The sequence below is a fragment of the Rhodococcus sp. UNC363MFTsu5.1 genome, assembly GCF_000686785.1.
Classification (GTDB): Bacteria; Actinomycetota; Actinomycetes; order Mycobacteriales; family Mycobacteriaceae; genus Rhodococcus_G; species Rhodococcus_G maanshanensis.
The window spans coordinates 115,343-161,249 of the sequence record NZ_JMLO01000013.1; the positions used below are offsets into that span (position 1 = coordinate 115,343).

49 protein-coding genes (1 of these 49 only partly in view) are annotated in these 45,907 nt (G+C 69.4%); 19 read left to right on the forward strand and 30 right to left on the reverse strand.

The window, feature by feature from the left end; genetic code table 11:
• From BR31_RS0113075 to BR31_RS0113085, 3 genes are all read left to right on the forward strand, one after another.
• On the forward strand, positions 1–526 hold the 3' portion of the coding sequence (locus BR31_RS0113075; RefSeq protein WP_027501361.1) for a precorrin-8X methylmutase. It extends 98 nt beyond the left edge of the window; the window shows 526 of its 624 coding nt (coding positions 99–624); its start codon lies off the left edge, out of view; its stop codon occupies positions 524–526.
• On the forward strand, positions 526–2,043 hold the full coding sequence (cobJ, locus tag BR31_RS0113080) for a precorrin-3B C(17)-methyltransferase (RefSeq protein ID WP_037176525.1): 1,518 nt from the start codon (positions 526–528) through the stop codon (positions 2,041–2,043). The genes BR31_RS0113075 and cobJ overlap by 1 nt, the downstream gene beginning before the upstream one ends.
• 112 nt (positions 2,044–2,155) lie before the next feature.
• Positions 2,156–2,830, forward strand: a complete 675-nt coding sequence (locus BR31_RS0113085; RefSeq protein ID WP_027501363.1) for a TetR/AcrR family transcriptional regulator — start codon at positions 2,156–2,158, stop codon at positions 2,828–2,830.
• Here the strand turns inward: BR31_RS0113085 and BR31_RS28515 are convergent.
• Genes BR31_RS28515 through BR31_RS0113105 form a run of 4 tightly spaced genes read right to left on the reverse strand, consistent with a single transcriptional unit; the run spans position 2,810 to position 6,259 of the window.
• Positions 2,810–3,559, reverse strand: coding sequence for a cobalt-precorrin-6A reductase (locus BR31_RS28515; RefSeq protein ID WP_231496473.1), 750 nt, complete (start codon positions 3,557–3,559; stop codon positions 2,810–2,812). The two genes, BR31_RS0113085 and BR31_RS28515, sit on opposite strands and share 21 nt — an antisense overlap.
• Entirely contained in the window at positions 3,559–4,308 is a 750-nt protein-coding gene (cobM, locus tag BR31_RS0113095; RefSeq protein ID WP_027501364.1) for a precorrin-4 C(11)-methyltransferase, read from the reverse strand. Before cobM ends, BR31_RS28515 begins: the two co-directional genes overlap by 1 nt.
• Positions 4,305–5,525: a bifunctional cobalt-precorrin-7 (C(5))-methyltransferase/cobalt-precorrin-6B (C(15))-methyltransferase gene (locus tag BR31_RS0113100; RefSeq protein WP_027501365.1), complete on the reverse strand. Its 1,221-nt coding sequence runs from the start codon at positions 5,523–5,525 to the stop codon at positions 4,305–4,307. Before BR31_RS0113100 ends, cobM begins: the two co-directional genes overlap by 4 nt.
• Positions 5,522–6,259, reverse strand: coding sequence for a decaprenylphospho-beta-D-erythro-pentofuranosid-2-ulose 2-reductase (locus BR31_RS0113105; RefSeq protein ID WP_027501366.1), 738 nt, complete (start codon positions 6,257–6,259; stop codon positions 5,522–5,524). Before BR31_RS0113105 ends, BR31_RS0113100 begins: the two co-directional genes overlap by 4 nt.
• Before the next feature lie 31 nt (positions 6,260–6,290).
• Between BR31_RS0113105 and BR31_RS0113110 the strand changes: the two genes are divergently transcribed.
• On the forward strand, positions 6,291–6,704 hold the full coding sequence (locus BR31_RS0113110; protein ID WP_027501367.1) for a PPOX class F420-dependent oxidoreductase: 414 nt from the start codon (positions 6,291–6,293) through the stop codon (positions 6,702–6,704).
• Positions 6,705–6,833: 129 nt separating this feature from the next.
• Positions 6,834–7,286: a hypothetical protein gene (locus BR31_RS0113115; RefSeq protein ID WP_037176527.1), complete on the forward strand. Its 453-nt coding sequence runs from the start codon at positions 6,834–6,836 to the stop codon at positions 7,284–7,286.
• Between the two features lie 9 nt (positions 7,287–7,295).
• Here BR31_RS0113115 and BR31_RS0113120 read toward each other — a convergent pair whose 3' ends face one another.
• Both BR31_RS0113120 and BR31_RS0113125 read right to left on the reverse strand, forming a co-directional pair.
• Positions 7,296–8,252, reverse strand: coding sequence for a R2-like ligand-binding oxidase (locus BR31_RS0113120; protein WP_027501369.1), 957 nt, complete (start codon positions 8,250–8,252; stop codon positions 7,296–7,298).
• A gap of 166 nt (positions 8,253–8,418) precedes the next feature.
• Positions 8,419–9,474 (reverse strand): coiled-coil domain-containing protein, encoded by a 1,056-nt coding sequence (locus tag BR31_RS0113125; RefSeq protein ID WP_027501370.1) that lies wholly within the window; start codon positions 9,472–9,474, stop codon positions 8,419–8,421.
• A gap of 424 nt (positions 9,475–9,898) precedes the next feature.
• Here BR31_RS0113125 and BR31_RS0113130 point away from each other — a divergent pair, with 424 nt between their 5' ends.
• From BR31_RS0113130 to BR31_RS28520, 7 genes are all read left to right on the forward strand, one after another.
• Positions 9,899–10,432 carry a hypothetical protein gene (locus BR31_RS0113130; protein WP_051637371.1) on the forward strand — a complete coding sequence of 178 codons (534 nt, stop codon included), beginning with the start codon at positions 9,899–9,901 and terminating at the stop codon, positions 10,430–10,432.
• 13 nt (positions 10,433–10,445) lie between these two features.
• Positions 10,446–10,907 (forward strand): nitroreductase/quinone reductase family protein, encoded by a 462-nt coding sequence (locus tag BR31_RS0113135; RefSeq protein WP_027501372.1) that lies wholly within the window; start codon positions 10,446–10,448, stop codon positions 10,905–10,907.
• Positions 10,908–11,128: 221 nt separating this feature from the next.
• Positions 11,129–11,848 carry a hypothetical protein gene (locus tag BR31_RS0113140; protein ID WP_027501373.1) on the forward strand — a complete coding sequence of 240 codons (720 nt, stop codon included), beginning with the start codon at positions 11,129–11,131 and terminating at the stop codon, positions 11,846–11,848.
• Positions 11,849–11,935: 87 nt separating this feature from the next.
• Complete coding sequence (locus BR31_RS0113145) at positions 11,936–13,081, forward strand: site-specific integrase (RefSeq protein WP_231496474.1); 1,146 nt, start codon at positions 11,936–11,938, stop codon at positions 13,079–13,081.
• Positions 13,082–13,356: 275 nt separating this feature from the next.
• The gene (locus BR31_RS31080) at positions 13,357–13,584 is read left to right on the forward strand and encodes a hypothetical protein (RefSeq protein ID WP_027501375.1); all 228 of its coding nucleotides are present in this window, start codon (positions 13,357–13,359) and stop codon (positions 13,582–13,584) included.
• A 47-nt stretch (positions 13,585–13,631) separates the two neighbouring features.
• A complete protein-coding gene (locus tag BR31_RS0113155) occupies positions 13,632–14,327 on the forward strand; it encodes a response regulator transcription factor (RefSeq protein ID WP_027501376.1) in 696 nt (231 codons plus the stop codon).
• Positions 14,324–15,691 carry a sensor histidine kinase gene (locus BR31_RS28520; protein ID WP_081830451.1) on the forward strand — a complete coding sequence of 456 codons (1,368 nt, stop codon included), beginning with the start codon at positions 14,324–14,326 and terminating at the stop codon, positions 15,689–15,691. Before BR31_RS0113155 ends, BR31_RS28520 begins: the two co-directional genes overlap by 4 nt.
• Positions 15,692–15,792: 101 nt before the next feature.
• Here BR31_RS28520 and BR31_RS0113165 read toward each other — a convergent pair whose 3' ends face one another.
• Entirely contained in the window at positions 15,793–16,968 is a 1,176-nt protein-coding gene (locus BR31_RS0113165) for a M24 family metallopeptidase (RefSeq protein ID WP_037176529.1), read from the reverse strand.
• A 37-nt stretch (positions 16,969–17,005) separates the two neighbouring features.
• On the opposite strand from BR31_RS0113165, the gene BR31_RS0113170 reads away from it, so the two are divergent.
• A complete protein-coding gene (locus BR31_RS0113170) occupies positions 17,006–17,968 on the forward strand; it encodes a 5'-3' exonuclease (RefSeq protein ID WP_027501378.1) in 963 nt (320 codons plus the stop codon).
• 2 nt (positions 17,969–17,970) lie between these two features.
• Here BR31_RS0113170 and BR31_RS0113175 read toward each other — a convergent pair whose 3' ends face one another.
• The 13 genes from BR31_RS0113175 to pafA form a co-directional block, all read right to left on the reverse strand.
• Entirely contained in the window at positions 17,971–18,612 is a 642-nt protein-coding gene (locus tag BR31_RS0113175; RefSeq protein ID WP_027501379.1) for a DUF4097 family beta strand repeat-containing protein, read from the reverse strand.
• Between the two features lie 106 nt (positions 18,613–18,718).
• Positions 18,719–19,504, reverse strand: a complete 786-nt coding sequence (locus BR31_RS0113180) for a MerR family transcriptional regulator (protein WP_027501380.1) — start codon at positions 19,502–19,504, stop codon at positions 18,719–18,721.
• Positions 19,505–19,508: 4 nt separating this feature from the next.
• A complete protein-coding gene (locus tag BR31_RS0113185; protein WP_027501381.1) occupies positions 19,509–20,324 on the reverse strand; it encodes an alpha/beta fold hydrolase in 816 nt (271 codons plus the stop codon).
• Between the two features lie 117 nt (positions 20,325–20,441).
• On the reverse strand, positions 20,442–21,041 hold the full coding sequence (locus BR31_RS0113190) for a hypothetical protein (RefSeq protein WP_027501382.1): 600 nt from the start codon (positions 21,039–21,041) through the stop codon (positions 20,442–20,444).
• Positions 21,038–22,153, reverse strand: a complete 1,116-nt coding sequence (locus BR31_RS0113195; protein ID WP_027501383.1) for a PEP/pyruvate-binding domain-containing protein — start codon at positions 22,151–22,153, stop codon at positions 21,038–21,040. The genes BR31_RS0113190 and BR31_RS0113195 overlap by 4 nt, the downstream gene beginning before the upstream one ends.
• Positions 22,154–22,155: 2 nt before the next feature.
• The gene (locus tag BR31_RS0113200) at positions 22,156–22,542 is read right to left on the reverse strand and encodes a hypothetical protein (RefSeq protein ID WP_027501384.1); all 387 of its coding nucleotides are present in this window, start codon (positions 22,540–22,542) and stop codon (positions 22,156–22,158) included.
• Between the two features lie 83 nt (positions 22,543–22,625).
• A complete protein-coding gene (locus tag BR31_RS28525; RefSeq protein WP_037176532.1) occupies positions 22,626–23,639 on the reverse strand; it encodes a DUF4333 domain-containing protein in 1,014 nt (337 codons plus the stop codon).
• A 117-nt stretch (positions 23,640–23,756) separates the two neighbouring features.
• Positions 23,757–26,456, reverse strand: coding sequence for a DEAD/DEAH box helicase (locus BR31_RS0113210; RefSeq protein WP_027501385.1), 2,700 nt, complete (start codon positions 26,454–26,456; stop codon positions 23,757–23,759).
• Between the two features lie 112 nt (positions 26,457–26,568).
• Positions 26,569–27,510, reverse strand: a complete 942-nt coding sequence (tatC, locus tag BR31_RS0113215; protein WP_027501386.1) for a twin-arginine translocase subunit TatC — start codon at positions 27,508–27,510, stop codon at positions 26,569–26,571.
• Between the two features lie 71 nt (positions 27,511–27,581).
• The gene (tatA, locus tag BR31_RS0113220; protein ID WP_027501387.1) at positions 27,582–27,845 is read right to left on the reverse strand and encodes a Sec-independent protein translocase subunit TatA; all 264 of its coding nucleotides are present in this window, start codon (positions 27,843–27,845) and stop codon (positions 27,582–27,584) included.
• A 72-nt stretch (positions 27,846–27,917) separates the two neighbouring features.
• The gene (locus tag BR31_RS0113225) at positions 27,918–28,892 is read right to left on the reverse strand and encodes a helix-turn-helix transcriptional regulator (RefSeq protein WP_027501388.1); all 975 of its coding nucleotides are present in this window, start codon (positions 28,890–28,892) and stop codon (positions 27,918–27,920) included.
• Complete coding sequence (locus tag BR31_RS0113230) at positions 28,889–29,890, reverse strand: helix-turn-helix transcriptional regulator (protein WP_027501389.1); 1,002 nt, start codon at positions 29,888–29,890, stop codon at positions 28,889–28,891. Before BR31_RS0113230 ends, BR31_RS0113225 begins: the two co-directional genes overlap by 4 nt.
• A 40-nt stretch (positions 29,891–29,930) precedes the next feature.
• Complete coding sequence (gene pafA / locus BR31_RS0113235; protein ID WP_027501390.1) at positions 29,931–31,289, reverse strand: Pup--protein ligase; 1,359 nt, start codon at positions 31,287–31,289, stop codon at positions 29,931–29,933.
• Positions 31,290–31,376: 87 nt separating this feature from the next.
• Between pafA and BR31_RS0113240 the strand changes: the two genes are divergently transcribed.
• On the forward strand, positions 31,377–32,798 hold the full coding sequence (locus BR31_RS0113240) for a bifunctional phosphatase PAP2/diacylglycerol kinase family protein (protein ID WP_051637382.1): 1,422 nt from the start codon (positions 31,377–31,379) through the stop codon (positions 32,796–32,798).
• 17 nt (positions 32,799–32,815) lie between these two features.
• Here the strand turns inward: BR31_RS0113240 and prcA are convergent, their stop codons facing one another.
• The 5 genes from prcA to BR31_RS0113265 form a co-directional block, all read right to left on the reverse strand.
• Complete coding sequence (gene prcA / locus BR31_RS0113245) at positions 32,816–33,628, reverse strand: proteasome subunit alpha (RefSeq protein WP_027501392.1); 813 nt, start codon at positions 33,626–33,628, stop codon at positions 32,816–32,818.
• Complete coding sequence (gene prcB, locus BR31_RS0113250; protein WP_051637373.1) at positions 33,625–34,503, reverse strand: proteasome subunit beta; 879 nt, start codon at positions 34,501–34,503, stop codon at positions 33,625–33,627. Before prcB ends, prcA begins: the two co-directional genes overlap by 4 nt.
• A complete protein-coding gene (locus tag BR31_RS0113255; protein WP_027501394.1) occupies positions 34,500–34,694 on the reverse strand; it encodes a ubiquitin-like protein Pup in 195 nt (64 codons plus the stop codon). The genes prcB and BR31_RS0113255 overlap by 4 nt, the downstream gene beginning before the upstream one ends.
• A 128-nt stretch (positions 34,695–34,822) precedes the next feature.
• Positions 34,823–36,322, reverse strand: a complete 1,500-nt coding sequence (gene dop / locus BR31_RS0113260) for a depupylase/deamidase Dop (RefSeq protein ID WP_027501395.1) — start codon at positions 36,320–36,322, stop codon at positions 34,823–34,825.
• Positions 36,323–36,403: 81 nt separating this feature from the next.
• Entirely contained in the window at positions 36,404–37,129 is a 726-nt protein-coding gene (locus tag BR31_RS0113265) for a carbon-nitrogen hydrolase family protein (RefSeq protein WP_051637374.1), read from the reverse strand.
• 222 nt (positions 37,130–37,351) lie between these two features.
• Here BR31_RS0113265 and BR31_RS28530 point away from each other — a divergent pair, with 222 nt between their 5' ends.
• A complete protein-coding gene (locus BR31_RS28530; protein WP_081830452.1) occupies positions 37,352–38,614 on the forward strand; it encodes a DUF418 domain-containing protein in 1,263 nt (420 codons plus the stop codon).
• Here BR31_RS28530 and BR31_RS0113275 read toward each other — a convergent pair.
• On the reverse strand, positions 38,528–38,908 hold the full coding sequence (locus BR31_RS0113275) for a nitroreductase family deazaflavin-dependent oxidoreductase (RefSeq protein WP_027501397.1): 381 nt from the start codon (positions 38,906–38,908) through the stop codon (positions 38,528–38,530). The genes BR31_RS28530 and BR31_RS0113275 overlap by 87 nt on opposite strands.
• Positions 38,909–38,943: 35 nt before the next feature.
• Between BR31_RS0113275 and BR31_RS0113280 the strand changes: the two genes are divergently transcribed.
• Complete coding sequence (locus BR31_RS0113280; RefSeq protein WP_027501398.1) at positions 38,944–39,492, forward strand: NUDIX hydrolase; 549 nt, start codon at positions 38,944–38,946, stop codon at positions 39,490–39,492.
• A gap of 78 nt (positions 39,493–39,570) precedes the next feature.
• Here the strand turns inward: BR31_RS0113280 and arc are convergent, their stop codons facing one another.
• Positions 39,571–41,346 (reverse strand): proteasome ATPase, encoded by a 1,776-nt coding sequence (gene arc / locus BR31_RS0113285; protein ID WP_027501399.1) that lies wholly within the window; start codon positions 41,344–41,346, stop codon positions 39,571–39,573.
• Positions 41,347–41,531: 185 nt separating this feature from the next.
• Here arc and BR31_RS0113290 point away from each other — a divergent pair, with 185 nt between their 5' ends.
• On the forward strand, positions 41,532–42,017 hold the full coding sequence (locus BR31_RS0113290; RefSeq protein WP_037176537.1) for a WKL family lipoprotein: 486 nt from the start codon (positions 41,532–41,534) through the stop codon (positions 42,015–42,017).
• Between the two features lie 74 nt (positions 42,018–42,091).
• Here BR31_RS0113290 and BR31_RS0113295 read toward each other — a convergent pair whose 3' ends face one another.
• The gene (locus BR31_RS0113295; protein WP_027501401.1) at positions 42,092–42,955 is read right to left on the reverse strand and encodes a tRNA (adenine-N1)-methyltransferase; all 864 of its coding nucleotides are present in this window, start codon (positions 42,953–42,955) and stop codon (positions 42,092–42,094) included.
• Positions 42,956–43,118: 163 nt separating this feature from the next.
• Here BR31_RS0113295 and BR31_RS28535 point away from each other — a divergent pair, with 163 nt between their 5' ends.
• Both BR31_RS28535 and BR31_RS0113305 read left to right on the forward strand, forming a co-directional pair.
• The gene (locus tag BR31_RS28535) at positions 43,119–43,961 is read left to right on the forward strand and encodes a RecB family exonuclease (protein WP_231496476.1); all 843 of its coding nucleotides are present in this window, start codon (positions 43,119–43,121) and stop codon (positions 43,959–43,961) included.
• The gene (locus BR31_RS0113305) at positions 43,958–44,767 is read left to right on the forward strand and encodes a thioesterase family protein (RefSeq protein ID WP_027501402.1); all 810 of its coding nucleotides are present in this window, start codon (positions 43,958–43,960) and stop codon (positions 44,765–44,767) included. The genes BR31_RS28535 and BR31_RS0113305 overlap by 4 nt, the downstream gene beginning before the upstream one ends.
• A gap of 54 nt (positions 44,768–44,821) precedes the next feature.
• Here the strand turns inward: BR31_RS0113305 and BR31_RS0113310 are convergent, their stop codons facing one another.
• Both BR31_RS0113310 and BR31_RS31885 read right to left on the reverse strand, forming a co-directional pair.
• A complete protein-coding gene (locus tag BR31_RS0113310) occupies positions 44,822–45,049 on the reverse strand; it encodes a hypothetical protein (RefSeq protein WP_027501403.1) in 228 nt (75 codons plus the stop codon).
• Positions 45,049–45,907: 3-ketosteroid-9-alpha-monooxygenase, oxygenase component (locus BR31_RS31885; RefSeq protein WP_027501404.1), on the reverse strand; the 859-nt coding region annotated here is incomplete at its 5' end. The genes BR31_RS0113310 and BR31_RS31885, both read right to left, overlap by 1 nt.

The window sequence follows — 45,907 nt, forward strand, 5'->3', positions numbered from 1 at the left end:
GCAGGTGGTGGTGCGGATGATCCACGCGTCGGGACAGGTCGACCTGGTCGACGACATCGCGTTCACGCCCGGCGTCGTCGAGTCCGCCCGTGCCGCGCTGCGGGCTGGGGCTCCGATCCTGTGCGACGCGACCATGGTCGCGGCGGGAGTCACCCGCAAGCGGCTGCCCGCGAACAACGAGGTGCTGTGCGCCCTTGCCGATCCCCGTGTCCCCGTGATCGCCGAGCAGCTGGGCAACACCCGATCCGCCGCCGCACTCGAGCTGTGGGGCGACAAGCTGGACGGCGCGGTTGTCGCGATCGGAAACGCCCCGACCGCGCTGTTCCACCTGCTCGACATGATCGATCAGGGCGCACCGCGCCCGGCGGCGATCGTGGGTGGACCGGTGGGCTTCATCGGCGCCGCCGAGTCCAAGGACGACCTGATCGCCCGCGGTAGCTCGGAGTACCTGGTCGTCCGCGGTCGCCGCGGCGGCAGCGCGATCACCGCGGCCGCGCTCAACGCCATCGCCAGCGAGGTGGAGTGATGGTGGATCAGGTGACCCCCGGCAAGCTCTGGGGCATCGGGCTCGGCCCGGGCGATCCGGAGCTGGTGACGGTGAAGGCGGCCCGGATCATCGCCGAGGCCGACGTCATCGCGTTCCACAGCGCCAGGCACGGTCGCAGCATCTCGCGTGCCGTCGCACAGCCCTACATGCGAGAGGGCCAGATCGAGGAGCACCTGGTGTACCCGGTGACCACCGAGACGGTGGATCACCCCGGCGGCTATCAGGGCGCGATCGACGAGTTCTATGCGGCGGCAGCGCAGCGGCTGGCCGAGCATCTCGAGGCGGGCCGGACGGTGGCGCTGCTCGCGGCGGGCGACCCGCTCTTCTACAGCTCCTACATGCACATGCACAAGCGGTTGCAGGACCGGTTCGAGGCGGAGGTGATCCCGGGCGTCACGTCCATCAGTGCGGCCTCGGCGGCGCTCGGCACTCCCCTCGTCGAGCGCGACGAGATCCTCACCGTGCTGCCGGGCACCCTCCCCGTCGAGGAACTGACCAGGCGGCTGCGGGAGACGGATTCGGCGGCGATCCTCAAGCTCGGCCGCACCTTTCCCGCCGTGCGGCAGGCGCTCACCGATTCCGGCCGCCTCGCCGAGGCCAGCTATGTCGAGCGGGCCAGTACCCCCAAGCAGCGGGTGATCGCGGCCGCCGATGTGGACGAGTCGCAGGTGCCGTACTTCTCGATCGCGCTGGTGCCGAGTCCGTCGAACAACGGTGCCGTGGCGGACCGGGCAGCGTCTACGGGGCAGGCGACGGGATACGTCACCGTGGTCGGGCTCGGGCCCGGCGACGAGGCATGGACCACCCCCGAGGTGCGCGCGGAGCTGGCTCGCGCGACCGACATCGTCGGGTACACCACCTATGTCAACCGGGTGCCCGTGATCGAGGGCCAGAACCGGCACGCGAGCGACAACAAGGTCGAATCCGAGCGTGCGGCAATGGCATTGGACCTGGCCAAGCGCGGCGCGCGGGTGGTCGTGGTGTCCTCAGGTGACCCCGGCGTATTCGCGATGGCGGCCGCGGTGATCGAGATGGCCGCCGACGATCAGTGGTCCGGCGTCCCGGTCCGGGTGCTGCCCGGCATGACCGCGGCCAACGCCGTCGCGAGCCGGGCGGGCGCCCCGCTCGGCCACGACTACGCGGTGATCTCGCTCTCCGATCGACTCAAGCCGTGGGACATCGTCGCCAAGCGGATCTCCGCGGTGGCCGCGGCGGACATGGCGATCGCCGTCTACAACCCCGCGTCGCGTTCGCGCACCTGGCAGGTGGGCGCGATGCGCGACCTGCTGCTCGAGCATCGCGATCCCGCGACCCCGGTCATCATCGGCCGTGACGTCGCGGGTCCGCAGGAGAGCGTTCGGATCGTCACCCTCGGCGAGCTCGACCCCGCCGAGATCGACATGCGTTGCCTCCTGATCATCGGCTCCTCGCTGACCACCGTGGTCGACGGCGCCGAGGGCGCCCTGGTGTTCACGCCCCGCCGCTACCCGGCGTGAAGTTCCTACGCTGAACCACTTGACGCGGTTGAGATCCCAGACGAACGGACGACACGGACCCTCTGTTGGACGATTGTCCAAAAGAGGGTCCGTCAAGCGCTAGGATCACTGAATGGGAAGTAGGCTCACTGGGGATGAGCGGCGCGCCACCTTGGTGATGAGCGCGCTGGAACTGGCCAAACGTGGCGGCATGGAAGCCGTCACCATCAGAGCGGTCGCCGCACATACGGGCGTGTCGATCGGCATGGTCCAGTACTGCTTCGAGAACAAGGAAGAGCTCGTGGTCGCCATGGCCGAGCAACTCGTCCTCGAACTCAGTGGCTCGGCCCGCATCACCTTCGACACCCTCACCGAATGGCCGGATCTGCGTGGCAGGCAAGGCCTGTACACGCTGATCCGGACGGGGCTCGAGTGGGGCTGGCCGGTGATCGAGGCCAACCCGGAGCGTCGGCTGCTGACCTACGAGATCATGGCCCAATCGCTCCGCCACCGCGAGGCCGGTTTCCCGCGCGCGGGTGCGATCGCCGTCGCCCAGCGGGAGCACATGACCGCCGAGGTCGCGGCATTCATGGACGAATGTGCGCGGGCAACCGGAACCGCGTGGACCGAGCCTGTTTCCGCGATCGCTCGATTCGGACTCGCCACCCTGGACGGGTTGGTGCTGCGGTGGCTGGTCGATCGCGACACCGAGGTGACGAATCGGCACCTGGACGTATTGGCGCAGGCGGTGGCGGCCAAGGCGGTCGAGGTGCCCGCCGATGACGATTCAGTCGAGGACGGCGAGTAGCCAGCGCTCCGCTTCGTCGACGCCGTCGAACACCGTGGCGCCGAGCGGATTCGGCGGACGACGGATCATCACGACCGGGACGCCGAGTTCTCGCGCAGCGGTGAGTTTCGCGACCGTCAGGTCTCCCCCGCTGTTCTTGGAGACCAGCACGTCGATGTCGTGCTCACGCAGCAGCGCGGACTCACGGCCGACCTCGAAGGGTCCGCGGTCGAGCAGAAGCGTCATCCGGGCCGGTGTCGGGCCCTCTGGCGGATCGATCGCCCGGACCAGGAAATCGGCGTCCACGGTGGCGAATCGGTCCACACCCTGCCTGCCGATGGTGAGAAACACCCGGCGCCCCAGGTCCGGCAGCGCGGCCGCGGCGGCCTCGAGCGAGTCCACCTCCAACCAGTTGTCACCCGGGCGGGGCGACCACGGCGGCCGTTGCACCACGGCGAACGGGAGCCCGGACCGGGTGGTCGCCGCCGCCGCGTTGCCCGAGATGCGGGCCGCGAACGGATGGGTGGCGTCGAGCACGGCGCGGATGGCGTTGTCGCGAAGCCAGTCCTGCAGTCCGGTCGCTCCCCCGAACCCGCCGATCCGCACCTCGCCCTCGGGCAGCCTGGGGTCGCGGACCCGGCCGGCCAGCGACGAGACGACCTCGACGTCCGGTGCGCCCGACAGCCGGGCCGCCAGGGATCGGGCCTCGGCGGTCCCGCCGAGGATCAGCACGCGCATCGTCGGCGCCATCAGTGGTCGGTTCGCCGCCGCGAGGCCGAGTACAGGTAGCTGTCCGGGAATCCCTCGGCGCTCAGTACCCGGCCGACGATGATCACCGCGGTCTTGGTCACCCCGGCCGCGTGCACCTGGGCGGCGACCGAATCGACGGTCCCCCGCAGGATGATCTCGTCCGGTCGGCTGGCGAACGCGACCACCGCGACCGGGCAGTCCCCGCCGTAGGGGCCGCGCAGCTCCTCGGCGACCTGGTCGATGCGGTGTGCGGCCAGGTGGATCACCAGCGTGGCCCCGCTCGCACCCAGGGTCGCCAGGTCCTCACCGGGGGGCATCGCGGTGGACAGCGTGGAGACCCGGGTGAGGACGATCGACTGGGACACGCCGGGGACCGTCAGTTCGCGCCCCAGCGCGGCCGCGGCCGCGGTGAATGCCGGTACCCCCGGCACGATCTGGTAGTCGACGCCTGCCGCGTCGAGGCGGCGGGCCTGTTCGGCGACCGCACTGTAGATGGACGGGTCCCCCGAGTGCAGCCGCGCCACGTCGAGCCCGGCCCGGTCGGCAGCGATCAGGCGGTCGGTGATCTCGTCGAGGCTCAGTCGCGCGGTGTCGACGATCTCCGCCCCCTCGGGGCACATCGCGAGGAGCTCGGCGGGGACCAGGCTGCCCGCGTACAGGCACACCGGGCTCTGGCCGATGATCCGCTGGCCGCGCACCGTGATGAGATCGGCTGCGCCGGGGCCTGCCCCGATGAAATGGACGGTCACTGGGCTTGTTCCTTCTTTGTCGCGATCCACTGGGCTACGGGCAGTTGCGGGCGCCACGCGGTGAACCCGCCGAGCGGCCCGCCCCGGTAGACCTGGAACTTGCGCAGCGTCCCGCCGTGCAGTCCGTGCCACCGCAGCACCAGGGCCTCGGATTCCGCGGTCACCGCGTTCACCACCATCCGGCCGCCGGACGGCAGTCGGTCCCAACAGGTCTCGAAGACCCCTGCCGCGGTCACGCCGCCGCCGAGGAAGATCGCGTCCGGGACCGGTGCGTCCACGAGAGCGGCGGGTGCGGCGCCCCGGATCTCGAGCCCGGGCACGCCGAGCCGGCGGGCGTTGGCCTCCATCCGGGCCGCGCGATCGGGATCCCGCTCGAAACCGATTGCACGGCAGCTGGCATCGGCGCGCATCCACTCGATCCCGATGCTGCCTGCTCCCCCGCCGACATCCCATAGCAACTCGCCGGGGGCAGGCGCGAGCGCGGACAGGGTCAGGGCCCGGATCTCCTGCTTGGTGAGCTGGCCGTCGGACTCGTACGCCTCGTCGGGAAGGCCGGGCACGCGGGTCAGTCGCGGTACCGCGACGCCCCCCGCGCAGCGGACCGCGACGATGTTGAGGGGGTCGCCCGCCGGATGATCCCAGCCGTCCGCCCGGCCCCGCAGGATCCGCTCTCGATCGCCGCCGAGTTGCTCGAGCACGGCGAGTTCACTACCGCCGTACCCGTTCTCGCGGAGCAGCGCGGCCAGTGCCGCCGGGGTGCCCGCGTCGCGACTGAGCACCAGGAACCGCCGATGGTCGGCCAACTCCGGGGCGATCACCTCGACGGGCCTGTTCACGACGCTCACGACAGGGGTCTCGTGCAGCGCCCAGCCGAGCCGGGCGCACGCAAGCGAGGCGGAGGAGGGGTGCGCGATCACCCGCACCCGCTCGGGGCCAACGAGGTTCGTCAGGGTCACCCCGATGCCGTGGAACATCGGGTCGCCGCTGGCGAGCACGCACACCCGCCTGCCGTCGTGCTCGGCGAGCAGGCCGGGCAGCGCGGGCACGAGGGGCGACGGCCAGGGCACCCGCACGGCGTCCGAGCCGTCAGGGACCAGGTCCAAGTGACGCGGCGAACCCATCAACACCTCGGCGCCTGCGATCGCGCGTTGCGCGTTCGGGGACAGCCCGGGCCACCCGTCCGCGCCGATGCCGACGACCGTCAGCGATTCGGTCATCGCGGCATCCGTCGCCAGATGCGTTGTGGCAGGAGCCGCATCACGACGATGGCCAGCCGCAGCATGCCGGGGACCCAGACGCGCTCGCGACCCCGGCGCAGCGCCTTGACCACGGCATCCGCGACCTGCCCTGGGGTGCTCGACATCGGCGCCGGGGTCATCCCTTCGGTCATCTGGCCGATGACGAAGCCGGGGCGGACCAGCAGCAGACTCACGCCGCTGCCCACGAGGGCATCACCGAGGCCGCTGGCGAAGCCGTCGAGCCCGGCCTTGGCCGAGCCGTACACGTAGTTCGCGCGCCGCACCCGGGCGCCCGCGATCGAGGAGAACACCACGATCCGGCCCGATCCCTGCGCGCGCAACAGCTGCGCGAGGTGGGTGAGCACGCCGACCTGCGCGACGAAGTCGGTGTGGATGACGTTGACCGCGTGCTGGGCGTCCGTCTCGGCGCGGGCCTGGTCGCCGAGGATGCCGAAGGCGAGCACCACCACGTCGATCGGGCCGAGCTCGACGATCTCCGACAGCACCCGCCCGTGGTCGGCGAGGTGGTCGGCGTCGAACTCCACGGTCGCGACCGAGGCGGCCCCGGCTGCCAGCACCGCCCGGCGCTGGTCTTCGAGGTCCCCGCTGCGCCGCGCGGCCAGGACGACGGTCCGGCCGGGGGCGAGTCGGGTGGCAACTTCGAGACCGATCTCGCTGCGGCCGCCGAGGATGACGATTGATCCGACACTCATGCCGTCAAGTGTGCTGGACTACGGTCGGCGCATGGCCCGCACCCCCTTCAACCCAGCAGATCTGTCCGCCGAGGCGCTCGCCTTCCTCGCCGATCGGCACCTGGCCACCCTCTCGACGCTGCGCAGTGACGGCACCCCGCACGTGGTGGCGGTCGGGTTCACCTGGGACCAGGAGAACCAGCTCGCCCGGGTGATCACGAACGGCGGTTCGCAGAAGGCGATCAACGCCGAGCGACGCGGGTACGCCGCCGTCACCCAGATCGAGGGCGCGCGGTGGCTGACCCTCGAGGGTCCGGCGACAGTGCGCTCCGACCCCGATTCGGTCGCGGACGCGGTCGCCCGCTACGCCGCCCGGTACCGCCAGCCGCGGGAGAACCCGACCAGGGTCGTCGTCGAGATCGCGGTGCAGCGGGTCATGGGCCTGGGCACCCTGCTCGGCCGCTGACGGTGGGCGCTCGACGCACCCCACCGGGGCGGCTAATGTGATCTAGGTCATACATTGCTCGTCGGGGGGCTCGGCCGTGTGCCTCGACGCGACCGGTCCGGCAATGACGTTCGGACCCAGGGAGCAGCGATGCGCGCTCTACACACCACCCAGATGATCCTCACTCTCGCCGCCCCCGCGGCCGCCGCGGTCCTGATCGCGGGGCCGGCCGCCGCGCTGCCGCCGCACCCGTTCGGGCTGCCCGCGCTGACCATCGGGTGTCCCAACCAAGCCAGCCCGATGTCGCTGACGGCCGCGACCGGCCAGTCAGGACCCGAACCGGGAATCGCTCCCGGGGAGATCAGGTTCCAGTCCTTCCCGGCCGCACCGCCGATCCCAGCGGCCGGACAGGTCACGGTGGCGTGGTTGAACAACACCACCGGTCAGTCCGGCGTGGTGAATCTCGAGGGGGCGTACCCGTACCAGTCCAAGACCGTGTACACCGGGCACGGCGAGGTGACCGCCGCCGCGTTCGCCTCGATCACCCTTGGCCCCGCGGTGATCTGTCAGAACAGTCCGACCGTCGGGACCTTCATCGTGTAGCGACTGCGATCACTCGCTGGCCTCGACGAACACGGCGGCGTCCTCCCGGCCGAACTGGTCCTCGAGTGTCTCCGGCGAGTAGTCGATGTCAATCTCCTCGAGCGGGCGGCCACGGGCCGACTCGATGGCGACGAGCCTGCGTTGCGCCCGGTCGGCCGCGTAGTCGACGAACTCCTGTTCGTCGAGCCCGAACGGCTGCACCTCGAACTGCTTGTTGACCCAGTCGATCATGCCGAGCGCGAGCGGCATCAGCTCGCCCATCCGCTGCTGGACCACACCCCAGTTCGAGTCGTCGGCGGCGACGTGACGCCTGCAGGTGAAGGTGCCCCACGCCATGTGCCTGCGCTCGTCGACGCCGATCCGGCGGATCAGCTCCTGCATCCCTGGCAGGATCCCCTCTTTCGTGCACACCTTCTGCCACGCGAAATAACCCGTCAGGGCGAGGCTGCCCTCGATCACGTGGTTGTAGGTGACGCTGGCCCGCACCTGGTTCGCCGGACTCGGGTCGGTCTCGAGCACGCCGAGCGCGCCGGGCAGCTCCTCGTAGAAGAGAGTGCGGTAGTAGGGGTTCTCCGCGACGAAGGGATGCAGATCGCCGGTGAGGCCGACGGCGTCCATCCACAGCCGGAACACCTGCGTGTGCTTGGCCTCCTCGAAGCAGAACTGCGTCAGGTACATCTCGTCGCCGAGTCGCCCCTCCGCGGACATCGCCTTCATGAACGGCTGGATGTCCTCGGTGACGGCCTCTTCGCCCGCGATGAACTGGGTGCACAGATAGGTCGCGCTGCGCTGCTGTTCGCTGTTCAGTTCGCGCCAGTCCTGGGCGTCGCGCCGGAAGTCGATGTTCGCCGGATCCCAGAACAGTGAGTTCCCCTTGGCGAAGAGTCGCAGCGGGAAGGAATCCCAGTTCAGTCCGCCCGCACGGATCGATCCGAATCCCTGCCTGGTCGGTGAGGAAACAGTCATGACGGCGCTCCTGTGGTCGCGGTGCGTGTCGCGAATATCCATTCACCATGGTTCCACGCGGCGAGGACCTGTCAAGGAATCGCCACGCAGCGTGCGGCGCGACACCCTCCGGTGTGGGACATGCCCCGAAGCCGGCTGATACCCGGGCTCCGCCCGTGACTTCGCGTCACGTGGTCGCGTTCTCCGCCGGCTCGCCTCCGCGAGTACGGGGGCGTAGCTCGTCCAACTTCTCGCGCAGTGCGGCCTCGGCGGTCCGGGCCTCGCGGGTGTCGAGGCGGGCCCGCTCGAGATCGTCCCTGAGGGTGTCGGCGCGTTCGCGGGCGGCGGTGGCCGCCGCCCGCTCGTGGTCGACGGACTTCTCGAGCCGCGCGATGGTCGCCGCCGCAGTGGTCGCTGCGAATTCGGCCGCGGCGCGCATGTCGGCGATGCGTTGCTCGGCCGACGCGACGACCTGCGCGAGGCGTTGTTCGGCCGCCACGCCCGCCTGCTCGGCACGGTGCTCGGAGGCGGCCGAGGACTGTTCGGCGGCCGCCGCCCTTCGTTCGGCCGCCTCCGCCAGGGACTGAGCCTCGCGCAACCGACTGCGCAGATCGTCGAGGTCGGATTCTGCGGCAGACAGGCGGGTGTCGCGATCCGCCTCGACGGCCGCCACCCGCTCGGTCTCGGCTCGCAGCGCACCCACATGCGTCTGCTCCAGGCTCTGGACCTCGGCCTGGTGCTCCGCGGACAGTCGTTCGAGTTCGAGCCGGTGTTCCGAGACCGCGGCGGCGAGTTCGGCGTCGACCGCGTCGACGGCGGCCTCTGCGTTCGCCCGATCCTCCACCGCGGCCTCGTGCCGTGTCCGCAACTCGGCCAGGTCCGTCTCGTACTTCGCCTTCGTCTGCGCGACTTCGACGGTGGCGCGGTGCAGTGCCACGTCGAGCGCGTCCGGGTCGCTGAGCTTGTCCACGGCGGCGGTGATCTGCCGGGCGAACACGTTGAACTGCTCGATCGAGGTGGCCGTGACGGTCCTGAGGTCCTCGAGCGTCCGTTCGAGGACTCCGACCGCCTCGCTCGGTGTCGCGGCTGCGAGCGCGTCGAGTTCGCCCTGCTGCTCACGGGCCTTCCGGCGCGAGCGGAAGGCCCGGACACGGTCCGCGTCGGTGGCGTACTGACGGGGCCGGCCCGGTCGAGCCTTCGGCTCCTCGGCGGTGCCGTCGTCCTTCGCGGCCTCGGTGTTCACGGGTACTCCCCTGTTCGTCGCTGTGGATCTTTTAGTTACGTTACGTGTCAGGTTACGTTACGGCGAACGTAATGAAATGATGATTCCTGATCGTCATAATCCCCACTTATCGTGAGTTACCGACCGGGGAGATTTCGTGTCCGAATCGCACGCGAAGCCGTCCCCGGATGGGGTGTGAAAAAACGAGGCCCAGGGGCGGACGACACGGCGCCCGTTGCGTCGGTCCCTTGCGGGGCGGTGTAGGGCCACCGATGCTTGTCGAGTGGCATTCGGGCGCAAGATCGCATGTGTGGTCGGGGCGGTAGCCGTCGTCTACCGAGCCTGGGTGTGCCCTCGGCTCATGCGTTGGGGTGCGACCGATGAGGAAGTGGCTGGTCCGTATCCCGGAGCAGACCTGGTCCCCGCAGGCGAAAGGGGCGCGACGATGGCCGTCACGATCGACGCGCTGCCGGATCAGGTCTGGCCGTGGCTCGTGCAGTTGGGCGGGGATCGTGGGGGGTGGTACTCCTGGGACCACCTCGACAACGCCGGTCGACCCAGTGCTCGACACGTCCACCCCGAGTGGCAGGACCTCGCCCTCGGCGACTACGTGAAGTACCGGACACGTCGCCACGGTTATGTGGACGCGTGGGAGGTGGCGGCGCTCGAGCCGAATCGATTCCTCGGACTGCATGGGTTGAGCGATCTACGAGGTCGCAGCCTCGATCCTCGACGGCCACGGCCGTCGGCCTACACCGAAGGCCTCTGGGGCTTCCAGCTGAATGAGCTTCCAGGCGGGCGCACGCGTCTGGTGATCGGCGGCTATCAAGTCTTCCGCCCGCGATGGCTCGGACGTTTCGTCTCCTACTGGCTCTTTCCCACGGTCGTCTGGATCATGCAGGCACGAATGTTGGCCGTACTCAGGCGAACCGTCGAACGAGCGGCCGGTGGACGGGCCGGCACGAACCCACACCCATGATCGAGAGGCCGCGATGACTTTCGACACCCCCAACGGCACCACCGGCGCCCGCCAGCCCAAGGCCGGACCTGTGATGCGATGGCTGAATCGCTTCGCCGAGAAACGAATCCGTAAGGGAGGAACCGCCTTCGGCGGCATGAATGCTCTCGTGCTGATCACCGTCGGCCGTAAGTCCGGCATCGAACGCCGCACCCCCGTCGGCTGGTTCCCCGGCGAGGACGGCAGCTGGCTGATCGTCGCTTCCGCCGCAGGCGCACCGAAGAATCCCGCCTGGTACCACAACGTCGCCGCCAACCCCGACAAGATCCGCATCGAACTGGCCGGGGAAACCCACGACGTCACCGCCGAACAACTCCACGGAGAACAACGCGACCGAGCCTGGAAGCAGATCGAGACCGCCGCACCACGATTCGCCGACTACCAGCGCAAGACCGACCGGCAACTCCCGATCATCCGCCTCACCCTCCGGCGATGACGTGAGCTGACGATTCTCGTGCCATCGCGGGCCTCGTTGCGGTTCGGCGATCGGTGCCGAAACTCTGTCCCGCGAACGTCCGACAGTGGAATGTCGTGAAACCGAGAGGAACTGGCCGCCTGTCCGTATAAAGGGTCGCGTGCGCGACTGCGCGCATCGAAACCTGTGCGCCGCGCTCCGCATGCCGACCGCGGGCCTGTACTCGATCGAAGGAGATCTGTATGTCCCGATCCTCGATGGCCCGCGTTGCCGCGGCCGCCGCCTCCGGTGCCCTCGTCGTGGCCGGCGTGACCGTGGGTGTCGGCTTCGGCGCTGGCACGGCCGGCGCGGCCGGCACCTGCAACCAGAGCAGCCAGGCGAGCAAGAACGACATCAGCACCTGGGGCATCACGCACAACTATTCGAAGACGGTCTCATCCGCCGAGGCGGCCGGCGGCACCGAGGTGACCTACACGACGGTGGTCTCCACCACCGGTATCGGTAACCCGTACGTCAACACCATCAACGACATCCCGCCCGCCGGCTTCGGCGCGCCGGTCAAGGCCACCGTCACCGCCTACCATTTCGCCCAGGGGCAGGTGACCAATGATGTCACGCCCACCAAGAACGGCAGCGGCTGGAAGGTCACCAGCACGGGCTGGTTCGTCAACTCCGGAAACCCGGTCACGCTGAAGATGACCTACAAGGTTCCGGGCAACGCCTCGATCGGCTCGCAGATCACCAGCGGCGGCACCGGCGTGGCCGGCACCGTCGGTGTCTCCAACGAGATGCCGAACCTGACCGCGTGCTTCACCGTCCGCCTCCCCAACCCGGGTGAGGCCACCACCGGCAGCCTCGACATGGCGGGCCTTGGCTCCGCCGAAGGCCAGCTCAGCTCCACCGGCTCGGTGTCCGATGTTCTCGGCGACACCATCACCAGGGTCCTGCAGAACGGCAGCTAGCAACATCCGAAGCTCTTGTCCCGGCGCCGCTCTCCACGGCGCCGGGGCGCGGGGTCGAACCCGCATCGCTGACGTATCTTCTGTTGTGTGGCGGCCGAACTCGAACCCCTCATCGCCGGCGACGCCGCGCAGGGTGCCCTCGTGGTCCCCGCCGACGCGGCCGCGGCGATGCACCGACTGCGCGTCGAGTCCGTCTCCCCCAACACCCGCGCCGCGCAACTGAGCGACTGGACGTGCTTCACCCGGTGGTGTGACCGCGTCGGGCGGGCACCGCTACCCGCCTCCCCCGACCTGGTCGGCTGGTTCCTGACCGAGAAGTCCTCGGAGGTCCGCCAGGACGGCCGGCCCGCCTACGCGTCGTCGACGATGACGCGCTGGGTCGCCTCGATCAACAAGATCCATTCGCTCGCAGGCCATCCGAAGCCGGGGCAGTCCTCCGCCGTGCGCGAGATCCTGCGTGGTATCGCCCGTACCAGGGCCACACCGCCGCTTCGTCGCGAGCCGCTGCTCACCGCCGACATCCGCAGCATCGTCGAGTCCATGCGTGCCCGGTCGGCACACGGCTCGTGGGCCGACCGGGCGGCCGAGCGGCGTGACACCGCGTTGCTGCTGCTCGGACTGACCGGCGCGATGCGGCGATCGGAACTGTCGGGGCTCGCGGTGGGCGACGTCGTCCCGCACCGGGCGGACGGACTGTACGTGACGATCCGCCGGTCGAAGACCGACCAGGCCGCGGCCGGTCGCACGGTCACGCTCCCCTACGGCCAAGCCGAGGTCACCTGCCCGGTGTGCGCATACTGGCGGTGGCGAGCGGTGCTGGACGCGTGGGACCGGGACGGCAAAACCGCGGTCAGCGCGTTGCTCGCCGAGCCCGACACCGAACCCCTCGACCACTGCTGCCGCGGTGTCCGTGGTCGCCCCGAGGCGGCGGTCCGGCCACTGTTTCGTCCCGTGCACCGCACCGGAGCCCTTGGCGCGAACGCGCTGTCCGGACAGGCGATCGCGTCGATGATCCAACGCCGCGCGGTCGAGGCCGGGTACGCGGAGGAATTCGTGGCCCTGCTCGGCGGGCACAGCCTCCGGGCCGGATTCGTCACCCAGGCGGTCCGCAACGATGCCAGCGCCGAGCAGATCATGACCCAGAGCGGACACACCGATCAGCGGATGATCGCGATCTACTCCCGCCAGCACGCGGGCCTGCACGGGAACGCCGTCACCGCGCTCGGCCTCTGACTTGCGTCGGTGCCGGTGACCACCAGCGCCGACGACGGAACGGCTGATGCGTGGCACGGTACCCGGCTCGACGTGGTCGCGGACTCTCACAGAGTCCTTAATCTCTCGCAACGGAACCACAAATTCGCCTCCCTAGGCTATCGATACGAGCTCTTCGGAGAATCGAATTCACCTGGAGAGCAAGAAGTTCTGAGCGACCAGGAGGCGTCATGTCGGGTATTCGGAGGTTGGGCCGGGAACGGCGTTGTGTCACCGCAACGACCGCGGAGCTGCGAATGCGCGGGCTGGACGCGATTCTCGCGTCCGACGAGAACTGCCGGGAGGTAATCGTCACCGAGCCGGGCCGGGGGTGGCTGGCGTCCGTGTTCCCCGGTGCCACACCGAACGACGAGGTCGACGTCCTCCTCTTCGCCACCGAACCGGCGCTGCAGTGGACCGAGGACTACCTCCGGTGGGCCGACTCGGTCGAGAATCTGTTGAGCGCTCGACGTGTCGCGGCCTGAGCGCGCATTGGACGGCGACAGCCGTCCGGACGCTGCAAGATGAAGGAGTGGTGGCGGTTCAGAAGGTACTGATCGTCGAGGACGATGCCGATGTCCAGACCGCGCTCCGGCGCGGCCTGGAACTTTCGGACTTCATGGTGGTCACGGCCGCGGACGGGGCGGCCGCCCTGCGCGCCGTGGACGAACACGACCCGGACCTGGTCGTGTTGGACCTCAACCTGCCGATTCTCGACGGGGTGGGGGTGGTGAAGGCGCTGCGCGCCGTGCACAACGACGTTCCTGTGTGTGTCCTCAGTGCCCGCAGTGCGGTCGACGACCGGATCGCGGGCCTCGAGGCCGGGGCCGACGACTACATGATCAAACCCTTCGAGTTCGGCGAGCTGGTCGCGCGGATTCGTGCCCTGCTGAGACGTCGACCGGTATCGGAGCAGGCGTCCGGCGACGGGACTGTGACGATCGGCCCGGTCGCGATCGATCTGCTCGGCCGTCGGGCCTACGTCGAAGGCAGGGAGGTACACCTGACCAAGCGCGAGTTCGATCTGCTCGCGACGCTGGCCGAGAACCGCGGGATCGTGCACAGCCGCGAGACGCTGCTGCGGTCGGTGTGGGGATACGACTTCGACACCGAGACGAACGTGGTGGACGTGTTCGTCAGCTATCTGCGCCGCAAGCTCGAATCGGACGGCGCTCCCCGGGTGCTGCACACCGTACGCGGCATCGGATTCGTTCTGCGGGACCGATGACCGCGCGACATGGGCCGGTGTCGCTGCGGCTGCGGGTCACCGCTGCGGCGGCCCTCGGCACGGCGCTGGTCGTGCTGCTGCTCGGCGGGGTCGCGTGGTTCGGTATCGACCGACAGGTCGCGTCCCAGCTCGACAGCAAACTGGAATCGGTCACCGAGGTGGCCGCGGCCAACCTGACCAGCCTGAGGGTCCTACAGGGGCCGTTGCCGTCGCTGCCCCCGGGGTACGCGGGCACGCTGCGTGCCGGCGACCTGGTGCTCTCCTCGACCGACACGCAGCTGCCCGAATCCCAGGTCGGCTGGCACGATGCGACGGCCGACGGGGTGCGGTACCGGGTGCGGACGGCCGAGGTGCTCAGCGGGCTCGGAGCCACGATCTCGATCGGCGCACCGACTGCCCCGGTCCGGGCCACGATCGACGGCTTGCACGGGTGGATGCTGATCATCGGCTGCGGCGCGGTGGTGGTGGCGGCCGCGCTGGGTTGGTTGTTCGCGGGGGTCGCGATACGGCCACTACGCCGTCTGGCCGAACAGACACGTCGGTTGGGCGTCGATCCGGAAGCACCGTCGCCGAGGGTGTCGGGGGCGAGGGAAGCCGAGGAGCTCGCGTCGGCGCTGCGGTCGCTGCTCGACGCGAACGCGGCCGAGCGCGCTCGCACCGCGTCGGCGCTGGCGACCGCACGCGACTTTGCTGCCGCCGCCGCCCACGAGCTGCGCACACCGCTGACGGCGATGCGTACAAACCTCGAGGTGGCCACGACGCTGGATCTGTCCGCCGCCACGCGGCAGGAGATCCTCGATGACGCGCTACGCACCGAGCGGCGGGTGGAGGCCACCCTGCGTGCGCTCGAGCGGCTTGCGGCGGGTGAGCTGTCATCTGAAGCGGATTTCGAGCAGGTCGACCTGGCCGAACTGCTGGACCGGGCGGCCCAGGATGCGATCCGAACCCATCCTGGTGTGGACATTCGACTCGATGTTCCGCCGGTCCTCACTGTCATGGGGCTCCCCGCAGGCCTCCGGCTGGCGGTGGACAACGCCGTCTCCAATGCGATTCGGCACGGCGGCGCCCGAATGATCGAGATCGCGGCACTCGCCGATGCGGACGAGGTGGTCGTCACCGTGACGGACGACGGCACCGGCATACCTCTGGGTGAGCGTGACGCCGTGTTCGAACGATTCCGTCGCGGCACGGGTGCGGCGCTGGACGGATCGGGCCTGGGTTTGGCGCTGATCCGTCAGCAGGCCGAGCTGCACGGTGGCGCGGCCCGGTTCGAGGACAGCCCGCTCGGCGGGGTTCGGCTGGTGTTCGGGCTGCCGCTCCAGTCCACCCGCACGGATCGATCCGGGTCCTTTCCTCGTCGGTGAGGAAGCAGGCATGACGACGCCTCCCGCGGTCGGGGTGCGTGTCGCGCAACCCATTCAGCATGGTCCCCCTCGGCCGGGACCTACCGCGGGGAACCGCAGGGTCAGTCCCCGAGCACCGTCAGTCCGTGCGGACGGGAGTTCATCGGCTCGCAGCCGTCGGCGGTGACGACCACGATGTCCTCGATCCGGGCGCCCCAGGCGCCGCGGAAGTAGATACCCGGTTCGATGCTGAAGGCCATGCCCTCGGCGAGCTCGATGCGATTGCCCGCCACGATGTAGGGCTCCTCGTGGACCGAGAGGCCGATCCCATGACCGGTGCGGTGCACGAACACGTCCGCGAGGCCCTCCGCGGCCAGCACGTCGCGGGCGGCGGCGTCCACGGACTCGGCCGTGACGCCGGGGCGAACGGCGTCGACGGCGGCGCGCTGCGCCCGCTCCAGCACGGCGAACCGGGCGGCCACCTCGGCGGTGGGTTCACCGAGGCAGTAGGTGCGGGTCGAGTCGGAGTTGTAGCCGGGCTCGACCGGACCGCCGATGTCGACGACGACGACGTCGCCCGATTCGATCGTCCGATCCGAGACCTCGTGATGCGGGTCCGCCCCGTGCGGACCGGAGCCGACGATGATGAACTCCGCCGCCGTGTGGCCCTCCTCGATGATCGCGGCCCCGATGTCCGCCGCGACCTCCGCCTCGGTGCGGCCGGGCCGGAGCCACTCCGCCATCCGGGCGTGCACCCGGTCGATGGCCGCACCCGCGCGCCGCAGCGCATCGATCTCGGCGGGGTCCTTGATCATCCGGAGTTCGCGGAGCACGTCCGTGGCCAGGACGGGCGGTGCGCCGAAGGCCGCGGTGAGCGGGATGACGTGCAGCGCGGGCATCGCGTCCGCGACGGCCGTCCGTGCGGGCGAGGGCAATCCCGACGCGACCAGGGCGTACGGGTCGACACCGTCCACCCAGTCCCGCACCGTCAGGCCCAGTTCCGCCGTCGCGGAATCGCCCAGCGCCGCCAACTCCAGCCGTGGAACCACCACCGAGGCCGTGGATCCGTCGGCGGGAATGACGAGGCAGGTGAGCCGCTCGAAGGAATCCGCCCGCGAACCGAGCAGGTACCGAAGGTCCGGGCCCGGGGTGATGAGCAGGGCGTTGAGCCCCGCTGCCGCGGTGAGTTCGGCCGCCCGGCGCAGGCGTTCCGCGTAGATCGCGGTCGGGAAACGCGCTGGCGCCTGCGCTTCTGGACTATCGGATGGGGTGCTCGCGGAACCGCCGTGGGAACTCATGCCACTCAGGTTAGTTCGGTTTGGCAGGATGAGGGCCATGACTGGCCCCCTGCTCCTGCTCGATGGCGCGAGCCTGTGGTTCCGCGCGTACTACGCGCTGCCCGAATCGTTCACCTCCCGCGACGGGCGACCGGTCAATGCCGTCCGCGGATTCACCGACATGGTCGCCTCGCTGATCACCAGGCATCAGCCCGAGCGGCTGGCGGTGTGCCTCGATCTGGACTGGCGCCCGCAGTTCCGAGTCGACGCCGTGCCCTCGTACAAGACCCATCGCGTCGCGATCGAGACCGAGGTGGGTCCCGACGTCGAGGAGGTGCCGGACACGCTGACACCGCAGGTCGACATGATCCTCGACGTGCTGGCCGCGGCCGGTATCGCGACCGCCGGTGCCGAGGGCTTCGAGGCGGACGACGTGCTCGGCACCCTCGCCGCCCGCGAACGCGCCGACACCGTCGTGGTGGTGAGCGGCGACCGGGATCTGTTGCAGGTCGTCGCCGACGATCCGGTGCCGGTGCGGGTGCTGTACGTCGGGCGTGGACTGTCGAAGGCCGAACTCTTCGGTCCCGTCGAGGTGGCCGAGAAGTACGGCGTGCCCGCGCATCGCCCTGGCATCGGGTATGCGGAATTGGCCCTGCTTCGCGGCGACCCCTCCGACGGATTGCCCGGCGTCAAGGGGGTCGGCGAGAAGACGGCCTCGTCCCTGTTGCTCGAGTACGGGTCGGTCGAGGCGCTGCGCGCGGCCGTCGGTGATCCGGAGTCCGGTCTGGCCAAGGGGATCCGGGCCAAGCTCACCGCCGCCTCCGACTATCTCGACGCCGCGCTCCCGGTGGTTCGGGTGGCCACCGACGCGGCGGTCGAGATGTCGCGCCCCGACCCGTTGCCCGTCGCCCCTGTGGACCCGGACCGGCTCGAGGCGCTCGCGGACGAACTGGCCATCGGGGCGTCGATCGGCCGGCTGACCAAGGCGATGGCCGCGCCGCGGAACGGGTACGGCGGGTAGCCCTAGGCGGCGCCGTGCCGGATGATGATGTTGCCGAACGCGTTACGCGCGTACACGTGCACGGTGTCCCCGTTCGTCCGCAGCCGGTCGACCGGTTCCATCAGGTTCTGCACGGTGCCGTACTGAGCGGTGGTCTCCAGCCGCGCCGCGCTGCCGGGGCGGATAGCCACCTCCAGCTCTCCGGCGGACGTCTCCAGTCGAAGCTCGCCGCGGGTTGCTTCGCCGATGCGGATGTCGCCCTTGGCGGTTCGCGCGGTCACCGAACCGCGCGGGCGTTCGACGGTGATGTCGCCGGCGGACGTCTCCAGTCGAAGCTCGCCGAGTTCGCCGATACCCAGCAATCTGCCCACACCGGCAGTTGCATCGAGACGCGAGCCGGTGGGCACCTCGATGGTCACCTCGATCGAGGGGTTGCCGCCGAACGGGGTGTGGGTCCGCCACCCTCGCGGCGTCTTCACGGTCAGGCTGCCCGCGGCGAAATCGACCTGGGTCTGCTCGGCGGCGCGCACGTCCTCGGTGCTGGACTCATCGGTTGGCCGGACCTCGACGACGGTGTCGGTACGGTCCGAGGCGACCACCGTGACGTCACCGCAGAGCACGTCGACGGTGACGGCGATTGGTTCCTGGGTCTGGAATGCGGGCATGGCTGTACTCCTCTGATGGGTGAAATGAGCGGCGGGGTCGGCGGACCCGGCCGGTGAAGTGCCTGCGGCCGAAATGAGCCGGGCTGAAAGACCGAGTAGTGCTCGGTCAGTGGGAGTTCGGTCCGGGGATGTCGATGCCTGCGGAGCGGAGCTTGGCCTCGAAGAGCGTGGTCAGCCGGGCCGAGGCCGATGCCTGCTCCTCGCCGTAGTCGCGGATCAGCTTGTACCGGGCCGCGGCCTCGGTGCGGGCCTGCAGGCCGGTCACGATCTTCAGCAGTGCGGGGTTGGCGAGGTAGTGGTCGGCCATGGCTGTGGCGAGCTCCTCGATGCGGGGATCGTTCGGTTCCCAGGCCGCGGCTTCCAAGGCCCGCTTGTTGAGGGCGACGAACTGGGTGTCTTCGAGGGCGTGCTCGACATGGGTGAGGTAGTCGTCGAAACCCTCGGGGACCAATGCCTTGGCCAGCACCAGGCCCTCTCGGGAGGCCGCCACGTCGTCCGCGGTCAGACCCAGGCCGGGCATCCGGTCCAGGAGCGCCACGGCGCGGTCGGGCAGCATGGCCCGGTCACCGTCGGCGAGCCGGTGCAGCGTGTCGCGCCGGGCGATCAGCTCCTCGATGCGTTCGGTGAGGTTCCGCTCGACGTCGGCGAGTGCGGCGGCGAACAGCGTGGCGTCGGCGTCGAGCAGGGGCCCGATCTCGGCCAGTGGCACACCGGCTCCGGCCAGGGTCCGCACCTGGACCAGCCGCAACAGGTCGCCCGATCCGTACCGCCGGTAGCCGGAGCTATCGCGTTCCGGTTCCTCGACCAGCCCCTGCTTGTGGTAGTGCCGCACTGTCTTGATCGTCACGCCTGCGAATACCGCCGCCTGCCCGATGGTGACTCCGTTGATCATCTGCTCAGCTTGCCTGGTGATCGTCGAGGGCGGCGACCTCACGTACCGCGTCCGCGACGGCCAGGAAGTCCTTGCGCAGAATGTGGGAGTGATTGCTGGCGACGCGCGCACTCACCTCGATGTTCGAGTTCCGAGCGAGCACCGGATCGAGCGAGGCGCGCACCGCTGCCATCTCTTCCTCGCCGCCACCCAGGTTGGCGCCCGTGGCCAGGACGTACCGTACCGGGCAGCTCACCCGGTCCAGCACCGGCGCGAGGGCGGCGTGCAGCTCGTTGGCCTCGATATTGACGTCCGCGTGCTGCTCCGCGGTCATTCGCGCGGACAAGCCGAGCGGGCGCGCCACCGGCATCAGGAATCGCATGCGGCGGAACAGCTTCCGGATGCGCTCCCGGGCCTCTTCGCCGGTGATGCCGTACGGCATCGCGCCGTCCACCGACACCACGCCCATGGCGCGGCCGGGATTGCGCTCGGCCCAGTGCACCGCGAGCAGTGCGCCATACGACCAGCCCACCACGATCGGCTGCTGGGCCCCGGTCGCCTCGAGGACGGCGTCGATGTCGCGCAGGCACGCCTCGAAGGAGTAGTCAGCGGACCGCTCCGACTTGCCGCGGGCCCGCTCGTCGAAGGTGATGTGCCGGAACTCGTCACCGAGTTCGGCGATCACCGACCGCCAGTGCTTGGTGTCGGCGTAGGACCCGTTCAGGTAGATGACGGGACGGCTGGTGCCGCCGGTGTCGGTCACGGCCAGTGCCGTGTCGTCGACCGGCACCATGCCGGTCCAGGTGGAAGTGCCCGAGTTGCTCGCGTTCGAAGTCGTCATGCGATGAAGGGTGCACCTTGACCTCGGGTCAAGGTCAAGCCACGAGTTCCCGAGGGCTGTTTTGCGGGTAGCGGGATCCACAGGGCCGGATGGCAACCCGTTGTGGCTCGCGTGTGGTCAGCGTGTCAGGCCGAGGGTGGCGACGAGGTCCTCGTGCAGCTCGAACCACACCGCGTGGCAGGAGTCGCGATCGGTACCGGTGATCCAGGAGGCCTCGGTGCGCGCGTTGAGCAGGGCGTCGGTGAAACGCCGGTGATAGCCGGAGAACCGTTCGAGGTGGGCCGTCAGGCGATCCTCGAGTCCGGCCAGCGCGGCCGCGGGACCTTCGAGTGCCGCGATCGTCTGGGTGATGGTCACGGTGTGCGTACTGATGCCCATCTCGGCCAACTGCCAGGCGGTACAGGCCGCGGTCATGACGTCGTTGTGCGGCAGGAAGTCCCGGTAGATCCCCTCGAGAGCCGCACGGGCGCCTGCGGCATCGAGTTCAGCCGCCAGAAGGCGTTCCCCGTGAGCTTTGCCGACTTCGGTCAGCGACCAGCCCTCGTCACCGGCAAAGGCGGAGAGGGTGATCCAGCCCCTGGCCTGAGCGTCGAGCAGGTGCTCACGCACCTCGTCCTCGGGCAGTCCCAGGCGGTCGGCGATACGGGCGGCGTCGGCGTAACCGAGAGTCCGGACCGCGTGCAGCACCAGAACGTCGATGGGTGTGGCGCCACTCATGTGTTCTCCGCGGTGTGCTCGGGATGGTCACTGTGCCCGGACCGTTCGGTGGTGACCGTGCCGTTGGTGCCGTCGACGATGACGCGCATTCCGTCGGCGAGCACGGCCGTCGCGCCGGCGGCCGCCGTGACGGCCGGGATGCCGAACTCGCGCGCCACGATCGCGGCGTGGGCGAGAACGCCGCCGATCTCGGTGACGACCGCCGCAGCGCGGGCCAGCAGCGGAGTCCACGCCGGCGAGGTGGTACGACAGACCAGCACGTCGCCGCCGCGGAATCGGGTGAAGTCGTCGAGCCGGCCGATCACTCGAACGGGCCCGGCCGCGATGCCGGGGCCGGCAGGCGTGCCTGCGAGCAACGCCGTTCCGGCGATGTGGGGTGACGGTGCGCCGGGTGCTGCCCCCGATGTGGTGATGGGACGTGCTTGCAGCACCCACACCGTGCCGTTGGCGATGGCCCACTCGATGTCCTGTGGACACCCGAACGACGCCTCGATCCGGCGCCCCGTCTCGGCGAGCGCGAGCACCTGCGTCACCGTCAGGACGGGTTGGGCGACGGCGTTCGCGGCGGGGGCGACCCGGTGGCCGTCGACGATCCACCTCTGCGGGGTGACACTGCCGCCGACGACCGACTCGCCCAGCCCGGGATGCGCTTCGATCACCACCTGGCCGGTGCCGGCGACGGGGTCTCGTGTAAACAACACTCCGGCTACTTGGGGGCGGACCAGCGCCTGCACGATCACCGGCTCCACCGGCCGCGGTGACCGACCTGTCCGAGCGGCGTACGCGACGGTGCGAGATCTGGTGCCCGAGGCGGCGATGCGCCGCACCTCCTCGGCCACCTGCACCGCGGTGGTGGCGCCGAGGCTGGTGTCCAACTGGCCGGCGAACGACGCATGGACACCGTCCTCCACGAGCGCGGAGGAGCGCACCGCGAACGCTCCGCTCCCCAACTCGGGCAGGGCGGTCTCGAGTTCCCCGGCCCAGCTGTCGTCACCGAGCGCGTCCTCGATCACGAACCCGGCAGGCACCCGAAATCCCTCGCGCGCCAGCCTGGCAAGGGTGGCGGCCTTGGCGCCGGACCGCTCATCGGCTCGGCTCAGCGGAACCAGCACGGTCAGGACTCCGTGTCCGGGCCGGTCACTCGCGTGAGCACTCGGTTGAGCCGCTGCTGGGCGGCCTGCGCCGAACTCAGCCCGAGTGCGTCTGCGATCTGCGTCCACGTCATCCCGGCTCCCCGTGCGGCGAACAGCAATCCGGCCTCGGATTGGTCGAGCTCCGCTCGCGCGGACGCCAACAGGCGCAACCCCGCGCCCACGACCGCGGGATCAGTGGTCCGCGCATCGCGAGCGGTCCAGGCGGTGAACCGCACCAGGTCACCGTCGGACGCCGGCTGGCCGGGATGCTGCCACGGGCGCCTGGCGAGGCCGGCGGCACCGGCCTCGTCGACGACAACGCGGGCGCGGCCGAGGTCGGCAGCATCATCATGATCATCGAACGACACCACCCCACCTCAGCGCATCAACATTCTGTTGTCAACAGAATGTTGATGCGCAATGGGGTTGTAGGGCTCAGCAGGGAGCTGTCCTACTTGCTGGTCGGCCGACTCACCTCGTAGGTGCCGGAGTCGTCGGTGAAGGTCACGGTCACCTGCTGCGGCTCGCCGTCGACGGTCAGCTCGCAGGTGAAGCTCTCGCCCTTCTCGACCTTCTGGTCGGCGGGGCAGGTCACGTCGTCGACGTCCTTGATGCCGTAGGAGCCCGTCAGCACCTGCTCGACGCCCCGCTCGGCCGCGGCCCGGTCCAACGTGTCGCCGCCGACCAGCGTCATGCCGACGATCGCGGCGATGACGCCGAGCACCACGACCGCGCCGACGCCGAGCGCGATCCACAGCGGGAGCTTCGACGAACCGCCTCCCGGCTGACCCGCGACCGGTGCGCCCCACTGCGGCTGACCGGGCTGGGCATATCCGCCCTGCGGATACTGACCGGGCTGGCCGGGATACTGCTGCTGCTGCTGCTGCGCGTTGTAGGCCTGGAACTGCGGCTGGGCGCCGGTCTGGGGCTGACCGGGCTGCTGTGCGCCCCAGGCCTGTTGGCTCCACTGCTGCTGGTCGCTCGGGGGCTGGGCGGGGTACTGCTGCTGCCCCGGGTACTGCTGTCCGGGGTACTGCGGCTGACCTGGATACGGCTGCTGCGGAGCGGAGTACGCGGGGTACTGCGGCTGGGCGCCGGGCTGGGGCTGGGCGGGCTGCTGTGCGCCCCAGGCCTGTTGGCTCCATTGCTGCTGCTGTGGGTACTGCTGGCCGGGGTACTGCTGCGGCGCCTGCGGGTGCTCGACACCCGGATACGGCTGCTGCGCAGACGGATACGCCTGGGTCGGTTCCGCACCGGCCTGCTGCGGCCACTGGAACTGCTGTGTCTGGTCGCCACCTTGCTGTGGCGTCGGCCCGCTCTCCGGCTGCGACGGTTCGCCTGCCGCCTCCGGAGTTTCGGCTCCGGTGGTCGCGGCCTCGGCGGGTGACTGCTCACCGGCACCGGGCTGGTCCTCGCTTGGCGCCCCGTGCTCGTCTGGCTGGCTGGGTCCGACCGGGCCACTCATCGTTGCCTCCCCTGAAGGTTGTGTTGAGGTACACCGTAGTCCCCCGGGGCTCGTCACCCCGGGGTCAAGCGGCGTGGCTGTCCGAGAAGCCGTCGAATCCGATCACCTTCGGCCCGATCAGGCCGCGTCGATGGCCACGACACCCCGCCGGATGGCGTGCACCGCCTTGGTCGCGGCGGCGCGCACCTCGCGGTCGGGCGCGGTCGACTGCACCTGGTCCAGGAGATCGATCACCTGCCTGCACCACCGGACGAAATCGCCTGCCGAGAGCGCCTGTCCACGATCACCCGCCGCCAGCAGCGCGTCCACCAGCGGTTCCCCTCGCGCCCACTTGTAGATCGCCGAGACGAAGCCGAAATCCGGTTCCCTTGTGAGCGGCAGCTTGTGCCGAACCTCGTCCGCGCGAAGCTCGCTCCACACCTGCAAGGTCCGGGTGAGCGCGTGCCGCGACGGTCCGGTCGGGCCGCGGTCACCGGTGTCGCCGTCCTGCCGCGACTCGTAGACCATCGTCGACACCACACCCGCCAGCTCGGCCGGTCCGAGGCCCTTCCACAGGCCGCCTCGCAGACATTCCGCGACGAGCAGGTCGCTCTCGGAATAGATCCGGCTCAGTCGCTGCCCGTTCTCGGTGATCCCGTGTCCCTCCTCCTCGATGTACTCGCGTTCGGCCAGCAGCGCGACGATGCGGTCGAAGGTGCGGGCCAACGAGTTCGTCGTCGCCGCGACCTTTTGCCGCAGGGTCTCCGTTTCGCGGGCCAGTGAGTTGTACCGTTCCCCGATCCGGCTGAGCTGCTCTCGATCCGGCGCGGTGTGGCACGGGTGTGAACGCAACGCCCGCCGCAGTGTCGCCAGCTCGCGATCACTGGCCGCGGGCGACTTCCGCTTGCTGTATCGGCCCGGCGGCACGATCCCGGTGCTGCGCAACGCGGAGGCGAGATCCCGTCGGCTGCGGGCGGTGCGGTGGTCGACGTGGCGGGGTAGCCGCATGCTGCCCAGTGACTTGGCGGGTGCCGGGAAGTCGGCCGCGGAGATCCGCCCGGCCCACTTGTCCTCGGTCAGCACCAGTGGACGCGGATCGTTCGGATCGGAATCGGTCTCGAGTACCACCGCCAGCCCGGACCGGCGGCCGACCGGGATCGCGATGACGTCACCGCGGCGCAGTGCCGTCAGGGAGCTCACCGCGTCCTGCCTGCGGTCCGTGCGGCCCTGCTTCTCCAGCTGGCGTTCGCGGGCGCGAACCCGCTCCCGCAGCTGGGCGTACTCGAAGAACTCGCCGTCGGCGCCGCCGAGCTGATCGCTCAGCTCCGCCAGCACCACCCGGTTGCGTTCGATCGTGCGGACGATCCCGACCACCGACCGATCCGCCTGGAACTGCGCGAAGGACCGCTCCAGCAGCGAGCGTGACTCCGCCGCTCCCATCCGTTCGATGAGGTTGATCGACATGTTGTACGCGGGCCGGAACGAACTCCGCAGCGGGAAGGTACGGGTCGAGGCCAGGCCGGCCACCTCGGTGGTCTCGATCCCGGGCTGCCACAGCACGACCGCGTGGCCCTCGACGTCGATGCCTCGCCTGCCGGCCCGGCCGGTGAGCTGGGTGTACTCGCCGGGGGTGAGCTCGGCGTGGGTCTCGCCGTTGTACTTGACCAGACGTTCGAGCACGACGGTCCTGGCGGGCATGTTGATGCCGAGCGCCAGCGTCTCGGTCGCGAACACGGCCCGGACCAGCCCGTTGACGAACAGCTCCTCGACGGTGTGCCGGAACGCGGGCAGCATCCCGGCGTGGTGTGCGGCGATGCCCCGTTCGAGGGCCTCCCGCCATTCCCAGTAGCCGAGCACCTCCAGGTCGGCGCGCGGCAGCTCACCGGTGTGCTTGTCGATGATCGCGGTGATCGCCTCGACCTGCTCCTCGGTGGTCAGCCGCAGCCGCGACCGCAGGCACTGGGCGACCGCCGCATCGCAGCCCGCCCGGCTGAAGATGAACGTGATCGCGGGCAGCAGGCCCTCCTCGTCGAGGCGCGCGATCACCTCGGGGCGGGCCAGCGGCCGGAAGTTGCTGCTCGAGGCGCCCCGGTCACCGCGACCGCGGCCGCGTGGCTGCCACGAGTCGGCCCGGTCCAGCGCCTGGCGTTGCTTGAGGTGCCGCACCAGCTCGCGGTCGACGATCAGCTTGGCGTTGCTGTCCGCCACCTGCGCATCGTGGTCGAACAGGTCGAAGAGCCTGCGGCCCACCATGATGTGCTGCCACAGCGGCACCGGCCGGACCTCGTCGACGATGATCTCGGTGTCTCCGCGCACGGTCTCCATCCAGGCGCCGAACTCCTCGGCGTTGCTGACGGTCGCGGAGAGGCTCACCAGGCGGACCTCCTCGGGCAGGTGCAGGATGACCTCCTCCCACACGGCGCCGCGGAACCGGTCCGCCAGGTAGTGCACCTCGTCCATCACCACGTGCGAGAGCCCGCGCAGCACCGGGGAGTCCGCGTACAGCATGTTGCGCAGCACCTCGGTGGTCATGACGACCACCGGCGCCTCGGGGTTGATGCTCAGGTCGCCGGTGAGCAGCCCGACGGAGGACTTGCCGTACCTGTCGACCAGATCGGAGTACTTCTGGTTGCTCAGCGCCTTGATCGGGGTGGTGTAGAAGCACTTTCGCCCCGAGGTGAGGGCGAGGTGCACCGCGAACTCGCCGATCACCGTCTTGCCCGCGCCCGTCGGCGCACACACCAGCACCCCGTGCCCCGCCTCCAGCGCCCGGCAGGCCTCCTTCTGGAAGGGATCGAGCGGAAAGCTCAGCTGCGCCGCGAAGGTCTCGAGTTCCACACAGCCAGGTTAGCCAACGGGACGGCCGGGTCCGTCCAACGACGACGGGCTGCCCTCGAACCGACCATCGAATGGCGGTGGCGGGGGCAGCCCGTGCGTCGTGGCGGGTACGTCAGAGGGTGTCTGACAGGTCCTTGAGCGGCGTCGCACCGGAGATCGTCGACGCGTCGTCGAGCGGTGTCGTACCGGTGATGGTCGACGCCTCGTCGTCGTCGAGCGCGCCCCAACCCTCCTCCTGCTTGCGGGCCTTGCGCTTGTCGTTCAGGCGCGCGATCTGGATGGAGAACTCGACGAGCACGGTCAGTGCGGCCGCAAGCGCGAGCATCGAGAACGGGTCCTGGCCGGGGGTCGCGATCGCGGCGAACACGAACAGGCCCATGATGATGCCGCGGCGCCAGGCCTTGAGCTTGTCGTAACTGAGCACGCCGACGGCGTTGAGCGCCACGATCAGCAGCGGGATCTCGAAGCTGACACCGAAGATGATGATCAGATTGATCACGAAGCCGAAGTACTCGGAGCCACTCAGCGCGGTCACCTGGACGTCGCCGCCGATGGTGAGCAGGAAGTGCAGCGCCTTCGAGACCACCACATAGGCGAGGACCGCGCCCGAGACGAACAGCGCCGCGCCGCCGGCGACGAAACCGATCGCGTACCGGCGTTCCTTGGCGTACAGCCCGGGCGTGATGAACGCCCAGAGCTGGTACAGCCAGACCGGGCAGGCGAGCACGATGCCTGCCGTGAATGCCACCTTGAACCGGAGCATGAACTGTTCGAACGGCCCGGTGGCCAGCAGCCGGCAGGCGCCGTCGCTGGTGAGCTCGGCGCGATTCGCCTGAGGCAGCGAGCAGTACGGCCCCAGCATCAGGTCGCCGAGGCTCTGGATGCCGAAGATCTCGTGCGAGTACCAGAAGAAGCCGAACGCGGTGGTGATCAGCACGGCGAGAATCGACAGGAGCAACCTGGTCCGCAGCTCGTACAGGTGGTCGGTCAGCGACATGCTGCCGTCTGGATTGACCCTGCGTTTGCTCCGCCGCGGGTCGAATGGGATGCGCACAGTGGGCCCTGGTTCTGGTCAGCAGTCGGCCCGGGGCGCGATATGCAGCCCCGGGACCGTCGGAATCGGGACTAGGAAGTCCGGGGCTCGGTGTGAGTGACCGCGGACTGCGTCGGATCGGCGACCGGCGCCGCGGTGGGCAGCTCGGCAGGCGGGGCGGCGGGTGCCGGAGCGGCGGTGGCGGCACCGTCGTTCTGCATCTCCTTGACCTCGCTCTTGAAGATCCGCAGCGACCGTCCCAGGCCGCGCGCGGCGTCGGGCAGCTTCTTCGAACCGAACAGGATGACGACGACAAGCGCCACAATGGCCCAGTGCCAGGGGCTCATGGCTCCCATTTTTACCTCCAGGTATCAGATGATTCGATGCTACCGGACCAGAGCGGTCAGGCCCCCCGCGGAGAGTGCGGGTCAGTCAGCAGTCGAGGCCTCACCATAGGCGGCAAGCGCGGCCTGTGCACGGTTTCGCACGGACGCCGCCAGATCGTCAGGGCCGAGCACACGCACGCCGGGACCGAACCCCACCATCAGCCGGGTCATCCAGTCCTGCGAGCCGTATCGCATCGACGCCTCGATCGAGCCGTCCGCCGCGACGGCGACGTCGGTCATCGGGTAGTAGTCCATCACCCAGGCGTGTTCCGGCCCGATCAGCAGCCGGGCCTGCGGAAGCGTCGGGTCGTCGTGGAACAGGTCCATCGATCGGCCGTCCTCGAGTGCGGCCTCGGGTGCGGCGGCGGGCTCGTCGAGTTCGACCGCCGCGTCGATCCGGTCGAACCGGAACAGCCGGACTCCGGCGGCCTGCCTGCACCACGCCTGCAGGTAGCTGTGGTTGTCGACGAGCACGATGCGCACCGGGTCCACCACCCGTTGCGACACCGCGTCCCGCGAAGCGGAGAAGTAGGTCAGCTCCAGTGCCATGCCCCTGCGCACCGCGGAGCGCACGGTCGCCGCCACCGGGTCCTCCGCCTGCTCGCGCTGGTCCGCCACCCCGGCGACGGACCCACCCGCGGCGACGCCTGCCGCCGATTCGATCTTGGCGATCGCACCCTGCACGGCCGAGGGGTCCGCGGTGCCCGGCATCTCCACCAGCGAGCGCAGCGCCACCAGGAGCGCGGTCGCCTCCGTCGAGGTCAGCCGCAGCGGCCGGTCGATGCCTGCCGAGAACGTCACCTCGATGCTCTCCTCCGAGAACGAGAGGTCGATGAGGTCGCCGGGACCGTATCCGGGCAGCCCACACATCCACAACTGGTTCAGATCGTCCATCAGCTGGGCGGTGCTCACTCCCAGTTCCGCCGCCGCCTCCGCGGCGCTCATCCCGGGATTGGCGATGAAGTACGGGACCATGTTCAGCAGCCGGGCCAGCCGGGACGAGAGCTTCTGACTCATCGGCCCCCCTCGCTCGCGGACGTCGACAGCGCCGAGCGCAGCTTGTCCAGGACGTCCTCCTTCAGTTCCGCGGGCTCGAACACCAGCGCGTCCTCCCCATAGCCCGCGATCAGCCTGGCGACCCAGTCCCAGGACCGCACCGGGACCTCGAGCATCGTCCCCGGCCTCCCCCCGACGCTCCGGTCCGCCGCCGCACGGCCGAGCCGCCGCAGTTCCTGGGCGCGACCGTCCGCGACCCAGACGGTGGCGATGCCGGTGACCCCACCCGAGCCCACGATCCGGTCCACGATCTCGCGCAGGTCGACACCGTCGGGCTTGTGCACCGAGTTCACCGGGCCGAACGCGGTGACCTCGTCGCCGATCCGGGACAGCCGGAACGTACGGGTGGCGTCCCGGTCGGTGTCGTGCCCGACGAGGTACCAGCGGCCGGCGTGGGTCACCACACCCCACGGCTGCACGGTGCGGGTGCGCAGGGGCTCGTTGCGGGCCGATCGGTGCTCGAACCGGACGCTCTGTCCGGAGTCGACGGCGGCCAGCAACTTCTCGAGCGCAGGCTCGGATCCCCTCGACCGGGCAGGAAGGGCGGTGATGATCGCCGACGCGGAGTCCTGGTCGACCACCACACCGGCCGCCCGCAGCTTCAGCAGCGCCCCCTGGGCCGCGGAGCTCAGTTCGGGCGACTCCCAGAGTTGCACCGCGATCGCGACGGCGGCGGCCTCCTCGCTGCTCAGATCGATGTCGGGCAGCTCGTAAGCGTCCCGGTTGATCCGGTAGCCCTCCACCGTGCCGAAGCGCGAGGCCTGGCCGGTCTCGAGCGGCACGCCGAGGTCGCGGAGTTCGTTCTTGTCTCGCTCGAACATCCGGCTGAAGGCCTCATAGCTGGCCGATTCGTCGTAGCCCGCCACGCTGTGCCGGATCTTCTCGGCGGTCAGGAACTGCCGGGTTGAGAGCAGACAGATGACCAGGTTCATCAACCGCTCGACTTTGGTGATCGCCACGGCTCAGCAGCCTAGTGCCAGATCGCTGACCGCCCGGCACTCACATCGATGCGATGAGGCGTTCGACGCGCTCATCGACCGACCGGAACGGGTCCTTGCAGAGCACCGTGCGCTGCGCCTGATCGTTGAGCTTGAGGTGCACCCAGTCCACGGTGAAGTCGCGGCCGGCGTCCTGGGCCGCCGAGATGAACTCGCCGCGCAGCTTCGCCCTCGTCGTCTGCGGCGGCGTGTTGACGGCCTCGTCGATCTGCTCGTCCTCGGTGACACGCTTGGCGAGCCCCTTGCGCTGCAGCAGGTCGAAGACGCCGCGGCCGCGCTTGATGTCGTGGTACGCCAGGTCGAGCTGGGCGATCTTCGGGTCCGACAGTTCGAGGTTGTGCTTGTCCTGGTAGCGCTGGAACAGCTTGCGCTTGATCACCCAGTCGATCTCGGTGTCGACCTTCGCGAAGTCCTGGGACTCGACGGCATCGAGGGTGCGTCCCCACAACTCGACCACCTGGTCGACCTGCGGGTCGTGCTCGCGGGTCTTGAGGTGTTCGACCGCGCGGGCGTAGTACTCGCGCTGGATGTCGAGGGCGCTGGCCTGGCGTCCCCCGGCCAGCCGGACCGGGCGCTTGCCGGTCATGTCGTGGCTCACCTCGCGGATGGCCCGGATCGGGTTGTCGAGTGCGAAGTCGCGGAACGAGACGCCCGCCTCGATCATCTCCAGCACCAGCGCCGCCGTGCCCACCTTGAGCATGGTGGTGGTCTCCGACATGTTCGAGTCACCGACGATCACGTGCAGGCGCCGGTACTTCTCCGCGTCCGCGTGCGGCTCGTCGCGGGTGTTGATGATCGGCCGGGAGCGGGTGGTTGCGGAGGAGACGCCCTCCCAGATGTGTTCCGCGCGCTGCGAGAGGCAGAAGGTCGCCGCCTTGGGTGTCTGCAGGACCTTGCCCGCGCCGCAGATCAGCTGCCGGGTGACCAGGAACGGAAGCAGCACGTCGGAGATCCGCGAGAACTCGCCCGCCCGCACCACGAGGAAGTTCTCGTGGCAGCCGTACGAGTTGCCCGCCGAGTCGGTGTTGTTCTTGAACAGGTAGATGTCGCCGCCGATGCCCTCCTCGGCGAGCCGCTCCTCCGCGTCGATCAGCAGGTCCTCGAGCACCCGCTCGCCCGCCCGGTCGTGGGTGACCAGCTGCGCCAGGCTGTCGCACTCGGCGGTGGCGTACTCGGGGTGCGAGCCCACGTCGAGATAGAGGCGCGCGCCGTTGCGGAGGAAGACGTTGGAGCTGCGGCCCCAGGACACCACGCGACGGAACAGGTAGCGAGCCACCTCGTCGGGGCTCAGCCTCCTGTGGCCGTGAAAGGTGCACGTCACACCGAACTCGGTCTCAATGCCCATGATTCGTCGCTGCACACTTCGACAGTACAGCGCCGAGGCGCCCCTGGACCGGCTCACCGCATACATACCTCTGCGGTGTTTCGCGGCGTCTACTCTGAACTGATGACCACGTCGGAGCGGGTCTTGCCGATGGCGCCGCTCGCGTCAGACCGCGGCCTCAGGGCGCTCAGTCGAGCGGCCGATCACGGCGTGCTGTGGTTTGGGATCACCGCCGGCCTTTTCGCCATCGGCGGCCGCCCGAGGCGCGCGGCGGTGCGCGGACTGCTCGCGCTCGGAGCGTCGAGCGCTCTCACCAATGCCGTTCTCAAACCGTTACTCCCCCGCAGGCGTCCGCCCGTGGGATGGGTGGCGCAGCACCGGCAGGCGCGGCGGGTCCCGACCTCGTCCTCGTTCCCGTCCGGTCATTCGGCGTCCGCCGCCGCCTACGTGACAGGTGTGGCGCTCGAATCCCCCGCCACCGCCGCGTTGCTCGCGCCGGTGGCCGCCGCGGTCGCGTACTCCCGGGTCCACATCGGCGTGCACTGGCCCTCCGATGTGGTCGTCGGTGCCGCCGTCGGTGGTGGCATCGCCATGCTGACCCGTCGTTGGTGGGCCGTGCGGACCGAGGAGCCGGCCACGCTGGGGCCTACGGTGGCGGCGCCCGAGATCCCGAACGGCGCCGGCCTGCTCATCCTCGTCAACCCCGGATCGGGGACGGCCGACGATGACCCGGCCGCCGAGCTGGCCGAGTTCCTGCCGGACGCGACCACGCTCATCGAGGCGGATCCGGACGGTGACCTCGGGGCCCAGCTCGACGATGCGATCGCGCGAGAACGGCCGAGGGCGCTCGGGGTGTGCGGCGGCGACGGCACCGTGGTGACCGCCGCAGCGGCTGCGATCCGCGACGATCTCGCGCTGGCGGTGTTCCCTGGTGGCACGCTCAACCACTTCGCCAGGGACGCAGGGGTTCAGGACATCGAGGCCACGCGGGAGGCCGTGGCGATCGGCCACGCGACCCGGCTGGATGTCGCGGAGGTCAGTGCGGACGACCAGAGCCCGAGGTTGTTCCTCAACACCGCGAGCCTCGGTGGCTATCCGGACGCGGTCCGGCTGCGTGAACGCTGGGAGCGCCGGATGGGCAAGTGGCCGGCGGCCGCAGCCGCGATGGTCCGGGTCCTCGCGCGGGCACAGCCCCTCGAGGTGTCCGTCGACGACCGCCGGATCGCGGTGTGGATGCTCTTCGTCGGCAACGGCCGCTATTCGCCTGCTGACCAGGTCCCGATGTCGCGACCGGAGCTGCACAACGGACTTCTCGACGTCCGCCTGCTGCGGGCCGACCAGCGCTGGTCCCGGACCCGGCTGCTGTGGGCCGCCGCGACCGGCACCCTGGGCGGCTCGGCCGGCTACGAACGCCACATGGTCACCGACCTGGAGGTCCGGGTGCACGGCCGGCCCGTCTCGCTCGCCACCGACGGCGAGGTGGTCGGACGGGGCCGCCTTTTCCGGTTCACCAGTAGGCCGCTGGCGTTGCGGCTCTACCGGTGACGTACCGGTAGAGCCGCTCAGGCCTTGTCGGTCCCGTTCTCGCCGGAACCGGAGTCCTCGCCGTTGTCCGACGTGGTCTCGGGTTCCTTCGCCTGCCCCGACCCGCCGACCATGTTGGCGGGCAGGAACCCGGCCAGCGCCGCGCCCGTGATGCGCTTGAACGCCCGGCGCGGGCGGGTCTGGTCGAGGACCGCGACCTCCAGTGCCTCGACACCGATGGCGCGCGGTTCGGCATCGCCGTTTCCGGGGATGCCGGTGCCGACCCGCAGTGCGTTCACCGCGACCTCGACCGCGGGGCCGAGCTCGAGATCTGGCTTGTACGACGCCTTGAGCTCGGTGCTGATCGGTTCGGTCGCGCCGCCCATCACCACGAAGTGCTTCTCGTCCACGATCGACCCGTCATAGGTGATGCGGTAGAGCTGCGCATGCTTCGGCTGCTCGACGCGGCCCACCTCGGCGACGCAGATCTCCACCTCGTACGGCTTGGGCTGCTCGGTGAAGATGGTGCCGAGGGTCTGCGCGTACGCGTTGGCCAGCGAGCGGCCGGTGACGTCGCGGCGGTCGTACGAGTAGCCGCGCATGTCGGCGTGCACGATGCCGGCCCGTCGCAGGTTCTCGAACTCGTTGTACTTGCCGACGGCGGCGAACCCGAGCCGGTCGTACAGCTCGCTCACCTTGTGCAGCGCGGTCGACGGGTTCTCCGCCACGAACAGCACGCCGTGCGCGTAGGTCAGCACGATGACGCTGCGGCCCCTGGCGATTCCCTTGCGCGCCAACTCCGAGCGATCTCGCATGATCTGCTCGGCGGAGGCGTAATACGGCAACGTCATGCGTTCTCACCCGCTTCCTCGGTGCGCTCGGCGATGACCGCCTTGGCGAGCGTGGACGTCCGTTCCTGGGGAACGGTGACGGCGCCTGCCGAGGTGATCACAACCGCGGTCGGATAGATCCCCCGGCTCACGTCGGGCCCGCCGGTGGCCGAGTCGTCGTCCGCGGCGTCGTAGAGGGATTCGATCGCGGCCCGCAGTGCGTGCTCCTCGTCCGCCTTCGGATCGAACAGCTTCTTGAGCGCGGACTTCGCGAACAGCGATCCGGAACCGACCGCGTGGTATCCGGCGCGCTCCTCGTAGCGTCCGCCGACCACGTCGTAGGACACGATCCGGCCGGCCTTCTCGGGCGTGGCCGAGTCCAGGTCGAAGCCGACGAGCAGCGGCACGACGGCGAGCCCCTGCATCGCCGCCGGGAGGTTGCCACGGACCATCGACGAGAGCCGGTTGGCCTTGCCGTCGAAGGTCAGGGGAACGCCCTCGATCTTCTCGTAGTGCTCGAGTTCGACGGCGAACAACCGCACCAACTCGATCGCCACGCCCGCGGTGCCCGCGATCCCGGCCGCCGAGTAGTCGTCGGTGACGTACACCTTCTCCACGTCCCGGCTGGCGATCAGGTTCCCCATGGTCGCCCGGCGATCACCGGCGATCAGCACACCACCGGCAAAGGTCAGCGCGACGATCGTGGTGCCGTGCGGAGCGATGTCCGCAGCATCCATCGAGTCACCCCTTCCGGCGCGCTGACGACCGAGGTCGATCCGGTTCTCCGGCAACAGTTCCGGCGCATGCTTGCGGAGGTGGTCGGAGAACGAGGACAGCTGCGAACCGAAGTGCAGCCGCTCTCCCCCGGCCACGGACCGCTGATGATCCGCCGTCACTGGCCGCCCTTTTGCACGTACGCGCGCACGAAGTCCTCGGCGTTCTCCTCGAGAACGTCGTCGATCTCGTCGAGGAGGTCGTCGGTGTCCTCGGCGAGCTTCTCCCGACGTTCCTGCCCCGCGGCACCTTCGCCGATCTGGGCGTCGTCGTCGTCGCCACCGCCACTGCGCTTGGTCTGCTCCTGCGCCATAGCCGCCGACCTCCTCTTAGCTCTTGCACAATTACCGCCACAACCAGTGTGCGCTCGTGCACGGACCCCTACCCTACCGAGTGCGAGGCACCCTGAGGTGGTGGACGAGCGTGTCGCGTGCGGCCGTCTCAGCTGGTGAGCTGATCGACCAGGTCAGCGGCGGAATCCACGGACTCGAGCAGTTTGCCCACGTGCGCCTTGCTGCCGCGCAACGGCTCAAGGGTGGGAATCCGGACGAGGGAGTCGCCGCCAAGGTCGAAGATGACGGAGTCCCAACTGGCCGCGGCGATGTCGGCCCCGAACCTGCGCAGGCACTCGCCCCGGAAATACGCCCTGGTGTCCGTCGGAGGGTTCCGGATCGCGTCCAGCACCTGCTGCTCGGTGACGAGCCGTTCCATCGAACCGCGGGCGACCAGGCGGTTGTACAGCCCCTTGTCGAGACGGACGTCCGAGTACTGCAGGTCCAGCATGTGCAGCTTGGGCGCCGACCAGGACAGGCCCTCTCGCTGGCGGAAGCCCTCGAACAGCCGGAGCTTTGCCACCCAGTCCAGCAGGTGCGCGCACTCCATCGGGTCCCGCTCGAGCATGTCGAGGACGGCCGCCCACTTGTCGAGCAGGTCCGCCACCCGCGGATCGTCGTTGCCCTGGCGTTCGGCGAACGCCGCGCACCGCTCGTGGTAGATCCGCTGCAGCGCAAGACCGGTCAGCTCACGACCGTCGGCGAGCGCGACGGTCTGTCGCAGGGTCGGATCGTGACTGATCAGGTGCACGGCGGTGACCGGGCGGGCGAGCTGTAGGTCGGACAGGTCGACGCCCGCCTCGATCAGGTCCAGGACCAGCGCGGTGGTGCCGACCTTGAGGTAGGTGGACCACTCCGCGAGGTTCGCGTCGCCGATGATCACGTGCAGGCGCCGGTACTTGTCGGCGTCGGCGTGTGGCTCGTCGCGGGTGTTGATGATGCCGCGCTTGAGGGTGGTCTCGAGACCGACCTCGACCTCGATGTAATCCGCACGCTGGGAGAGCTGGAACCCGGACTCGTCGCCGGACTGGCCGAGGCCGACGCGCCCGGAACCGCAGATCACCTGCCGGGAGGCGAAGAACGGCGTCAGTCCGGCGATGATCGCCGAGAACGGGGTCTCCCGGGAGCAGAGGTAGTTCTCGTGGGTTCCGTAGGAGGCACCCTTGCCGTCGACGTTGTTCTTGTACAGCTGGAGCCGCGGGGCGCCGGGAACGCTGGACGCGTGCCGCGCGGCCGCCTCCATGACGCGCTCCCCCGCCTTGTCCCAGACGACGGCGTCCAGCGGGTCGGTGCATTCGGGTGCGGAGTACTCGGGGTGGGCGTGATCGACGTACAGCCGGGCGCCGTTGGTGAGGATCATGTTCGCCGCGCCGACCTCGTCGGCATCGATCACCGGGGCCGGGCCGCTGAAGCGGCCGAGATCGAATCCCCTTGCGTCGCGCAGCGGCGATTCCACCTCGTAGTCCCAGCGGGTGCGCTTGGCGCGCGGCACACCGGCGGCCGCCGCGTAGGCCAGTACCGCCTGGGTCGAGGTCAGGATGGGGTTCGCGGTCGGTTCCGTCGGGGAGGAAATCCCGTACTCGACCTCGATACCGATGATGCGCTGCATGCCCCCGAGCCTAGATCGTCGGCGCGCTCGATCTTTCGACCGTTCCCACTTGGCGGTGCCGTGGCGTGGTTCAGGTCGGGGTCACAGCTCCACGGAGGCGACCGCACCCGGTTCGGATCCGAGCTGCCGCACCACCGTTCCCGCGCAATCCCAGACTCCTGAGCCGCCGCAGGTTCTCGCGAAACCACCCCCTGTCGGTCCGGCGAACCCCGCAAATGCGACCGGCAGGTCGTATGCCGTCGCGATCCTCCGGGCTCGGACATCGAACTCGGCGAGTTCGTCCGGTGCATGGACGAGACCCGCGACGTACAGATCGATGCCGAGCGCAGCGGTTCGGTCGAGGTGATGATCGATTCGGGTGTCCTTGCACACCCCGATGCCCACCCGCAGGCCCCTCACCTCGAGGCTCGCCGGGCCGCGCCCGGGCTCGAAATGTCTTGCCTCCTCCTCGGCGAGGGACATCTTGATGTAGGCGACGGTGACTCCGACGCCGGACACGGCGAGCACCCCGATGCCCCGGCCCCCGCCGCCGGTGTGGACCGGAGCGCCTGCCAAGGCGATGGCGCCCGTTCGCCGGCATGCCGCCATCAGCGGGAGGAGGCGCGGGTCCTCCGGATCGACTGCCTGCGCGTCCATCGCATATCCGCTCAACGACATCTCCGGGAAGACGACCAGATCGGCGGCAGCACTATCCACCGCCGCCGCGTGTGCGGCGACATTGCCCGAGAGGTCGCCGAGCACGGTCGTCGGCTGCGCAACTGCGACCCGGATGTTCAGGCCTGCGCTCGGCCGTTGTCTGCCACCCATCCTCGGATCGAAACACACCCGGGCCGAACCCGCCCCTCTCTCGAGGCAGCCCTAGATCGTTCGGTGTCAGACCGACGCTCCCTCGGCTTAAACGCCGATAAGCTGCGTTATGACATTATCCCGGGAAAGTGCAGGTCACGGCAGGATGCCGAACCGGTTGTCATCCCTCGAATCATCCCTTCGACGGACTCCCCCACCCTGGTTTCCGGGCACCCTTGCCTCATGCCCGAACCCACTCCCCGTTTCCACAGCCTGGACGTACTCCGTGGCATCGCGATCCTCGGAACGTTGGCGACCAACATCTGGATCTTCACCAATCCCGAGGGATTGGTCGGCTATCTGAACCGCACCGCGGCCGCCGCGGGCGGCTGGGGGTGGATCGAGAGGGTGCTCCAGCAGCTGGCCCAGGGCAAGTTCCTCGGGCTGCTCACGCTGATGTTCGGGATCGGGCTCGCCATCCAGCAGCGCTCCGCCGCTCGGGCGGGCAGGCCGTGGCCCGGTGGGTACCCGTGGCGCGCGGCGCTGCTGTTCGTGGACGGCATCGTGCACTACCTCCTCGTCGTCGAGTTCGACGTGCTCATGGGGTACGCCGTCACCGGCCTGGTCGTCGCGTTCGTACTCGCGAGCAGCGAACGCGCACAGCGTCGTTGGATGCTCTGGGCCGCGGCGATCCATCTGGGGCTGCTCACGCTCGGCACCCTCGCGTTGGCGGCCGAGCCGGCGCGACCCGCTCCCCCGCCGCTCGACCCGAACCCGTACGCGGACGGATCATGGTGGGACCTCGTCCTCTTCCGGATCGAGAACGTGGTGTTGTTCCGCATCGAGCCGATCTTCATCTTCGCGCTGTCGATCGCGTTGTTCCTGCTCGGCGCCAGGCTGTTTCGAGCGGGCGTACTGGCGCCCTCCGGGGCCGCGATCCGGCGCCGCCTGATGGTCCTCGGACTCGGAGTCGCACTGCCCGTCGACCTGCTGACGGGGATCCTCGCCGGTGAGGAGAGCCTGCTGTTCACCCGATACGGGACCGCGCCGATCGTCTCGCTGGGACTGCTCGCACTGGTCGCCGAGTTCTACTGTCGCCGAACTCGCATCGGGTTCTGCGGCAGCAGGCTCGCGGGCGTCGGGCGAACGGCGCTGAGCTGCTATGTCCTCCAGAACCTCGTCGCGTCGGCGCTCTGCTACGGCTGGGGTCTCGGCCTGGCGGCGCGCCTGTCGCCCGACGCCCGCGTGCCCGCGACCGTCGCCATCTACCTCGGCGTCAGCGCGGTGGTGATCGCCGCCGCACACCTGTGGCTGCGCCGGTTCGATCGCGGCCCCGTCGAATGGCTCTGGCACCGAAGCTATCTCCTGCTCGCAGGAGATAGCCCCGTCAGGCGCTCCCGCCCGGGAACACCGACGGCGTCAGCGGTCGATCCGGCATTGCAGGTAGCTGTCGGCACCGACCCGGCGGAGCACGAAGCGGACTCCGCGAGGAGCCCAGTCCGCTGACGGATCGGTGACGAGCCTGGGCTCGATCAGGGAGACCAGCCGACCTCGGGTCGTGATGTCGACATGCCCGGCCGCCAGCACGTTCCGCACCCAGTCGCTGTCGGGGCCGTACGTCAGCGCGAACCGGTATCCGTCGCCGCGCCGGAACACGTTGACCGGCGTCTTGTACAAGCGACCCGATCGGCGGCCGCGGTGCAGCACGATGGCGTAGCCGGGCAACCAGCCGGCGACGAGCCTGCCGACGCGATTGGTGACCACCTTGTTGAACTCGGCGAGCCTGCGCGGAAGGGGCACGTGGTCAGCCTATCGCCACGTGGAACGATGGGCGCATGGATCAGCGCCCATCGTCGCCGCCTGGCGACCCCGCCGCACCCGACGAGGTGGTGACGGTCTACGACGCCGTGGGGTCGGTGACCGGCACGGCCCCGCGATCGCGGGTGTACGCGGAGGGTCTGTGGCACGCCAGCGCGGGAGTGCTGCTGCGCTCGATGGACGGCAGCCGGGTCTACGTGCACCGCCGCTCCCCCGACAAGGCGGTCTTCGGCGGCATGCACGACTGTCTCGCGGGCGGGGTGGTCGATCCCGGTGAGAGTCCCGGCGAGACCGCGGTCCGCGAGCTCGCCGAGGAACTCGGCGTCACCGGGATCGAGCTGTCCCCCATCGCCCGGGTCAGGTGGGACGGCCGATGGGACGGTAAACCGTTGCGATGCCACCTGTTTGCCTTCGAGGGGCGCTACGACGGCCCCATCGTCCACCAGGCGAGCGAGATCGTCGACGGTTGGTGGTGGACCGACGCGGAGCTGCGCGCGCATCTCGCCGACCCGTCATGGGCGTTCGTCCCCGACACCAGGGCGCTGCTCGCCGACTACTTCGCCTAGCCGGTCTCCGGTCCGTGCCACGACGCCGATCGGGCCGGGCACCCACGAATGGAGGTGCCCGGCCCGATCGGAGTGGTGCTACAGGTACTGGCCGGTGTTGGACTCGGTGTCGATGGCGCGGCTGGCACTGGCGTTCTTGCCGGTGACCAGGGTGCGGATGTAGACGATCCGCTCGCCCTTCTTACCCGAGATACGTGCCCAGTCATCGGGATTGGTGGTGTTGGGCAGGTCCTCGTTCTCGGAGAACTCGTCGACGATCGAATCGAAGAGGTGCTGCACCCGAAGTCCGGGCGCCCCCGTCTCGAGCACCGACTTGATGGCGTACTTCTTCGACCGGTCCACGATGTTCTGGATCATCGCGCCCGAGTTGAAGTCCTTGAAGTACAGGACCTCCTTGTCGCCGTTCGCGTACGTCACCTCGAGGAATCGGTTGTCGTCGCTCTCGGCGTACATCCGGTCCACGACACGTTCGATCATGGTCTTGATGCAGGCCGCCCGGTCCCCGCCGAACTCGGCCAGATCGTCGGCGTTGACCGGCAGGTGCTCGGTCAGGTACTTCGAGAAGATGTCCTGCGCCGACTCCGCGTCCGGACGCTCGATCTTGATCTTCACATCGAGCCGGCCGGGCCGCAGGATCGCGGGGTCGATCATGTCCTCGCGGTTCGACGCGCCGATGACGATGACGTTCTCGAGTCCCTCCACGCCGTCGATCTCGCTGAGCAGCTGCGGGACGACGGTCGTCTCCACGTCGGACGAGACGCCCGACCCACGGGTCCGGAAGATCGAGTCCATCTCGTCGAAGAACACGATCACCGGGGTGCCCTCGGAGGCCTTCTCACGGGCCCGCTGGAAGATCATCCGGATGTGCCGCTCGGTCTCGCCGACGAACTTGTTCAACAGCTCCGGGCCCTTGATGTTCAGGAAGTAGGACTTGGCGTCCTTGGCGTCCTGGCCCCGTGCCTCGGCGATCTTCTTGGCCAGCGAGTTGGCGACGGCCTTGGCGATGAGCGTCTTGCCGCAGCCGGGAGGGCCGTACAGCAGCACGCCCTTCGGCGGGCGCAGCGCGTATTCGTGGAACAGGTCCTTGTGCAGGAACGGCAATTCGACGGCGTCGCGGATCTGCTCGATCTGCCGCCCGAGGCCACCGATGTCGCCGTAGTCGACGTCGGGCACCTCCTCGAGCACGAGGTCCTCGACCTCCGCCTTGGGGATGCGCTCGAAGGCGTAGCCCGCCTTCGAATCGACCAGCAGGGAATCGCCCGGCCGCAGCTTGCGCGACGGCGAGTCGATGTCCTCGTCGTCGGGATGGATCGTCGCATCGGACGCGGCGAGCGCGAGCGGATGTGCGAGCCAGACCACGCGCTCCTCGTCGGCGTGCCCGACCACCAGAGCCCGCTCCCCGTCGTCGAGGATCTCGCGGAGGCTGCAGATCTCCCCGACCCGTTCGAAGGCGCCTGCCTCGACGATGGTCAGCGCCTCGTTCAGGCGAACGGTCTGCCCGGGCCGGAGCGTCTCGGTGTCGATATTCGGCGAGCACGTCAGCCGCATCTTGCGACCGGAGGTGAACACGTCGACCGTCTGATCCTCGTGGGTCGAGATGAGCACGCCGTACCCGCTCGGCGGCTGACCGAGACGGTCGACCTCCTCGCGGAGCGCGATCAACTGCTGACGGGCTTCCTTGAGCGTGTCCATCAGTTTGGAGTTTCGGATCGACAGTGAGTCGACACGGGACTCGAGCTCTCGTACCTGCTCGGGCGACTGGGCGAGCTGGCGGCGAAGACCAGCGGCTTCCAGACGTAGCGCCTCGAGCTCGGCCCGGGCGGCGAACGAGTCCGGATTCTCTGTTGCGCTCATGTGCGACTCCTCCCAGTGACGATCTATCAACGCTACAGCCGCTGTACCAAAACTGCGGACCGACAGGCGGACACGGACCGTCGGCGTCGCACAGTGTGGGACGGCGAGCCGACTCACGGGCACCATCTCTGATGTTAGCCTTACCTGACTAACTGGCACCCTGGCCAACCAGAAAGGCCTCACTCGTGATCATTCGCAAGTCCCTCATCGCCGTCGGAACCCTCGCCATGGCCGTCGGAGTCGCCTCCTGCAGCTCGGACGACTCGACCGGCGCCTCGGACGCCACCACCTCCGCCGCGGCCGCCAGCACCAGCGCCAGCGCCGCGGCCGCCGCGACCCCGACCGCCGCGGAGCTGCAGGCGACCCTGGTGACCTTCTTCGACCCGGCCGTCGGCACCACCGAGAAGGTCGCGCTCGTCGAGGACGGTAGCAGCCAGGCGGCGGTGCTCGAGCAGTTCAACGGGGTGCTGCGCGGCTACCCGCTGACCGCGGAGGTGACCAAGGTGACGGCGGTCGACGAGGACACCGTCTCGGCCACCACGACCATCGCGGGCCCGCACGGCGGCGCCGCCTCCGAGGTGGTCTTCGATCAGGTCGACGGCAAGTGGGTCATCTCGGAGGATGCCGCGTGCACCATCTTCTCGATGGGCAAGCTCACCTGCGTGAAGTGATTCGCGGCTTCGCCGCCCGTGAGTGATCTGCACCCCGATTGGGGTACAAATCACTCACGGGCGCGTAGCGCCCTCTAGACCTTCTTGTCCTTGCCCGCGCGGCGCTGCGGCTTCGGGGTGACGGTGCCCTCGGCCAGCTTGCGCGCGCTGACCAGGAACGCGGTGTGCCCCTGCATCCGGTGTTCCGGACGCACGGCGAGGCCGACCACGTGCCACCCGCGCACGATCGACTCCCAGGACCTCGGCTCGGTCCAGCACTCCTGCTCGCGCAGCGCCTCGACCACCCGGGACAGCTGGGTCACCGTCGCGACGTAGACGATCAGCACGCCGCCCGGCACCAACGCCTTCGACACCGCCGGCAGCGTCTCCCATGGCGCCAGCATGTCCAGGATCACCCGATCGACCGGACCGCCGTTCGCCTCGGCGTCGAAGTCCGCCAGGTCCGCGACTGTGAGCTCCCAGTTGTCGGGGCGGCCGCCGAAGAAGGTCTCGACGTTGCGGACCGCGTGCTCGGCGTGATCGTCGCGCACCTCGTACGAGATGACCTTGCCCTCGGGCCCGACCGCCCGCAGCAGCGAACAGGTCAGCGCGCCCGAGCCGGCTCCCGCCTCGAGCACCCGCGCCCCGGGGAACACGTCACCCTCGTGCACGATCTGCGCGGCGTCCTTCGGGTAGATCACCTGCGCGCCGCGCGGCATAGAGAGCACGTAGTCGACGAGCAGCGGCCGCAGCGCCAGGTAGGGGGTCCCGTTCGTGGAGGTGACGACGCTGCCTTCGGGGGCACCGATCAGGTCGTTGTGCACGATCCCGCCGCGATGGGTGTGGAACTCCTTGCCCGCCTCGAGGACCACCGTGTACTTGCGCGCCTTCGCGTCGGTGAGCTGAACGCGGTCGCCCTCCCGAAACGGTCCGGTCGGTCGCTTCTCGCGTGCGCTCACGTCTTGCCCAGCCACGACTCAGTTCTCCTCGTATTCAGCATTCCCGGCGACCCACGCGCCGGCCCCGACAGCGGTGTCGGACCCGCCGCATACCCTGCCAGGTGTGAGCTCTCCCGTGTCGACGCCCCCCGCCGAGTCATCCGACGCCGCCGACGCGGGGACCGTGACCCCGCGCTCCCGGCCCGCCCTGTCCCCGTCGCGGGCGGGCGACTTCAAGCAGTGCCCGCTGCTGTACCGCTTCCGCGCCGTTGACCGGATACCGGAGGTGCCGTCGAAGGCCCAGCTGAAGGGGACGGTGGTGCACGCGGCGCTGGAGTCGCTGTACGGACTGCCCGCCCAGGAGCGGGTCCCCGACCGCGCGGTGTCTCTTGTCGACCCTGCGTGGGAGCAACTGCTCGCCGACTCCCCCGAGATCGCCGACACCGTCCCCGCCGAGGAGCGGGTCGCGTTCCTGGCCGAGGCGCGCACGCTGATCGAGGGCTACTACCGGCTCGAGGACCCCACCCGGTTCAGCCCGGAATCGTGCGAGCTGCGGGTGGAGACCGAGCTCGACAACGGGGTACTGCTGCGGGGGTTCGTGGATCGGATCGACGTCGCCCCGAACGGCCACGTCCGCGTCGTGGACTACAAGACCGGCAGGGCTCCGCGGGAGATGAGCGAGTCCAAGGCACTGTTCCAGATGAAGTTCTATGCGCTGGTGCTGTTGCGCACCCGAGGGATCGTGCCCGCGCAGCTCCGGTTGATCTACCTGGCCGACGCCGAGATCCTCACCTACGCCCCGGACGAGGCCGAGCTGCTGCGCTTCGAGCGGACCCTGTCCGCGATCTGGAAGGCCATTCTCGCGGCCGGAGCCACCGGCGACTTCCGGCCGAATCCGGGGCGGCTGTGCAACTGGTGCGATCATAAGGTGCGCTGCCCCGCGTTCGGCGGCACGCCGCCGCCCTATCCCGGGTGGCCGGAGAGCCCGGCAGATGAAGTGCAGAAGTTCGAGGAGATCGTCGAGTGAGTGATCAGGCCTACTACGTTCCGCTGGGGTCGACCGAGGCCGGTGTCGAGCGATTCGCCACCACCGCCCTGACCGTGAGCACCTGGGCCGACACCATGCAGCACGGCGCGCCGCCCTCCGCGCTCCTTGTCCGTGCGCTCGAGCGCTGCCAGCAGCGCCCCGACTCCCGGCTCACCCGCGTGGTGATCGAGATCCTCGGCCCGGTTCCGCTGAGCGAGATCGAGGTGCGGTCCTGGGTGGAGCGCCCAGGCAAGCGGGTCGAGCTGGTGGTGGCGGAGCTGTGGGCCGCAGGCCCCGACGGCTCCGAGCGCGCGGTCGCTCGCGGCACCGGATGGCGCATGCAGACCGCGGACACCACCCCGGTCCAACACGCGGCGGATCCCGCGTTGGCCCCGCTGTCGCAGTCGCACACCATCGAGATGGAGGGCCGGTTCTGGGGCACCGGATTCGTCGCCAGCCTGGACTGGCAGTGGCTGGCGGAGATCGGTTGCGAGGGCCCCGGTCAGGTCTGGGCCCGCCCGAATCCCGCACTGGTGGAGGGCGAACCGCTCACCCCGATCCAGCGGCTCTTCACCGTCGCGGACGTCGCCAACGGCGTCGGCGCGAAGCTGCACCCCAGTGAGTGGACCTACCTGAACACCGACCTCACCGTGCACCTGTTCCGGGTGCCGGAGGGCGAATGGGTCGGCGTCTCCGCCGAGACCTCGTACGGCCCGGACGGTGTCGGCATGTGCGCGGGCGTGCTGCACGACGAGTCCGGACCGGTCGGGCGGATCAACCAGACGGTGCAGGTCCGGCCCCGCTAGCAGGCCAGACGGGTAGGGCCTCGCACCTGGGCGCGTGGCCTACCCGTCCGGCGGTCACTCGGAGATGGGGATACGACCGTCAACGGCGGCCGCGGCGATCGACTCGCGCAGTGCGGAGCACCGCCCCACGTGTGCGCCGCGCACCGTCAACGACGGATCGTCCCGATACTCGTGACAGACGGTCTCCGGGTGAGCGGTGTTCCACTGGACGCTGGTGTGCTGCCAGCTGTTCTTCTCGACGAGGACCTCGACCCCGCACCGCACACAGTCGACGTGCCGCATCAGACCGACAACTCCGCGCCGGTGTATCGGGCCAGGTTCTCGGCGACCTCCTGCTTCCACGCCTCGACCGGCTTGGTGGTGTCGAGCTCGAACTCGAAGCGGTCCACCATGTCCGGGGTGATGTCGGCGACGTCGACGTAGAACTGCTCGTACCAGCGGCGCAGCTGATAGACCGGTCCGTCCTCGGTGGTCAGCAGCGGGTTGTCGATCCGGGTCTTGTTCTTCCAGATCTCGATGTCCTGCTCGAAGCCGATGCCGATGTAGGCGATCATCAGGTCCACCACCTGGTCGGCGAGCTCGGCCGGGATCTGGTCGGTCTTCTTCACCGAGATGCCGTACATGAGCACGAACCTGTCCGGCGAGATCGGGTAGTGGCAGTTGATCAGGACGGACTCGACGTCGTACTTGTCGGTGTGGTACACGAGATCGTCGATCATGAACGACGGCCCGTGATAGGCGGCGATCGAGCGATTGCCGAGCAGCTTCGGCACGTCGGGATCGGTCCACCCCATGATGTCCTCGCGGCCCACGCCCGCCTGTTCCTGGATGGCGACGTGGCCCTCGAAGATGTTCTTGAAGTACGTCGGGAACGCGTAGTGCACGTAGAAGAAGTGCGCCATGTCGACGACGTTGTCGATGATCTCGCGGCAGTTGGTGTCGATGACGATCGACTTCCATTGCCACTCGGTCCACTCGGCATCATCGGACCGCGCGGCGGGGATCGCGACCTCCGGCGGCGGCGGGTTGCCCTCCGGGTCGTGCCAGACAAAGAGCAGCTCGTCCTGCTCCATGGTCTGCCAGGTGCGGGTGCGGGCCAGCGGGGGAACCCGGCGGGCGTAAGGGATGCCGGAGCACTTG

What these genes read in the sequence shown, in the direction of transcription:
- BR31_RS28525 (WP_037176532.1), bottom strand. Translation starts at nt 23,639, where the DNA reads ATGAGTGGCCCGGTCGGACCCAGCCAGCCAGACGAGCACGGGGCGCCA.
- BR31_RS28515 (WP_231496473.1), bottom strand. Translation starts at nt 3,559, where the DNA reads ATGGCGCCGACGATGCGCGTGCTGATCCTCGGCGGGACCGCCGAGGCC.
- BR31_RS31080 (WP_027501375.1), top strand. Translation starts at nt 13,357, where the DNA reads ATGCGCGGGCTGGACGCGATTCTCGCGTCCGACGAGAACTGCCGGGAG.
- BR31_RS0113280 (WP_027501398.1), top strand. Translation starts at nt 38,944, where the DNA reads ATGGATCAGCGCCCATCGTCGCCGCCTGGCGACCCCGCCGCACCCGAC.
- BR31_RS0113180 (WP_027501380.1), bottom strand. Translation starts at nt 19,504, where the DNA reads ATGATCAACGGAGTCACCATCGGGCAGGCGGCGGTATTCGCAGGCGTG.
- BR31_RS0113225 (WP_027501388.1), bottom strand. Translation starts at nt 28,892, where the DNA reads ATGAGTCAGAAGCTCTCGTCCCGGCTGGCCCGGCTGCTGAACATGGTC.
- BR31_RS0113170 (WP_027501378.1), top strand. Translation starts at nt 17,006, where the DNA reads ATGACTGGCCCCCTGCTCCTGCTCGATGGCGCGAGCCTGTGGTTCCGC.
- BR31_RS0113255 (WP_027501394.1), bottom strand. Translation starts at nt 34,694, where the DNA reads ATGGCGCAGGAGCAGACCAAGCGCAGTGGCGGTGGCGACGACGACGAC.
- BR31_RS0113140 (WP_027501373.1), top strand. Translation starts at nt 11,129, where the DNA reads ATGTCCCGATCCTCGATGGCCCGCGTTGCCGCGGCCGCCGCCTCCGGT.
- tatA (WP_027501387.1), bottom strand. Translation starts at nt 27,845, where the DNA reads ATGGGAGCCATGAGCCCCTGGCACTGGGCCATTGTGGCGCTTGTCGTC.
- BR31_RS28530 (WP_081830452.1), top strand. Translation starts at nt 37,352, where the DNA reads ATGCCCGAACCCACTCCCCGTTTCCACAGCCTGGACGTACTCCGTGGC.
- arc (WP_027501399.1), bottom strand. Translation starts at nt 41,346, where the DNA reads ATGAGCGCAACAGAGAATCCGGACTCGTTCGCCGCCCGGGCCGAGCTC.
- BR31_RS0113175 (WP_027501379.1), bottom strand. Translation starts at nt 18,612, where the DNA reads ATGCCCGCATTCCAGACCCAGGAACCAATCGCCGTCACCGTCGACGTG.
- BR31_RS0113115 (WP_037176527.1), top strand. Translation starts at nt 6,834, where the DNA reads ATGCGCGCTCTACACACCACCCAGATGATCCTCACTCTCGCCGCCCCC.
- BR31_RS0113135 (WP_027501372.1), top strand. Translation starts at nt 10,446, where the DNA reads ATGACTTTCGACACCCCCAACGGCACCACCGGCGCCCGCCAGCCCAAG.
- BR31_RS0113310 (WP_027501403.1), bottom strand. Translation starts at nt 45,049, where the DNA reads ATGCGGCACGTCGACTGTGTGCGGTGCGGGGTCGAGGTCCTCGTCGAG.
- BR31_RS0113240 (WP_051637382.1), top strand. Translation starts at nt 31,377, where the DNA reads ATGACCACGTCGGAGCGGGTCTTGCCGATGGCGCCGCTCGCGTCAGAC.
- prcA (WP_027501392.1), bottom strand. Translation starts at nt 33,628, where the DNA reads ATGACGTTGCCGTATTACGCCTCCGCCGAGCAGATCATGCGAGATCGC.
- BR31_RS28520 (WP_081830451.1), top strand. Translation starts at nt 14,324, where the DNA reads ATGACCGCGCGACATGGGCCGGTGTCGCTGCGGCTGCGGGTCACCGCT.
- BR31_RS0113165 (WP_037176529.1), bottom strand. Translation starts at nt 16,968, where the DNA reads ATGAGTTCCCACGGCGGTTCCGCGAGCACCCCATCCGATAGTCCAGAA.
- BR31_RS0113190 (WP_027501382.1), bottom strand. Translation starts at nt 21,041, where the DNA reads ATGAGTGGCGCCACACCCATCGACGTTCTGGTGCTGCACGCGGTCCGG.
- BR31_RS0113120 (WP_027501369.1), bottom strand. Translation starts at nt 8,252, where the DNA reads ATGACTGTTTCCTCACCGACCAGGCAGGGATTCGGATCGATCCGTGCG.
- BR31_RS0113100 (WP_027501365.1), bottom strand. Translation starts at nt 5,525, where the DNA reads ATGACCGAATCGCTGACGGTCGTCGGCATCGGCGCGGACGGGTGGCCC.
- BR31_RS0113110 (WP_027501367.1), top strand. Translation starts at nt 6,291, where the DNA reads ATGGCCCGCACCCCCTTCAACCCAGCAGATCTGTCCGCCGAGGCGCTC.
- dop (WP_027501395.1), bottom strand. Translation starts at nt 36,322, where the DNA reads ATGCAGCGCATCATCGGTATCGAGGTCGAGTACGGGATTTCCTCCCCG.
- BR31_RS0113105 (WP_027501366.1), bottom strand. Translation starts at nt 6,259, where the DNA reads ATGAGTGTCGGATCAATCGTCATCCTCGGCGGCCGCAGCGAGATCGGT.
- BR31_RS0113130 (WP_051637371.1), top strand. Translation starts at nt 9,899, where the DNA reads ATGGCCGTCACGATCGACGCGCTGCCGGATCAGGTCTGGCCGTGGCTC.
- cobJ (WP_037176525.1), top strand. Translation starts at nt 526, where the DNA reads ATGGTGGATCAGGTGACCCCCGGCAAGCTCTGGGGCATCGGGCTCGGC.
- BR31_RS0113085 (WP_027501363.1), top strand. Translation starts at nt 2,156, where the DNA reads ATGGGAAGTAGGCTCACTGGGGATGAGCGGCGCGCCACCTTGGTGATG.
- BR31_RS0113185 (WP_027501381.1), bottom strand. Translation starts at nt 20,324, where the DNA reads ATGACGACTTCGAACGCGAGCAACTCGGGCACTTCCACCTGGACCGGC.
- BR31_RS0113265 (WP_051637374.1), bottom strand. Translation starts at nt 37,129, where the DNA reads ATGGGTGGCAGACAACGGCCGAGCGCAGGCCTGAACATCCGGGTCGCA.